Annotated in this window: 52 protein-coding genes and 1 riboswitch (2 of these 53 only partly in view); of the genes, 27 read left to right on the top strand and 25 right to left on the bottom strand. The window is 68.5% G+C overall.

Annotation, left to right across the window (positions count from 1 at the left end):
* Positions 1-670, bottom strand: partial view of an ABC transporter substrate-binding protein gene (locus AACL56_RS25510; protein ID WP_339092580.1) — the 5' portion only. Its footprint begins 443 nt before the window's first position; 670 of the gene's 1,113 nt are visible here — the first part of the coding sequence; the start codon lies at positions 668-670; its stop codon lies beyond the left edge, outside the window.
* 189 nt (positions 671-859) lie between these two features.
* Positions 860-1,972 carry an ABC transporter substrate-binding protein gene (locus AACL56_RS25505; protein WP_339092579.1) on the bottom strand — a complete coding sequence of 371 codons (1,113 nt, stop codon included), beginning with the start codon at positions 1,970-1,972 and terminating at the stop codon, positions 860-862.
* 185 nt (positions 1,973-2,157) lie between these two features.
* Between AACL56_RS25505 and uvrA the strand changes: the two genes are divergently transcribed.
* The 4 genes from uvrA to AACL56_RS25485 all read left to right on the top strand — a co-directional run bounded on the left by uvrA (position 2,158) and on the right by AACL56_RS25485 (position 11,764).
* Positions 2,158-7,995 carry an excinuclease ABC subunit UvrA gene (uvrA, locus tag AACL56_RS25500; protein WP_339092947.1) on the top strand — a complete coding sequence of 1,946 codons (5,838 nt, stop codon included), beginning with the start codon at positions 2,158-2,160 and terminating at the stop codon, positions 7,993-7,995.
* Positions 7,996-8,524: 529 nt separating this feature from the next.
* On the top strand, positions 8,525-9,574 hold the full coding sequence (locus AACL56_RS25495; RefSeq protein WP_339092578.1) for an ornithine cyclodeaminase: 1,050 nt from the start codon (positions 8,525-8,527) through the stop codon (positions 9,572-9,574).
* A gap of 40 nt (positions 9,575-9,614) precedes the next feature.
* The gene (locus tag AACL56_RS25490; protein ID WP_339092577.1) at positions 9,615-10,655 is read left to right on the top strand and encodes a histone deacetylase family protein; all 1,041 of its coding nucleotides are present in this window, start codon (positions 9,615-9,617) and stop codon (positions 10,653-10,655) included.
* Between the two features lie 128 nt (positions 10,656-10,783).
* Complete coding sequence (locus AACL56_RS25485) at positions 10,784-11,764, top strand: Bug family tripartite tricarboxylate transporter substrate binding protein (RefSeq protein ID WP_339092576.1); 981 nt, start codon at positions 10,784-10,786, stop codon at positions 11,762-11,764.
* On the opposite strand, the gene AACL56_RS25480 is transcribed toward AACL56_RS25485, so the two are convergent.
* Positions 11,751-12,329: a TetR/AcrR family transcriptional regulator gene (locus tag AACL56_RS25480; RefSeq protein ID WP_339092575.1), complete on the bottom strand. Its 579-nt coding sequence runs from the start codon at positions 12,327-12,329 to the stop codon at positions 11,751-11,753. The two genes, AACL56_RS25485 and AACL56_RS25480, sit on opposite strands and share 14 nt — an antisense overlap.
* Before the next feature lie 89 nt (positions 12,330-12,418).
* Between AACL56_RS25480 and AACL56_RS25475 the strand changes: the two genes are divergently transcribed.
* Together AACL56_RS25475 and AACL56_RS25470 are read left to right on the top strand one after the other, a co-directional pair.
* Entirely contained in the window at positions 12,419-13,666 is a 1,248-nt protein-coding gene (locus tag AACL56_RS25475) for an MFS transporter (RefSeq protein ID WP_339092574.1), read from the top strand.
* 220 nt (positions 13,667-13,886) lie between these two features.
* Entirely contained in the window at positions 13,887-15,095 is a 1,209-nt protein-coding gene (locus AACL56_RS25470; protein ID WP_339092573.1) for a porin, read from the top strand.
* Positions 15,096-15,205: 110 nt separating this feature from the next.
* On the opposite strand, the gene AACL56_RS25465 is transcribed toward AACL56_RS25470, so the two are convergent.
* Complete coding sequence (locus AACL56_RS25465) at positions 15,206-16,003, bottom strand: HAD-IIB family hydrolase (protein ID WP_339092946.1); 798 nt, start codon at positions 16,001-16,003, stop codon at positions 15,206-15,208.
* A gap of 130 nt (positions 16,004-16,133) precedes the next feature.
* On the opposite strand from AACL56_RS25465, the gene AACL56_RS25460 reads away from it, so the two are divergent.
* From AACL56_RS25460 to AACL56_RS25450, 3 genes are all read left to right on the top strand, one after another.
* On the top strand, positions 16,134-17,129 hold the full coding sequence (locus tag AACL56_RS25460) for an ABC transporter ATP-binding protein (protein ID WP_339092572.1): 996 nt from the start codon (positions 16,134-16,136) through the stop codon (positions 17,127-17,129).
* Between the two features lie 59 nt (positions 17,130-17,188).
* Positions 17,189-17,971 carry an ABC transporter permease gene (locus tag AACL56_RS25455; protein ID WP_339092945.1) on the top strand — a complete coding sequence of 261 codons (783 nt, stop codon included), beginning with the start codon at positions 17,189-17,191 and terminating at the stop codon, positions 17,969-17,971.
* Positions 17,972-18,122: 151 nt separating this feature from the next.
* Positions 18,123-18,926, top strand: a complete 804-nt coding sequence (locus tag AACL56_RS25450) for an ABC transporter permease (RefSeq protein ID WP_339092571.1) — start codon at positions 18,123-18,125, stop codon at positions 18,924-18,926.
* Positions 18,927-18,935: 9 nt separating this feature from the next.
* Here AACL56_RS25450 and AACL56_RS25445 read toward each other — a convergent pair whose 3' ends face one another.
* From AACL56_RS25445 to AACL56_RS25425, 5 genes are all read right to left on the bottom strand, one after another.
* The gene (locus AACL56_RS25445) at positions 18,936-19,589 is read right to left on the bottom strand and encodes an SIMPL domain-containing protein (protein ID WP_339092570.1); all 654 of its coding nucleotides are present in this window, start codon (positions 19,587-19,589) and stop codon (positions 18,936-18,938) included.
* A gap of 6 nt (positions 19,590-19,595) precedes the next feature.
* Positions 19,596-21,224 (bottom strand): peptide chain release factor 3, encoded by a 1,629-nt coding sequence (locus tag AACL56_RS25440; protein ID WP_339092569.1) that lies wholly within the window; start codon positions 21,222-21,224, stop codon positions 19,596-19,598.
* A gap of 69 nt (positions 21,225-21,293) precedes the next feature.
* Positions 21,294-22,028 (bottom strand): amino acid ABC transporter ATP-binding protein, encoded by a 735-nt coding sequence (locus tag AACL56_RS25435; protein WP_339092568.1) that lies wholly within the window; start codon positions 22,026-22,028, stop codon positions 21,294-21,296.
* Positions 22,029-22,046: 18 nt separating this feature from the next.
* The gene (locus AACL56_RS25430) at positions 22,047-23,294 is read right to left on the bottom strand and encodes a M20/M25/M40 family metallo-hydrolase (protein ID WP_339092567.1); all 1,248 of its coding nucleotides are present in this window, start codon (positions 23,292-23,294) and stop codon (positions 22,047-22,049) included.
* A gap of 5 nt (positions 23,295-23,299) precedes the next feature.
* The gene (locus AACL56_RS25425; RefSeq protein ID WP_339092566.1) at positions 23,300-26,260 is read right to left on the bottom strand and encodes an FAD-dependent oxidoreductase; all 2,961 of its coding nucleotides are present in this window, start codon (positions 26,258-26,260) and stop codon (positions 23,300-23,302) included.
* A 106-nt stretch (positions 26,261-26,366) separates the two neighbouring features.
* Here AACL56_RS25425 and AACL56_RS25420 point away from each other — a divergent pair, with 106 nt between their 5' ends.
* The 5 genes from AACL56_RS25420 (at position 26,367) to AACL56_RS25400 (ending at position 31,139) form a co-directional block, all read left to right on the top strand.
* Positions 26,367-27,263: a dihydrodipicolinate synthase family protein gene (locus tag AACL56_RS25420; RefSeq protein WP_339092565.1), complete on the top strand. Its 897-nt coding sequence runs from the start codon at positions 26,367-26,369 to the stop codon at positions 27,261-27,263.
* A 62-nt stretch (positions 27,264-27,325) separates the two neighbouring features.
* Positions 27,326-28,156, top strand: a complete 831-nt coding sequence (locus tag AACL56_RS25415; RefSeq protein WP_339092564.1) for an ABC transporter substrate-binding protein — start codon at positions 27,326-27,328, stop codon at positions 28,154-28,156.
* 40 nt (positions 28,157-28,196) lie between these two features.
* Positions 28,197-28,916, top strand: a complete 720-nt coding sequence (locus AACL56_RS25410; protein ID WP_339092563.1) for an amino acid ABC transporter permease — start codon at positions 28,197-28,199, stop codon at positions 28,914-28,916.
* Between the two features lie 11 nt (positions 28,917-28,927).
* Positions 28,928-30,382 carry a dihydropyrimidinase gene (gene hydA, locus AACL56_RS25405; protein WP_339092561.1) on the top strand — a complete coding sequence of 485 codons (1,455 nt, stop codon included), beginning with the start codon at positions 28,928-28,930 and terminating at the stop codon, positions 30,380-30,382.
* Positions 30,383-30,452: 70 nt separating this feature from the next.
* Entirely contained in the window at positions 30,453-31,139 is a 687-nt protein-coding gene (locus AACL56_RS25400; protein ID WP_339092560.1) for a GntR family transcriptional regulator, read from the top strand.
* 20 nt (positions 31,140-31,159) lie between these two features.
* On the opposite strand, the gene AACL56_RS25395 is transcribed toward AACL56_RS25400, so the two are convergent.
* From AACL56_RS25395 to AACL56_RS25385, 3 genes are all read right to left on the bottom strand, one after another.
* On the bottom strand, positions 31,160-32,080 hold the full coding sequence (locus AACL56_RS25395; RefSeq protein ID WP_339092559.1) for an alpha/beta fold hydrolase: 921 nt from the start codon (positions 32,078-32,080) through the stop codon (positions 31,160-31,162).
* Positions 32,081-32,096: 16 nt separating this feature from the next.
* Positions 32,097-32,603 (bottom strand): TIGR01841 family phasin, encoded by a 507-nt coding sequence (phaP, locus tag AACL56_RS25390; protein WP_339092558.1) that lies wholly within the window; start codon positions 32,601-32,603, stop codon positions 32,097-32,099.
* Positions 32,604-32,773: 170 nt separating this feature from the next.
* Positions 32,774-33,421, bottom strand: coding sequence for a hypothetical protein (locus tag AACL56_RS25385; protein ID WP_339092557.1), 648 nt, complete (start codon positions 33,419-33,421; stop codon positions 32,774-32,776).
* 197 nt (positions 33,422-33,618) lie between these two features.
* A riboswitch (S-adenosyl-L-homocysteine riboswitch) is annotated at positions 33,619-33,687 on the top strand.
* Between the two features lie 62 nt (positions 33,688-33,749).
* Between AACL56_RS25385 and ahcY the strand changes: the two genes are divergently transcribed.
* The 4 genes from ahcY (at position 33,750) to AACL56_RS25365 (ending at position 37,523) form a co-directional block, all read left to right on the top strand.
* A complete protein-coding gene (ahcY, locus tag AACL56_RS25380; RefSeq protein WP_339092556.1) occupies positions 33,750-35,189 on the top strand; it encodes an adenosylhomocysteinase in 1,440 nt (479 codons plus the stop codon).
* A 7-nt stretch (positions 35,190-35,196) separates the two neighbouring features.
* Entirely contained in the window at positions 35,197-35,988 is a 792-nt protein-coding gene (locus AACL56_RS25375; RefSeq protein WP_339092555.1) for a TlyA family RNA methyltransferase, read from the top strand.
* Positions 35,989-35,997: 9 nt separating this feature from the next.
* Positions 35,998-36,822: a methylenetetrahydrofolate reductase [NAD(P)H] gene (gene metF / locus AACL56_RS25370; protein ID WP_339092554.1), complete on the top strand. Its 825-nt coding sequence runs from the start codon at positions 35,998-36,000 to the stop codon at positions 36,820-36,822.
* Positions 36,823-36,914: 92 nt separating this feature from the next.
* Entirely contained in the window at positions 36,915-37,523 is a 609-nt protein-coding gene (locus AACL56_RS25365) for a septal ring lytic transglycosylase RlpA family protein (protein ID WP_339092553.1), read from the top strand.
* 27 nt (positions 37,524-37,550) lie between these two features.
* Here the strand turns inward: AACL56_RS25365 and AACL56_RS25360 are convergent, their stop codons facing one another.
* Positions 37,551-38,504 carry a 23S rRNA (adenine(2030)-N(6))-methyltransferase RlmJ gene (locus tag AACL56_RS25360; RefSeq protein WP_339092552.1) on the bottom strand — a complete coding sequence of 318 codons (954 nt, stop codon included), beginning with the start codon at positions 38,502-38,504 and terminating at the stop codon, positions 37,551-37,553.
* Positions 38,505-38,711: 207 nt separating this feature from the next.
* Here AACL56_RS25360 and rplM point away from each other — a divergent pair, with 207 nt between their 5' ends.
* The 4 genes from rplM to mdtD all read left to right on the top strand — a co-directional run bounded on the left by rplM (position 38,712) and on the right by mdtD (position 41,675).
* A complete protein-coding gene (gene rplM, locus AACL56_RS25355; protein ID WP_093205810.1) occupies positions 38,712-39,143 on the top strand; it encodes a 50S ribosomal protein L13 in 432 nt (143 codons plus the stop codon).
* 12 nt (positions 39,144-39,155) lie between these two features.
* Positions 39,156-39,548 (top strand): 30S ribosomal protein S9, encoded by a 393-nt coding sequence (rpsI, locus tag AACL56_RS25350; protein WP_062479216.1) that lies wholly within the window; start codon positions 39,156-39,158, stop codon positions 39,546-39,548.
* Between the two features lie 231 nt (positions 39,549-39,779).
* Positions 39,780-40,145 carry an iron-sulfur cluster insertion protein ErpA gene (gene erpA, locus AACL56_RS25345; protein ID WP_007827949.1) on the top strand — a complete coding sequence of 122 codons (366 nt, stop codon included), beginning with the start codon at positions 39,780-39,782 and terminating at the stop codon, positions 40,143-40,145.
* 93 nt (positions 40,146-40,238) lie between these two features.
* Positions 40,239-41,675: a multidrug transporter subunit MdtD gene (gene mdtD, locus AACL56_RS25340; protein WP_339092551.1), complete on the top strand. Its 1,437-nt coding sequence runs from the start codon at positions 40,239-40,241 to the stop codon at positions 41,673-41,675.
* Positions 41,676-41,685: 10 nt separating this feature from the next.
* Here mdtD and AACL56_RS25335 read toward each other — a convergent pair whose 3' ends face one another.
* Both AACL56_RS25335 and AACL56_RS25330 read right to left on the bottom strand, forming a co-directional pair.
* Entirely contained in the window at positions 41,686-42,810 is a 1,125-nt protein-coding gene (locus AACL56_RS25335) for an anhydro-N-acetylmuramic acid kinase (protein ID WP_339092550.1), read from the bottom strand.
* A 35-nt stretch (positions 42,811-42,845) separates the two neighbouring features.
* Positions 42,846-44,192, bottom strand: coding sequence for a M23 family metallopeptidase (locus AACL56_RS25330; protein WP_339092549.1), 1,347 nt, complete (start codon positions 44,190-44,192; stop codon positions 42,846-42,848).
* Positions 44,193-44,352: 160 nt separating this feature from the next.
* Between AACL56_RS25330 and tyrS the strand changes: the two genes are divergently transcribed.
* The gene (tyrS, locus tag AACL56_RS25325; protein WP_339092548.1) at positions 44,353-45,585 is read left to right on the top strand and encodes a tyrosine--tRNA ligase; all 1,233 of its coding nucleotides are present in this window, start codon (positions 44,353-44,355) and stop codon (positions 45,583-45,585) included.
* A gap of 28 nt (positions 45,586-45,613) precedes the next feature.
* Here tyrS and AACL56_RS25320 read toward each other — a convergent pair whose 3' ends face one another.
* Both AACL56_RS25320 and AACL56_RS25315 read right to left on the bottom strand, forming a co-directional pair.
* Positions 45,614-46,228, bottom strand: coding sequence for an OmpA family protein (locus AACL56_RS25320; RefSeq protein ID WP_339092547.1), 615 nt, complete (start codon positions 46,226-46,228; stop codon positions 45,614-45,616).
* A complete protein-coding gene (locus AACL56_RS25315; RefSeq protein WP_339092545.1) occupies positions 46,225-46,767 on the bottom strand; it encodes a FecR family protein in 543 nt (180 codons plus the stop codon). Before AACL56_RS25315 ends, AACL56_RS25320 begins: the two co-directional genes overlap by 4 nt.
* 156 nt (positions 46,768-46,923) lie before the next feature.
* On the opposite strand from AACL56_RS25315, the gene AACL56_RS25310 reads away from it, so the two are divergent.
* Both AACL56_RS25310 and dtd read left to right on the top strand, forming a co-directional pair.
* Positions 46,924-47,841 carry a cation diffusion facilitator family transporter gene (locus AACL56_RS25310; protein WP_339092544.1) on the top strand — a complete coding sequence of 306 codons (918 nt, stop codon included), beginning with the start codon at positions 46,924-46,926 and terminating at the stop codon, positions 47,839-47,841.
* Positions 47,838-48,281, top strand: a complete 444-nt coding sequence (dtd, locus tag AACL56_RS25305; RefSeq protein WP_339092543.1) for a D-aminoacyl-tRNA deacylase — start codon at positions 47,838-47,840, stop codon at positions 48,279-48,281. Before AACL56_RS25310 ends, dtd begins: the two co-directional genes overlap by 4 nt.
* A gap of 15 nt (positions 48,282-48,296) precedes the next feature.
* Here the strand turns inward: dtd and ybeY are convergent, their stop codons facing one another.
* Both ybeY and AACL56_RS25295 read right to left on the bottom strand, forming a co-directional pair.
* Positions 48,297-48,764: an rRNA maturation RNase YbeY gene (ybeY, locus tag AACL56_RS25300; protein WP_339092542.1), complete on the bottom strand. Its 468-nt coding sequence runs from the start codon at positions 48,762-48,764 to the stop codon at positions 48,297-48,299.
* A gap of 1 nt (position 48,765) precedes the next feature.
* Positions 48,766-49,722, bottom strand: a complete 957-nt coding sequence (locus AACL56_RS25295) for a PhoH family protein (RefSeq protein ID WP_339092541.1) — start codon at positions 49,720-49,722, stop codon at positions 48,766-48,768.
* Positions 49,723-49,742: 20 nt separating this feature from the next.
* Here AACL56_RS25295 and ruvA point away from each other — a divergent pair, with 20 nt between their 5' ends.
* Together ruvA and AACL56_RS25285 are read left to right on the top strand one after the other, a co-directional pair.
* Entirely contained in the window at positions 49,743-50,315 is a 573-nt protein-coding gene (gene ruvA, locus AACL56_RS25290) for a Holliday junction branch migration protein RuvA (protein ID WP_339092540.1), read from the top strand.
* A gap of 33 nt (positions 50,316-50,348) precedes the next feature.
* Positions 50,349-50,972 carry a hypothetical protein gene (locus AACL56_RS25285; RefSeq protein WP_339092539.1) on the top strand — a complete coding sequence of 208 codons (624 nt, stop codon included), beginning with the start codon at positions 50,349-50,351 and terminating at the stop codon, positions 50,970-50,972.
* A gap of 26 nt (positions 50,973-50,998) precedes the next feature.
* Here AACL56_RS25285 and AACL56_RS25280 read toward each other — a convergent pair whose 3' ends face one another.
* The 6 genes from AACL56_RS25280 to AACL56_RS25255 form a co-directional block, all read right to left on the bottom strand.
* The gene (locus tag AACL56_RS25280) at positions 50,999-51,592 is read right to left on the bottom strand and encodes a YdeI/OmpD-associated family protein (protein ID WP_339092538.1); all 594 of its coding nucleotides are present in this window, start codon (positions 51,590-51,592) and stop codon (positions 50,999-51,001) included.
* Complete coding sequence (locus AACL56_RS25275) at positions 51,589-52,542, bottom strand: phosphatidate cytidylyltransferase (RefSeq protein WP_339092537.1); 954 nt, start codon at positions 52,540-52,542, stop codon at positions 51,589-51,591. Before AACL56_RS25275 ends, AACL56_RS25280 begins: the two co-directional genes overlap by 4 nt.
* Before the next feature lie 123 nt (positions 52,543-52,665).
* Complete coding sequence (locus tag AACL56_RS25270) at positions 52,666-53,340, bottom strand: lysophospholipid acyltransferase family protein (protein ID WP_339092536.1); 675 nt, start codon at positions 53,338-53,340, stop codon at positions 52,666-52,668.
* 121 nt (positions 53,341-53,461) lie between these two features.
* Complete coding sequence (locus AACL56_RS25265) at positions 53,462-53,905, bottom strand: hypothetical protein (RefSeq protein ID WP_339092535.1); 444 nt, start codon at positions 53,903-53,905, stop codon at positions 53,462-53,464.
* Positions 53,898-55,253 carry a phosphatase PAP2/dual specificity phosphatase family protein gene (locus AACL56_RS25260; RefSeq protein WP_339092534.1) on the bottom strand — a complete coding sequence of 452 codons (1,356 nt, stop codon included), beginning with the start codon at positions 55,251-55,253 and terminating at the stop codon, positions 53,898-53,900. The genes AACL56_RS25265 and AACL56_RS25260 overlap by 8 nt, the downstream gene beginning before the upstream one ends.
* Positions 55,250-55,701 carry the 3' portion of a bifunctional alpha/beta hydrolase/class I SAM-dependent methyltransferase gene (locus tag AACL56_RS25255; protein WP_339092533.1) on the bottom strand. 1,315 nt of this gene lie beyond the right edge of the window, so only the last 452 of its 1,767 coding nucleotides appear in the window; its start codon lies off the right edge, out of view; its stop codon occupies positions 55,250-55,252. Before AACL56_RS25255 ends, AACL56_RS25260 begins: the two co-directional genes overlap by 4 nt.

The raw sequence follows: 55,701 nt of genomic DNA, 5'->3' as shown, positions 1-55,701 counted from the left end.
AGCCGATCCACAGCACCGCCTGCGCGTTCGCCTTGGTCAGCTGCGGCACGATGGCCGCGTAGTCGGGCTTGTTGCGGTCGGCCAGCGCCACCACGGCCGGTTGCAGGTTCGCCTTCGCGAAGCCCTTGCTCGCGCCTTCCATCGCGTCCTTGCCGAACGAATCGTCGGCTTGCACCACGGCGATGCGCTGGATGCCGGTCGTCTGCAGGTGCTGGACCGCCTTCTCGGCCTCGCGCTGGTAGGTCGAGCGCACGTTGAAGATGTTCTTCTGCACCGGCGTGTGCAGCGCCATCGCGCCGGTCGACGGCCCGACCAGCGCCACGCCGTACTTGTCGAGCAGCGGAATCACCGCCAGCGTGTTGGGCGTGCCGCGGTTCAGCAGCAGCGCCACCACCTTGCGGTCCTCGATCAGCACGCGGGTGTTCTCCAGCGAACGCTTGGCGTCGAGGCCGTCGTCCATTCGGATCACCTCGATCTGCTCGCCGTTGATGCCGCCCTGCGCGTTGACCGCATCGATCACCAGCTGCGATCCCGCGATGGTTTCCTTCACGCTGGCCGCGACCGGACCCGACAGATCGGCCGACTGCCCGATCAGGATCTGGGCCTGCGCGGCGGTCATTCCCAGGGCCAGCGTGAGCGCAGCGGCGCAGGACGTCAACGTTTTCTTCATCGAGCAAGGCCTTTCGGTAGCAGGTGCTGATGTCAACAGGTGTGTAATGTGTTGCTGAACGTCACCGACTGCTAGCTCGCGCAAACCCTGTCAAACCAAGGTTTCCAGGGCTCCAGCAGGCCCTCGAAAGCAAACGGCCCGCCGGAAGTCCGGCGGGCCGCTGGATGAAGAAAACAAAAAAAGAAGAACTCAGCGCTTGAAGCGTCCGTCGCTGATGATCGAAAGGTCGGCGAAGTCGATGCCGCTGTGGTCCTGCGGCGAATAGCTCACCTCGAGCCCGCCGCCCAGGTCGTAGGCGCGGATGGACTCGAGCGCGGCCACCATCCTTGCGCGCGTGGGCTTCGGCCCCGCACGGCGCAAGGCCTCGACCAGCACCTTGGCCGACGCGAAGCCTTCCAGCGCGGCCGGCGAGAGTTCGGCCTGTCCCTTGGCCTGCGCGAGCGCCAGCGCTTCCTTCACCATCGGCTGGCCGATGGCGCGTTCGCTCGGGAACACCTGCGTCACGATCACGCCCTTGCTCGCATCGCCCAGCTGCTTGATGAAGCCCGACGAGGCGTTGTTCGACAGCGTGACCACCTGCGCCGCCGAGCCCGCGGCGCGCAGCGCCTTGATGCCGTCGACCACCGCGACGCCCGAGCCGATCCACACCACGGCCTGCGCCTCGGCGCCCTTGATGGCGGGCACGATCACCTTGTAGTCGGGCTTGTCGCGGTCGGCCGGGACGGTCGCGATCGGCTTGGCCTTGCCCTTGGCAAAACCGGTCATGGCGCCTTCGAGCGCGTCGGCGCCGAACGAATCGGTCACGTGCACCACCGCGATCCGGGTGAGGCCGATGGTCAGCAGGTGCTGCACCGCTTTCTCGGCCTCGCGCTGGTAAGTGGCGCGCACGTTGAACACGTGCTTCTGCAGCGGCTTGTGCAGCACCATCGCGCCGGTCGACGGGCCGATGAGCGCCACGTCGTGCTTGTCGAGCCACGGGATGATGGCCTGCGAGTGCGGCGTGCCGCGGCTCATGAACAGGGCGAGCACCTTTTTGTCCTCGATCAGCGCGCGGGCGTTCTCGCCGGCGCGCTTGACGTCGAAGGCATCGTCCATGCGGATCACTTCGATCTTCTCCCCATGGATGCCGCCTTGCGCGTTGGCCGCGTCGATCACCAGCTGCGCACCGCCGATGGTCTCGTTCACGCTCGCGGCCACGGAGCCGGTCATGCCGGCGGTCTGGCCGATCAGGATCTGGGCCGACGCGCCCATGGCGCTGAGTGCCAGCAGGGCGGCGGCGCAAAGTGCGCGCGTCTTCGTCATGGAAGCCTTTCGGAGCAAGGAATGGACAGTTCGGTGACTGGTGCAAACAAACGTCGTATTTGTTTCCAGAAGTGACATTCATGCCATTCGGAGAAACCCCTGCGCAGTGGCCGACCTTGTGACGTAACGCACGAAGCCGTCACGGCCCACTCCCTAGAATGTTTGCCCCACCCCCCAAGGCACTCATGACACAGGGCTCCATCCGGATTCGCGGCGCACGCCAGCACAACCTCCAGAACCTCGACCTCGACATCCGTACTGGCGAGATGACCGTGGTCACCGGGCCCAGCGGCTCGGGCAAGTCCAGTCTCGTTTTCGACACCCTCTACGCCGAAGGCCAGCGGCGCTACGTGGAGACCTTTTCCGCCTATGCGCGCCAGTTCCTGGACCGCATGGACAAGCCGGCCGTCGACAAGGTGGAGGGCGTGCCGCCCGCCATAGCCATCGACCAGACCAACCCGGTGCGCTCGTCGCGCTCCACGGTCGGCACCATGACCGAGCTGAACGACCACCTGAAGCTGCTCTTCGCGCGCGCGGCCAACCTGTTCGACCGCGAGACCGCGCTGCCGGTGCGGCACGACTCGCCCGACAGCATCTATGCGCAGATCGTCGAACGCGCGGCGGCTGCCGGCGATCCGCGGCTGGTGGTCACCTTCCCGGTCGAACTGCCCGCGAGCACCACGGCCGACGAAGTCACGCAATGGCTGTCGGCCAGCGGCTTCACGCGCGTGCAGGCCGAGCGCGAGGTGGCCACGCCCACCGGTCCGCGAAAGGTGCTCGACGTGGTGGCCGACCGTTTCCGTGCATCGAGCGCCGAGCGCGCGCGCGTGGTCGAGGCCATCGAGGTGGCGCTCAAGCGCGGCAGCGGCCGCGTGACCGTGCATGCGACGGGGGCGGAGGGGCCCGCCGCCGGGCCGCCCCAAGGCGGGCCAGCCCCCTCGGGGGGCAGCGAACCACACGAAGTGGGGAGCGTGGGGGCGACGTCCGCCGTGGCCGATGTCTGGAAGTTCTCCACGGGGCTGCATTGCCCCGAGAGCGACATCCGCTATGCAGACCCGATCCCGTCGATGTTCTCGTTCAACTCGGCCGTCGGCGCCTGCGACACCTGCCGCGGCTTCGGCCGCGTGATCGGCGTCGACCTCGGCCTCGTGATCCCGAACGACAAGCTCACGCTGCGCGCGGGCGCCATCAAGACCATCCAGACCCCGGCCTGGAAGGAAGCGCAGGACGACCTCATGCGCCACGCCGAGGCCGCGGGCATTCCGCGCGACACGCCCTGGAACAAGCTCACCGACGAGCAGAAGCACTGGGTGATCGAGGGCACGCCCAACTACAAGGAAGGCAACTGGAACAAGCAGTGGTACGGCGTGCGCCGCTTCTTCGGCTACCTGGAGAGCAAGGCGTACAAGATGCACATCCGTGTGCTCCTGTCGAAGTACCGCAGCTACACGCCGTGCCCGACCTGCAGCGGCGCGCGGCTGAAGCTCGAGAGCCTGCTGTGGCGCATCGGCAGCAAAGAAGACGCCGACGCGGTGCTGCCGCCCGAGAAGCGCTTCATGCCCCACGGCGTGAAGTGGACGCGCGCGCAGCTCGAGGCGCTGCCCGGCCTGTGCCTGCACGACCTCATGCTGCTGCCCATCGAGCGGCTGCGCCGGCTGTTCGACCGCGTCGAGCACCACGGCAACGGCCAGACGGTGAGCGAAGGCGAAACCCAGGCCCTCAAGCTCCTGTTCGAGGAAATCACCACCCGCCTGCGCTACCTGCACGACGTCGGCATCGGCTACCTCACGCTCGACCGCCAGAGCCGCACGCTCTCGGGCGGCGAGGTGCAGCGCATCAACCTCACGACCGCGCTGGGCACCTCGCTGGTCAACACGCTCTTCGTGCTCGACGAGCCCAGCATCGGCCTGCATCCGCGCGACATGAACCGCATCACCGAGGCCATGCTGCGCCTGCGCGATGCGGGCAACACGCTGGTGGTGGTCGAGCACGACCCGGCCGTGATGCTCGCGGCCGACCGCGTGATCGACATGGGCCCCGGCCCCGGCATCCGCGGCGGGCAGATCGTGTTCGACGGCACGACGGATCAATTGCGCGACGCCGACACGCTCACCGGCCAGTACCTCGGTGGCCGCAAGAAGATCGGCATGGGCTTCAAGCGGCTCGTGAGCGAGAACACGCACCGGCTCATCCTCGAAGGCGCGCGCGAGCACAACCTGCAGAACGTGACCGTCGAATTCCCGCTCGCGCGGCTGGTGTGCGTCACCGGCGTGAGCGGCTCGGGCAAGTCGACGCTGATCCAGGACGTGCTGGCGCCCGCGCTCATGCGCCACTTCGGCAAGGCGACCGAAACGCCGGGCGCGCACGACCGCCTGCTGGGCGCCGATCACCTGGGCGACGTGGTCTTCGTCGACCAGTCGCCCATCGGCAAGACCGCGCGGTCCAACCCCGCGAGCTACGTGGGCGCGTGGGACGCGATCCGCGAGATCTTCGCCACCGCGGCGCTCTCGCGCCAGCGCGGCTACACCGCGAGCAAGTTCAGCTTCAACTCCGGCGACGGGCGCTGCCCGACCTGCGGCGGCTCGGGCTTCGAGCACGTCGAGATGCAGTTCCTGTCCGACGTGTACCTGCGCTGCCCCGACTGCGACGGCAAGCGCTACCGCCCCGAGATCCTCGAAGTGCGCGTGGAGCGCAAGGGCCGGAGCTACAACGTGGCCGACGTGCTCGACCTCACCGTGGCCGAGGCGGCCGCCGTGTTCGAGGCCGACCGCGACGTGCTGCGCGTGCTGCAGCCCATCTCCGACGTGGGCCTCGACTACGTGAAGCTCGGCCAGCCCGTGCCCACGCTGTCCGGCGGCGAGGCGCAGCGCCTCAAGCTCGCCGGCTTCCTGGCCGAGGCGGCCAAGAACGCCACCGCCAGCAGGCAGTCGGTGGCCCGCAAGGGCACGCTCTTCCTGTTCGACGAGCCGACCACCGGCCTGCACTTCGACGACATCGCGCGCCTGATGCGCGCGCTGCGCAAGCTGCTCGACGCCGGGCATTCGCTGATCGTCATCGAGCACAACCTCGACGTGATCCGCGCGAGCGACTGGTGCATCGACCTCGGCCCCGAAGGCGGCGAGGGCGGTGGCCAGGTGGTGGCCGAGGGCACGCCGGAGCAGCTGCGCGAGGACCGCGCCTCGCTCACCGGTGCCGCGCTGGCCGACTACGAACTGGCCATCGGGCCCGATGCCTACAAGGTGGCCGAGCGCGCCGCGCGCCGCTACGTCGCCAGTGCCAGGAAGGACGCACCGGGCAGCGAGGCCGTCCAGATCGTCAACGCGCGCGAGCACAACCTGAAGAACCTCAGCGTGGACATTCCGCGCGGCAAGTTCAGCGTGGTGACAGGCGTCAGCGGCTCCGGCAAGTCGACGCTCGCCTTCGACATCCTGTTCAACGAGGGACAGCGCCGCTATCTCGAATCGCTCAACGCCTATGCGCGCAGCATCGTGCAGCCGGCGGGCCGGCCCGAGGTGGACGCGGTGTACGGCATTCCGCCGACCGTGGCCATCGAGCAGCGCCTGTCGCGCGGCGGACGCAAGAGCACGGTGGGCACCACCACCGAGGTATGGCACTTCCTGCGCCTGCTGTACGTGAAGCTCGGCATCCAGCACTGCATCCACGACGGCGCCGCCGTGCAGCCGCAGACGCCCGACAGCATCGCCGCGCAGCTCATGCGCAACTTCAAGGGCCAGCACATCGGCCTGCTCGCGCCGCTGGTGAGCAACCGCAAGGGCGTGTACACCGAGCTGGCCGACTGGGCGCGGCCGCGCGGCTTCACGCACCTGCGCGTCGACGGCGACTTCCTGCCGACCACCGGCTTTCCGCGCATCGACCGCTTCAAGGAGCACAGCATCGAACTGCCGGTGGCCAGCCTCGACGTGCTGCCCTCGAAGGAAACCGAACTGCGCGAGGCGCTGACGAAGGCGCTGGAGCATGGCAAGGGCGTGGTGCATGTGCTGAGCGAACTCGACGGCCTGCGCGCCGCCATGATGGCGGGCGTGTCCGCCGTGGGCATCGGCCGCGTCAACGTGTTCTCCACCTTGCGCGCCTGCCCGGTGTGCAGCACCAGCTACGCCGAGCTCGATCCGCGCCTGTTCAGCTACAACAGCAAGCACGGCTGGTGTCCCGACTGCGTGGGCACCGGCGTGAAGCTCAGCAAGGACCAGCGCAAGGTGTTCGACGACTCCGTGCTGGCCGACGACAACAAGGGCCGCGAGCAGACCTTCGCCGAGCCCGAGGTGGAAGACCTGGCCGACGTGGCATGCCCGACCTGCCAGGGCACGCGCCTGAACGCAACGGCGCGCGCCGTGAGCTTCGGCGCCTCGCCGGCCGACGGCCTGAGCGGCATCGGCATCACCGAGCTGGCGCGCATGAGCGTGACCGAGGTGCGCCAGTGGTTCGACGGGCTGACGCTGTCCGGCCGCGAAGCCGAGATCGCACGCGACCTGGTGCCGGAGATCAGGAGCCGCCTCGAGTTCCTCGAGGAAGTGGGCCTGGGCTACCTCACGCTCGATCGCGGCGCACCCACGCTTTCGGGCGGCGAGGCCCAGCGCATCCGCCTGGCGGCGCAGCTCGGCAGCAACCTGCAGGGCGTGTGCTACGTGCTCGACGAGCCGACCATCGGCCTGCATGCGCGCGACAACCAGATCCTGCTCGATGCGCTGCACAAGCTCGGCGACAAGGGCAACACGCTGGTGGTGGTGGAGCACGACGAGGACACCATCCGCCGTGCCGACCACATCATCGACATCGGACCGAGCGCCGGCAAGCGCGGCGGCCGGCTGGTGGCCGAAGGCTCGGTGGCCGACATCGAGGCCGCGGGCGATTCGCAGACCGGCCGCTACCTGCGCGACGCCATCCGGCATCCGCTGCAGGCGCGCCGCCTGGTTCCGTCGCCCGACCCCAAGGCCGAGGAAAGCGGGCAGTGGCTCACCGTGCACGGCGCCGACCTGCACAACCTGCAGGACGTGACCGCCACGCTGCCGCTGCACCGCCTCGTGGTGGTCACCGGCGTCAGCGGCTCGGGCAAGTCGACGCTTGCGCGCGACGTGCTGCTGGCCAACGTGCAGGGCATCGTGACGCAGCGAATGACCAAGGCCGGCCGCGACGCCGACGCCGCGGGCAAGCGCCCGGCCTGGGCCGGCTGCAGCAAGGTCGAAGGGTACGAGAGCGTCGACCGCGTGCTCGAGGTCGACCAGACCCCGATCGGCAAGACCCCGCGCAGCTGCCCGGCCACCTACATCGGCTTCTGGGACACCATCCGCAAACTTTTCGCCGACACGCTGGAAGCCAAGGCGCGCGGCTACGGCCCGGCGCGCTTCAGCTTCAACACCGGCGAAGGCCGCTGTCCGGGCTGCGAGGGCGCGGGCGTGCGCACCATCGAGATGAGCTTCCTGCCCGACGTGAAGGTGCCCTGCGAGGTGTGCCACGGCGCGCGCTTCAACCCCGAGACGCTGGCCGTGAGCTGGCGCGGCAAGAGCATCGGCGACGTGCTGAAGATGGAGGTCGACGAGGCCGTCGAGTTCTTCGCGAGCATGCCCAACATCGCACACCCGCTGCAGCTGCTGAAGGACGTGGGGCTCGGCTATCTCACGCTGGGGCAGCCGTCGCCTACGCTGTCCGGCGGCGAGGCGCAGCGCATCAAGCTGGTGACCGAACTCAGCAAGGTGCGCGACGACGTCACCCGCCGCGGCCAGAAGGCGCCGCACACGCTGTACGTGCTCGACGAGCCGACCGTTGGCCTGCACATGGCCGACGTCGAGAAGCTGATCCACGTGCTGCACCGGCTGGTGAACGGCGGCCACAGCGTGGTGGTGATCGAGCACGACCTCGACGTGATCGCCGAGGCCGACTGGATTCTCGACCTCGGGCCCGAAGGCGGCAACGCGGGCGGGCGCATCGTGGCGGCGGCGCCGCCGGAGGAAGTGGTGCGGTTGGGCACGCACACGGGCGTGGCGCTGGCGCCGGTGCTGGCCAGGTAGGCTCGCCCCCAGGATGCGCGCACTTCGTGTCGCTTCTCCCTCCCCCTACCGGGGGCAACACCGGAGGCCCGGCAAAGCCGGTTCCTCGGTGTTTCTGGACTCGCCCCCAGGATTCGCGCACTTCGTGTCGCTACTCCTTCCCCCCTACCGGGGGCAACACCGGAGGCCCGGCAGAGCCGGTTCCTCGGTAGTCCTTGGCTCGCCCCCAGGCTTCGCGCACTTCGTGTCGCTTCTCCCTCCCCCCTACCGGGGGCAACACCGGAGGCCCGGCAGAGCCGGTTCCTCGGTGTTTCTGGACTCGCCCCCGGGCTGTGCGGCGCTGCGTGTCGCTCCTCCTTCCCCCTGCCGGGGGCAACACCTGCGGCCCGGCAGAGCCGGTTCCTCGGTGTTTCTCGAAGGGTTCCCACAAAGCGCGAGCAGGCGCACAATGATTTCGACCCTTGGCCCAGGCGCATCCTGAATCAGCCATGGTGGAGTGAACATGCGAGGGGATGAAGCGCCGCGGCGGGGCTACGCAAGGAGCCATGTCATGACCCGCTTCATCGATGTTCACAGCCTGGTTCGCCTGGTGGACGAAACCGGGGTTCCGCAGTTTCTCGCCGCGCTGGCCGACGCGCTGCGCGACGACTTCCTGCGATGGCGCGAGTTCGACAAGAAGGCGCGCGTGGCCAGCCATTCGCACCTGGGCGTGATCGAACTCATGCCCGTGGCCGACGACGGTGCCTACGCATTCAAGTACGTCAACGGGCATCCGCACAACACGCAGGTGGGGCTGCCGACCGTCATGGCCTTCGGCGTGCTGGCCGAGGTGGACACGGGGTACCCCGTGCTGCTGTCGGAGCTCACGCTCACCACCGCATTGCGCACGGCCGCCACCTCCGCCATGGCCGCCAGGGCGCTGGCACGGCCCGATTCGCGCAGCCTCGCATTGATCGGCAACGGCTCGCAAAGCGAGTTCCAGGCCCTGGCCTTCCATGCCCTGCTCGGCATCGAGGAAGTGCGCGTGTTCGACACCGACCCGCACGCCACCGACAAGCTGGTGCGCCACCTCTCGGCCTGCACGCCGCTGGACATCGTGCGCGCGACGTCGGTGGCCGACGCCGTGCGCGGCGCCGACATCGTCACCACCATCACCGCCTACCAGGGCCATGCGGCCGTGCTCACGCCCGGGATGATCGAACCGGGCATGCACATCAACGCGGTGGGCGGCGACTCGCCCGGCAAGACCGAGCTGCATCCCGATGTGCTGCCGCTGGCGAAGGTGTTCGTCGAGTACGAACCGCAGACCCGCGTGGAAGGCGAGATCCAGCAGGCGGCCGCGGACTTTCCCGTGCACGAGCTGTGGCGCGTGCTGCTGGGCGAAGTGCCGGGCCGCGAGAGCCCGCGGCAGGTCACGCTGTTCGACTCGGTCGGCTTCGCGCTCGAGGACTACACCGCGCTGCGCTACATCCAGCGCATCGCCACCGAGCGCGGCATTGGCCAGCAGATCGCGCTGGTGCCGGAGCTCGACGACCCGAAGGACCTGTTCGGCCTCACGGCCTCGGGCAGGCGCCGCGCGGTGCTGCGGCGTGCGGCATGATCGGCGGCTTCACCTGCGCCGGCCCGGCCTCTCCTGATCCATGCTCACCATCTACAACGACCGCCACGTTCTTCACCAGGGCAAAGTCGAGATGTTCCGCGGCGAACTCGTGCCGTGCTTCGAGGTGCCGGCACGCGTCGACCACGTGAAGCTCGAACTGGAACGCCGCAAGCTCGGCGCGCTGCAGGCGCCCGATGCCTTCGACGACGCGCTGCTGGCCAGGGTGCATGCGCCGCGCTACCTGGACTTCATCGCGCATGCCTGGGACGAATGGGTGGCGCTGGACCCTGCGAACGCGACGCGCGATGCGTTGCCCTCGTACTGGCCGACGCGCGGCATGCGCACCGATGTGCTGCCGAAAAGCTTTCCGGCGCGCATGGGGCTGTTCTCGTTCGACGCCGGCACGCCGCTGATGGCCGGCAGCTGGGCGGCGTCGCGGCACGGTGCCGCGTGCGCGTGGACGGCCGCGCAGCGCGTTATCGGCGGCGAACGCGCCGCCTTCGCGCTCACGCGGCCGCCGGGCCACCATGCCGGCCCCGACTTCTTCGGCGGCTACTGCTTCCTCAACAACGCCGCCGTCGCCGCGCAGGCGCTGCGCGACGCGGGCATCGGGCGCGTGGCCGTGCTCGACGTGGACTACCACCACGGCAACGGCACGCAGGCCATCTTCTACGACCGCGACGACGTGCACTTCGCCAGCCTGCACGGCGACCCGCTGACCGACTACCCGTACTACCTCGGCCATGCCGACGAGCGCGGCGCCGGCCGCGGCGAGGGCTTCAACCACAACCTGCCGTTGCCGCGCGGCACCGGCTTCGCGGCCTGGCGCGCCGCGCTCAAGACCGCGCTCGAGCGCATCGCGGCGGTGAAGGCGGGAGCGCTCGTGGTCTCGCTGGGCGTCGACACCTTCGAGGGCGATCCCATCTCGGGCTTCAGGCTCGGAAGCGACGACTACCTGCGCATGGGCGAAGACCTCGCGCGCACCGGCCTGCCGACCGTGTTCGTGTTCGAGGGCGGCTACGCGGTCGACGACGTGGGCGTGAACGCAGTGAACGTGCTGGAAGGCTTCGCGCAGGCGTAGCTGACGCGCATGCGACTCGGATCGCTGCAATGGCCTTGTTTCAGGCGGGCAATCAGGGGTGCCCCGATTGCCTTTGCCGACCCGCCAAGGCCCAATTGGCGCTTCTTTTAGTCAGGATCCAGTCAGCCATGCTCCGCCGCTCCACCTTTCTCTGTGCCGCCACGCTCGCCGCGTGCGGCCTCGTCTCTCCGCTGGCGGCCTTCGCCCAGGCCTTCCCGGCCAAGCCCATCAAGCTGGTCATCGCTTTCCCCGCCGGCGGCCCCACCGACATCACCATGCGCCAGCTCGCCGACAACGCGAGCAAGATCCTGGGCCAGCCAGTGATCATCGACAACAAGCCCGGCGCCGGCGGCACTCTGCCCGCGCAGGCGCTGCAGACCTCGCAGCCCGACGGCTACACCGTGGCGCAGATTCCGCTCGGTGTGTTCCGCCTCGGCTACACCACCAAGATCAACTGGGACCCGCTGAAGGACATCACGTACGTGATCAACGTCACCGGCTATGCCTTCGGCATCGTGGTGCCCGCCAACAGCCCCTTCAAGACCTGGGCCGACTTCGTCGCCTACGCCAAGGCCAACCCCGGCAAGCTGACCTACGGCTCGACCGGCACGCTGACCAGCCCGCACCTGACGACCGAGATCGTTGCGCAGAAGGCCGGCATCGAGCTGCAGCACGTGCCCTACAAGGGCAGCGCCGACCTGATGCTCGCCGTGGTCAGCGGCCAGCTGATGGCCGCCGCCGACAGCACCGGCTTCGCGCCGCAGGTCGAGGCCGGCAAGCTGCGCGTGCTGAACACCTGGGGCGACAAGCGCCTGGCCAAGTTCCCCGACGCGCCCACGCTGAAGGAACTGGGCTACGACGTGGTCCAGAACTCGCCCTTCGGCATCGGCGCACCCAAGGGCACGCCGCCCGAGGTGGTGAAGAAGCTGCACGACGCCTTCAAGCAGGCGATGGAAGAGCCGAGCTACGTGGCCGCGCTCGGCCGCTACGACATGCTGCCCAACTACATGAGCTCCGCGACTTACACCAAGTTCGCGCAGGACACGGTGGTGCGCGAGAAGGCGGTGATCGAGAAGCTGGGGCTGGCGAAGGAAGTCAAGACGAACTGAGGACGAACAGCTCGTCCACCAGCCGCGCCGCCAGAGCCGGCTGGACGGGGTCGCCGCCGAACACGAGGCGAAACACGATCGGCGCGATCAGGTGATCGATCACCTGCTGCGGCTGTGGCGCTCGCTCGCCACGGCCGCGCGCCTGCTCCACCAGCATCAGCGCCTCGCGCCGGCGGTTGCGCAGGCAGTCGGTGTCCTCCGTGCCGTTGGCCAGCGCGGCCGCGGCTTTCAGCAGCGAGGTGTTGCACGGCTTGGCCAGGTGCTCGATGAGTTCGCGCGCCCAGGCTTCCAGGTCGGCGCGCAGGTCGCCGGTGTCGGGCAGCGGCCGATCCGGGTCGAGCCGGTGGGTGGCCGTTTCGGCCAGCAGGCCCTGCAGGTCGCCCCAGCGCCGGTAGATGCTGGAGGCGCTGACGCCGGCGCGCTCGGCCACGGCCGGTACCGTGACCCGGTCGCGGCCCTGCTCGGCCACCAGTTCCTCGAGGGCCGTGCGCACCAGCGCCTGCACCTGTGCGCTTCGGCCACCGGGGCGTTTGTGAGGAGAGGGGGACTGGGTGACGTCGTTCATGTCTTTCACTTTAACGCAAGGATGTTTGCTTTAGTGCCTTTGCAGGCCTAGAATCGCAAACGCAAAGAAAGTTGCATTAAGGAGTCGACATGCCGTCCACCTGCCCAGACCTCGCCGCCGCCGCTGTTGCCGCGCGCGCCAAGCCACGTCGGTTGCCGGAGGGCGCCGCCTTTGCGCTGCTGGCGGCGGTGCTGTTCGCATTCTTCTTCGCGGCCAGCGCGCCGACACCGCTGTTCGTGGTGTTCCAGCACGCGTGGCATTTCTCGTCGTCGATGCTGACCGTGGCTTTTGCCATCTACGCGATCGCACTGCTGGTCTCGCTGCTGGTGGCCGGTTCGCTGTCCGACCACATCGGCCGTCGGCCGGTGGTGCTGGCGGCGCTGGTGCTGCAGGCGGCGGCGATGGGCCTGTTCCTGCTGGCACAAGGCATCGGCGGGCTGATCGTCGCGCGCGTGGTGCAGGGCGTGGCCACGGGCATTGCCAGCGGCGCCCTGAGCGCGGCGGTGGTCGAGGCCGCGCCGGCCGCGCGCAAGCGGCTGGGCGCGCTGATCACGAGCGTGTCGCCGCTGGCCGGCCTGGCTGTGGGTGCGCTGCTCACCGGCATGGCGGTGAAGTGGTCGGTGCAACCGGTGGTGCTGGTGTTCGGCGTGCTGGGGGTGGTCTTCGCGCTCGGCGCGGCGGTGGTGCTCTGGATGCCCGAAACCGTGACGCCGCGCCCCGGAGCGCTCGCCTCGCTGGTGCCGCGCGTGTCGATCCCTGCGAAGGCGCGAGGCGAGTTCGTGCGCGGGCTGCCGGTGCTCATCGTGGTGTGGGCGCTGGGCGGGCTGTTTCTCTCGCTCGCGCCGTCGCTGATGCTGCATGTGTTCAGCGTCGACAACGGCGTGGTCAACGGACTCACGGTCACCGTGCTGTCGGGCATGGGCGCCATCGCGCCGACGCTGCTGGGGCGCCTTGCCGCGCCGCGGCCGGCCATCGTCGGCATGGCGAGCATCGCGGCCGGACTGGTGCTGCTGCTCGCGTCGCTGGCCACACGGTCGCTTGCACTGTTCTTCGTCGGCACCGCGGTGGCGGGCGTGGGCTTCGGCGGCGCGTTCTCCGCGCTGGTGCAGACGCTGGCGCCGCTGGCGCAGCCGCACGAACGCGGCGAGCTGTTCGCCGCGATCTTCGTGGTGAGCTATCTCGCGTTCAGCCTGCCCGCGATGCTGGCGGGCTTCCTGGTGGCGCCCCTGGGCCTGCTCGCCACGGTGCAGGGCTATGCCGCGGTGCTGCTGGCGATCGCCGCCTTCGGCACCTGGAGCCAAGTGGGGGTGTTGCGCGGCGGCAAGATGAACGCTTAGTCCGTCAGCGAGCAGTCAGCAAAACATGCTTGAAGCGGATTGCCATAAAAATACCAACTGGTCAAATTTAAGTCCCTTCGATGGTTTAGGTATTAACCCTATGTAATTCGTACGTCTTCACCGGAAAGAACACTTGGCTGCATCCCGCGGCAACACGGCCCGGGCTTTGACAGTCGCGCCGCAGGCCGGCGTGGCAATTCCCTTTCCTGGAGTGATACGAATGAAAAAATCCCTGCTTGTTCTGGCCGCCCTCGCAGCTTGCGGTGCCGCATCGGCCCAATCGACCGTGACCCTGTTCGGGGTGGTCGACGCTGCGGTGCGCAACGTCTCGAACAAGAGCGTGTCGACGAACCCGTTCGGCCTCGGCTACAGCGTGAAGACCAGCCGCACCGAACTGGCCAACTCGGGCCTGAGTTCCAGCCGCCTCGGCTTCCGCGGCGTGGAAGACCTGGGCGGCGGCCTGTCGGCCAGCTTCTGGCTCGAAGCCCCGATCACCAACGACGACGGCGCCACCGGCGTCGCCAACTTCACCCGCCGCTCGACGGTGAGCCTGGCAGGCAGCTTCGGCGAGATCCGCCTGGGCCGCGACAAGACCACCACGGTGCTGAACGAAGAACAGTTCGACCCGTTCGGCGACACCGGCATCGGCGGCTCGCTGATCATCGACGCCAACGAAACCAGCGTGTCGGGCACCGGCTACGGCAGCAACAGCACGTACAAGCGCGCCGGCAACATGGTGCAGTACTACCTGCCGCGCAACCTTGGCGGCTTCTACGGCAACGTGGCCTACGCGCTGCACGAGAACACCCGCACCTCGGGCGACTTCATCACCGCCGGCACCCCGAACACCGGCCGCCATATCGGCGGACGCTTCGGCTACGCGGCCGGCCCGCTCGACGTGGCGGCCAGCTACGCGCAGAACGACACCAGCTTCACCACCGGCACCGGCGCCGCCGCCGTGGCGCGCCCCGGCAAGATCAAGACCTTCAACCTGGGCGCGACCTACGACTTCGGCGTGGCCAAGCTGTACGGCGAGTACTCGCGCTCGAAGGACCAGCGCGATCCGCTGAACCTCTTCACCGTGGTGCCCGACGTGGACCTCACCGGCTACCTGATCGGCGTGACCGTGCCGATCGGCCCCGGCCAGATCCGCGCCTCGTACTCGCGCGTGAAGTACGACTTCAACCGCGCTCCCGTCTTCTTCGGCGTCAACCCCGCCGACCCGAAGGCCGACAAGTTCGCGATCGGCTACGTGCACAACCTGTCGAAGCGCACCGCGCTCTACGCGACGATCGCGCGCGTGAGCAACAAGAACGGCGCAGGCCTCACGGTCGGTGCCGGCCCCTCGTACACCACTGCGTTCAACGGCGCCTCGCTGCAGCCGAAGACCTCGACCGGCTACGAATTCGGCATCCGCCACGCGTTCTGAAGCCGCACGGCTTCATCCTGTTTCTCCAAGGTCCTTCAACGGTCCTTTTCCGGCCCGCCTCGCGCGGGCTTTTTTTCGCCCGGAGTTCCTGCCGCTGACGAGCGCGTCGCTCAGCGTGCTTCGCGTGCCGACAGCACCGCGCGCGCCGCCTCGGCAAACCCGGTGCCGCGCTCGGCCTGCGTCACATAGCGCGGCAGATGCTCCAGCTGCGGCACGAAGCGCGCCACGTTCGCCACGCCGATGCTGTGCGCGAAGCTGCGGAACATCAGCTGGTCGTTGGTCGAGTCGCCCACGTAGGCCCAGCGGTCCATCTCGTCGTCGAGCGTGCGGCCCCACAGCTCGCGCGTGATCCAGCGCGCGCCCTCGAGCTTGTCGTTGTCGCCGTACCAGCCGTTGATGTGGATGCTGCTCACCGTGGCGTGCATGCCCTCGCCGCGCATCAGCGCCACCACCCGCGCGACGGTGGCGTCGTCCAGCCGAACGAACTCGCTGTGATCGATCGCGATGTCGGTCTCGCGGCCCGGCGAGTCGGTCGCGCGCGCCGCGCCAGGAATCTCGCGCTCGATGCGCGCGAGCACGGATTGCATGCGCACGAAGTTCGCTGCGCGCGTGGCGGCGTCCTGCCGGTATTTTTTTTCGATTTTCTTGTTGGCTGCGGGCAACAGCGCCACCGCGCCGTTTTCCGCCACGATCGCGTCGACCGGCCATGTGCCCGCAAAAGGCATGCTCCATCCCACGGGCCGTCCGGTGATCGCCACCACCGCGAGGCCCGCGGCCTTGAGTGCGCCGAGCGCCAGCAACGCATCGGGCGTGATCGCGCCTTCGTGCGTCAGCGTGTCGTCGATGTCGGTGAACACGCCGACGAGCGCTGCGCGCGCGGCTGCGTCCCACCGGCTCAGCGGCAACAGATGGTGAGGGGGGCGGGCAGGGCGGACATCGAAGGCATGAGAGGAATCGTGACGGGAGCGGCGATCCTACCGGCGCTTTCGTGTAGCATCCCGCCCCCGCCGCGCCATCGAGGCCGCTGCGGCGCACCTCATGCCTCACATCGCCGTCGACCGACTCCTCAAGACCTACCGCATCTCCGAGCGCGACCCCGGCGTGATGGGCGCGCTGCGCGGGCTCGTGCAGCGCCGGCACCGCACGGTGGAGGCGCTGTCGGGCGTGAGCTTCTCGCTCGAGCGCGGCGAGCTGCTCGGCTTCATCGGGCCGAACGGCGCGGGCAAGTCGACCACCATCAAGATCCTCGCGGGCATCCTGCGGCCCGACGGCGGGCGCGTGACGGTCGACGGGCGCGACCCTTTCGTCGACCGCGAGCGCCACGTGGCGCGCATCGGCGTGGTCTTCGGCCAGCGCACGCAGTTGTGGTGGGACCTGCCGGTGGGCGACGGCTTCGACCTGCTGCGGGACATCTACCGCGTCGACGCCGCGCGCTACCGGCGCACGCGCGATGAACTGGTCGCGCTGCTGAACCTCGAGCGCGTGCTCGACCAGCCGGTGCGCCAGCTGTCGCTGGGCCAGCGCATGCGCGCGGAGATCGCCGCCGCGCTGCTGCACGAGCCCGACATCCTGTTCCTCGACGAGCCGACCATCGGCCTCGATGCGCCTTCGAAGCTGGCCGTGCGCGACTTCGTGCGCCGCGCCAACCGCGAGCGCGGCACGACCGTGCTGCTGACCACGCACGACATGCACGACATCGAAGCGCTGGCTCGGCGCGTGATCATCATCGGCCACGGCCGCGTGCTGGCCGACAGTCCTGTCGAGGCGCTGCGCGCGCAGGTGATGGCCGAGCGGCGCCTCGTGGTCGACTTCGCGCAGGACGCCGAACTGCCCGCGCAGGTCGACGGCGCCAAGGTGCACTCGCGCGACGGCCAGACGCTGGTGCTCGACTTCGACCCGTCGGTGACCACGGCCCCCGCGCTGATTGCGCGCATCGCGGGCGCGCATGCGGTGGAAGACATCCGCCTCGAAGGCCTGGCGATCGAGGCGGTCATCGCGCGTTTCTACGCCATGCACGGGGCGGCCGAAGCGTGAGCGCCGTGCGCGAGCTTGCGCGCCCCTATGTCGCGGCCTTCGCGTCGCGCTTCCTGCAGATGCTGCAGTACCGCACCGCCGCGCTCGCGGGCTTCGCCACGCAGTGCTGGTGGGGCGGCATCAAGGTGATGGTGTTCGCGGCCTTCTATGGCGGGACGGCCATCGCGGGCGCGAGTTCGCCGATGTCGCTCGAACAGGCCATCACCTACACCTGGCTCGCGCAGGGGCTGCTCGTGCTGCTGCCGTGGCTGGGCGATCCCGAAGTGGCGCAGGCGGTGCGCACCGGCGCGGTCGCCTACGACCGGCTGCGGCCGGTGGACGCCTATGCGCTGTGGTTCGCGCGCAGCGCCGGATGGATCGCCGCGCGCCTGCTGCCGCGCGTGGCGCTGATGGCGGCGTTTGCAGCCGTCGCCCTGCCGCTGGCGGGGCTGGGTGCATGGGCCTGGCAGCCGCCCACGGGCGTGGCCGCGGGGGTCGCGTTCCTGGTGTCCGTCGTGCTCGCGCTGCTGCTCTCGACGGCCATGGTGATGCTGCTCAATGTGGCGATGACGGCTGCACTCAACGAGCGCGGCATCAACGCGGTGGCGACGCCCGTGGTCATCGTTTTCTCGGGCAACGTGCTGCCGCTTGCGCTGCTGCCGGATGCCTGGCAGGGCGCGCTGCTGGTGCAGCCGCTGGCCGGGCTGATGGACATTCCGGCGCGGTTGTATTTCGGGCAGCTCGCCGGCTGGAACGCGCTGGGCGGCCTGGCGCTGCAGTGCGTCTGGATCGTCGTGTGCGTCACCGCGGGTCGCTTCGCCATGCAGCGGACCATGCGCAGCCTTCAGGTCCAGGGAGGCTAGGTTGAAGCGTCGCGTTCGTCGTCATGGTGTGTGCGCAGTGCGCTCCTGGCAGGGCTGCGTTCTCGCCATCGGCAGTCATTCGCGAAGGCATGTCGCCCGTGGCTGGTGTCTGGTTCTCGTGCAGGCGCGCAAGGCGCAGCGAAAGCACTGAATGGGCACCCTTCCTCTTTTCTTCAGGCTCGTGCGCGCCTCCCTCGGCGCGCAGGCACGTTATCCCGCGTCGGCGCTGATGCTGACGCTGGGGCAGTTCCTGGGGACCGGCATCGAGGTGGTCGCCGTGTGGGCGCTGTTCCACCGTTTCGGCGAGGTGCAGGGCTGGACGCTCGGCGAGGTGGCCGTGTTCTACGGCCTGGTGAACTGCATGTTCGCCATTGCCGATGCGATGGGACGCGGCTTCGACGTGCTCGGCACCGAGTTCCTTCGCACCGGCGCCTTCGACCGCTTGTTGCTGCGCCCGCGTCCGCTGGCGCTGCAGCTCATGGGCAACGACTTCCGCATCAGCCGCGCAGGCCGGCTGCTGCAGGGCGTGGCGGTGCTGGTGTTCGGCACGGTGCATGCCGGCGTGGCGTGGACGCCCGAAGCCATGGTCATCGCGCTGTTCGCGTTGGCGGGCGGCGTGGCGCTGTTCCTCGGCATCCTCGTGCTGCAGGGCACGCTGTCGTTCTGGACGGTGGAAAGCCTGGAGATCGCCAACGTGCTGACCTACGGCGGCGTGCAGGCGGCGCAGTACCCGCTGGCGTTGTATGCGCGGTGGTTTCGCCGGGTGCTGACCTTCATCGTGCCGCTGGCCTGCGTGGCGTATTACCCGGTGCTGGCGATCCTGGGGAAGCCCGATCCGCTGGGCGCGCCGGCGTGGACCGGCTGGGTGTCGCCGCTCGCGGGCTTCGTGTTCCTCGCGGCGGCGTTCGGGGCCTGGCGCTTCGGGTTGCGCCGCTATGCGTCCACGGGAAGCTGAGCCAGGCGCTCAGCCGATCAGGAACCGCACGCGGTAACGCAACGTGCGCGTGCGCCTGGCGCCGCCCAGTTCCTCGAAGTTGTCGTCGCCGCCCATCGATGCGGCGGCGCCACCGGCCGCTGCCCATGAATGGTCGCCATAGGCGCCTGAGCCTTGCGCCTGCGAGCCCAGCTCCTCGACCTGCGCAATCGCGCCCAGCGTGACGCCGGCTTCTTCCGCCAGGACCAGGGCCTTGCCGCGTGCCTGTCGGATGGCCGCGGTGCGTGCCGCGGCCTCGGCGCCTTCCGGCGCCTCGAAGCGCGGCTGCTGCATCTCGACGCTCATCGTGTAGCGCGCGTTCGTGAACAGCGGTTCCAGCGCATCGAGCGCCCGATAGAGGCGCCGCACGTCCCGGCATGCGATCAGCACGCGGTGCGCGACTTCCTGGCCGACGCTCCGTTTCATGTACCAGGGCTGCCAGGCATCGCGCCCGCCTTCGGAGATCTCGTCGTGCGTGAGCCCGGACTCCCTCAGCGTGCGGATCGCGTCGTTGCGCAGGCTGGTCGCTTCCACCAGCGCCACTTCGGTCTTCGATGCCTTGACGGTGATCGTCAGCGTGGCTCGCTGCTCGACCACTGTTTCGATCAGGTCGCCCTGGCCGGCGACCTGGATGTAGGTTTCCATCAGTGCTCAGCCCGCGCTCTGCAGCGCCAGCCCCGCGTGCTCGCGCAGCGGATGGAAGTGGATCTTCGGAAAACGCTCCTGCGCCAGCCGCACGTCGTACGGCGACGTGCACAGGAAGGCCAGCGTGTCGGCCGCGTCCTTGGCCATGCGCACCGGGTAGGCATTGACGAACTCGCGCAGCTCGGCCGGGGTGTCGGCGGTGATCCAGCGCGCGCCGGTGTACTGGCAGCCTTCGAGGCGCACGTCGGCGTCGTACTCGGCCTTCAGGCGGTGCTGCACCACTTCGAACTGCAACTGGCCGACCGCGCCCAGCAGCATCGGCCCACCGACTTCGGGGCGGAACACCTGGATCGCGCCCTCCTCGCCGAGTTGGGCGAGGCCCTGCTGCAGCTGCTTGGTGCGCAGCGGGTTCTTCAGGATGACAGTCATGAAGAGTTCGGGCGCGAAGAAGGGCAGGCCGGTGAACTGCAGGCTCGCGCCGTCGGTGATGGTGTCGCCGAGCTGCACGCCGCCGTGCGTGGTGAAGCCGACGATGTCGCCCGCGTAGGCTTCCTCGACCGCCTCGCGGCGCTGGCTCATGAAGGTCACGACGCTGGTCGGGCGCAGCTCCTTCGCGGTGCGCTGCACCTTGAGCTTCATGCCCGGCGTGTACTTGCCCGAGGCCATGCGCACGAACGCGATGCGGTCGCGGTGGTTGGCGTCCATGTTGGCCTGCACCTTGAAGACCACGCCCGCGAAGTCCTTGTCCTCGGGCTGGATCTCCTTCACCACCGGCTGGCGGTTGACCATGGTGGTGCTGGTGCGCGACTGCGGCGAGGGCGCCAGGTCGACCAGCGCGTCGAGCACTTCCATCACGCCGAAGTTGTTCACGCCGGAGCCGAAGAACACGGGCGTCTGCTTGCCGGCCAGGAAGGCTTCTCGGTCCCAGGTGGGCGAGGCGCCGGTGGCGAGTTCCATGCTTTCCATCGCGGTCTCGAAGTCGGCGCCGAAGCGCTTGACCAGGGTCTCGCGCTCGGAAAGCGGAATGGTCTCGAAGTCCTGCGGCAGCCGCTCGCTGCCCGACTCGAACACCGTCATGGCCTGCGTGCGCAGGTTCATGATGCCCCGGAAGGTCTTGCCCTGGCCCACGGGCCAGGTCATGGGCACGCAGGGCATGCCGAGCTCGCGCTCCACTTCGTCGAGGATGTCGAGAGGCTCGCGCACTTCGCGGTCCATCTTGTTGACGAAGGTGATGATGGGCGTGTCGCGCTGTCGGCAGACCTCGATGAGGCGGCGCGTCTGGGCTTCCACGCCGTTGGCCGCGTCGATCACCATGAGGGCCGAGTCGACGGCGGTGAGCACACGGTAGGTGTCTTCGGAGAAGTCCTTGTGGCCGGGCGTGTCGAGCAGGTTGATCACGTGGTCGCGGTACAGCATCTGCATGACCGACGACGCCACCGAGATGCCGCGCTGCTTCTCGATTTCCATCCAGTCGGAGGTGGCATGCCGCGAGGCCTTGCGTGCCTTCACCGAGCCGGCGATCTGGATCGCGCCGGAGAAAAGCAGCAGCTTCTCGGTCAGCGTGGTCTTGCCGGCGTCGGGGTGGGAAATGATCGCGAAGGTGCGACGGCGGCGGGTTTCGGCGAGAAAAGACAAGGTGGGCAATCTGCAGGGGGAATGCCCCGATTTTAGAAGGCCGCCCCGAACCCGGCCGCGGCAGCGCCTTCAGTGCTGCAGGATCTTCGACAGGAACTGCTGCGCGCGGTCCGAGCGCCCCTGCGGATTGCCGAAGAATTCTTCCTTCGGGCAGTCCTCGACGATGCGGCCCTGGTCCATGAAGATCACCCGGTTGGCCACCTTGCGCGCGAATCCCATCTCGTGGGTGACGCACATCATGGTCATGCCTTCGCGCGCGAGCTCGACCATCACGTCGAGCACTTCGTTGACCATCTCGGGGTCGAGCGCCGAGGTCGGCTCGTCGAACAGCATCGCCACCGGGTTCATGGCGAGCGCACGCGCGATGGCCACGCGCTGCTGCTGGCCGCCCGACAGCTGGCTGGGGAACTTGTGGGCATGCGCGCGCATGCCCACGCGCTGCAGCAGCGCCATCGCGGTGCTGCGGGCTTCGGAAGCCGGGCGCTTGAGCACCTTGACCTGCGCGATCGACAGGTTCTCCTCGATCGACAGGTGCGGAAACAGCTCGAAGTGCTGGAACACCATGCCGACGCGCGCGCGCAGCCTGTTCAGGTCGGTCTTCGGGTCGCCCACGGACACGCCGTCGACGGTGATGCGGCCCTGCTGGAACGGCTCCAGCGCGTTGACGCACTTGATGAGCGTGGACTTGCCCGAGCCCGAGGGGCCGCAGACCACCACGACCTCGCCCTTGCGGATCTCGGTGCTGCAGTCGGTCAGCACCTGGAAGGCACCGTAGCTCTTGTTCACATGGCTGATTTTGATCATGGGTCGCTCTGCTGGCGTTCAGCGTGTCAGGAGTTCGTGAAGGGTGTTGGCGACCACCTGCGTGGCCTTGCGCAGCTCGTCCAGCGGCACGCGCTCGTCGGCGCGGTGGCCGTTGGCCTCGAGCAGCGATTCGGGACCGGCGCCGTACATCACGGTGGGAATGCCGGCTTCGCTGTACAGGCGTGCGTCGGTATAGAGCGGCACGCCGATCGGCGTGACCGGCTTGCCCATGACCTCGCTGGCCTCGCGGCACACCAGCGCGGCCAGTTCGTCGGCACCGGGCGCCGGCGCGAAGGGGCGGGCCAGCAGGATCCGGCGGATTTCCACCGAGATGCCGGGCAGCGGGCGGCAGGCCGCCTCGATCACCTCGCGCAACTCGGCCTCGACCGCCTCGGGCGATTCCTCGGGCACGATGCGCCGGTCGATGCGCAGGCTCAGTGCGTCGGCCACCACGTTGGTGTTGATGCCGCCGCCGATCAGCCCCACCACCATCGTGGGGTGGGTGATGCCGGGCGTGAGCGACGGGCGGTCGGCCAGGCTGTCGCGGTAGCGGTACAGCGCGGGCAGCAGGGTGGCCGCGGCCTCGATGGCGTCGTGGCCGGTGTCGGGCCGGGCGGCATGCGCCGAGGTGCCGCGCACGACCACCTCCAGGTGCAGGCAGCCGTTGTGCGCCACCACGACGTGGTGCGAGAAGGCCGCGGACAGCACGAAGTCGGGCCGGCTCAGGCCCTTCGACAGGATCCAGCCGGGGCCGGTGACGCCGCCGGTTTCCTCGTCGTAGGTCAGGTGCAGCTCGACCGCTCCGGCCAGCCGCGTGCCCGAGGCCGCCAGGTGCTTGAGCGCGCGCATCGCGAAGGCGTAGGTGGTGAAGTCCGACTTCGACACCGCGGCGCCACGGCCATACAGCCAGCCGTCGCGCACCTCGCCGCCGTAGGGGTCGACGCTCCAGCCGGCGCCGGGCGGCACCACGTCGCCGTGCGCGTTGAGCGCCACCACCGGGCCATCGCCGAAGCGCTCGCGCACGATGAGGTTGGTCACGCTGCGCATGCCGTTCGCGGCCGCGAACTCGGCGGGCACCGCATGGCGCTCGACCTCGAAGCCCATGGCCTCGAGCAGCCGGGCGGTGAGCTCGGCGTGGGGTGCGCAGTCGCCGGGCGGATTGTCGGAGGGGCAGCGCACCAGTTCGGCGAGCGTGCGCACCTGCTCGTCGAAGTGGGCGTCGATGAATCGGCGCAGCGTGTCGCGCGCGGGGGTGGAGTCGGTCATGGCGTTCAGAGGAAGCGGTCGATGCGGAAGGGGGAGATGTCGACGTCGGTGCGGCCGTGCACGATCAGGTCGGTCACGAGGCGCGCGGTGACGGGCGCGAGCGTGTAGCCGTTGGAGGTCACTGCGTTGTAGAAGCCGGGACGGCCCGGCACCTCGCCGAGGATGGGCGCGCCGTCGATGTTCACGTTCATGCCGGCCCAGCAGCGCACCATGTGCAGCCCGCGGACGGCCGGGAGCACGTGGCCGGCCACCCAGAGGTTGCCCTCGATGCTGTCGCGCTCGGCGCGGTTCAGCCGCATGTCGGGGTTGAAGGCGGCCGTCCAGCCGCCGCCGACGATCAGGCCGCCGCTGGCCGCCTGCTTGAGACTCAGGTGGCGGTCGGCGTGCGCGACGAGGTGGTTGACCAGCGGCGGCGCGGGCTCGGTGACGATCATCTGCAGCGGTGCGCCCTTGACGGGGATCTTCACGCCCAGCATGCCGCCGATGGTGCTCGACCATGCGCCGCTCGCGTTCACGATGCGCCCGGCGTGGATGGTGCCGCGCGAGGTGCGCACCACGAAGCCCGCGCCGTCGCCCGGCAGCGCCTCGATGGACTGCACGTCGCAGCCGCGCAGCATGCGCGCGCCCTGTTGCTGCGCGCGCCGTGCCACGGCGTAGGTGGCGCGCAGCGGATTGATCTTTCCTTCCATGGGGCAGAGCTCTGCGCCCAGCAGCTCGCCGGACAGCGCGGGCGACAGGCGGCGCAGCTCGGTGCCGTCGATCACCTGCGCGTCGATGCCGTGGCTGCGTTCCAGCGCAGCCTTGGACTCGAGGAAGCGCATGCCCGCCTCGCTGTCGGCGACCATGAGGCCGCCGGTGATCTCGATCTCGAGGTCTTCGCCGCAATCGGCCTCGATCTCCTGCCACAGGCGCACCGACATGGGCCCGAGCGGCAGCGTGGCCGCGGCCGGGCCGCCGCCTTCCTGCGCCTTGGCGCCGAAGTCGAACGACAGCAACTGCACGTGCAGGCTGCCCGCATTCGCGCCGGAGGCCTGCAGGTTGATGTCGTCGCGGTCGACCACGGTGACGTCCTGTCCGGCCTTCGACAGGTAGTAGCCGAGGCAGGACCCGAGCACGCCGGCACCGATCACCAGCACGTCGGTGCGCAGGGGCTCGAAGGAGGCGTGCTCGACGGGCCGGGCCAGGTTGGGCGTGATGGCCGGCTTGTGGCCGCCCCATTCGGGCTTCTCGAAACCGAGCGCGCCGGCCGGCACCGGCTTGGCCGGGGGGCGCGGCGCGAAGTACTGCTCGACCTCGGGCGCGCGGCCGGTGATCTCGGTCAGCAGCCGGCCTGCGGTGGCGGCGCAGTAGCGCGCCTGGCAGCGGCCCATCCCGAGGCGGGTGTTGCGCTTGAGCGCAGCCAGCGTGTCGCTGCCGGCGCGAATCTGCTCGCGCACCGAGCCGAAGGTGATCTCCTCGCAGCGGCACAGCAGCGTGTCGTCGGGCACCGACGCCAGCGTGACGGGCGGTGGCGCGTAGAGCGACCACAGCGCCTGCTGGAAGCACTCGGCGCGTTTCAGCCGGGCGACCGCCTCGGCAGGTTCGGGCGCAACGAGGCCGAGATTGCGTGCCGCGGCGGTGCCGGCCAGCGTGCCGCGCGCCAGCGCGACGCGCGAGCCGCCGAGGTCGGCACCGTCGCCCACCACATAGACGCCGGGCAGGCTGGTGGCGCCGTCTTCCAGCGTGATGGTGGCGAGATGGCCGAGATGCCGCGCCGCAAGGCGGTGCGCGCAGCCGAGCATGCGGGCGAGTTCGGTGGACGGGATGAAGCCGTAGCCGAGGCACAGGGTGTCGGCGTCGAGGCGGCGCGCCGTGGCGGGCTGCGCGTTGCCCTGGGCGTCGACCTTCGCGATCTGCACGGATCGCAGGCCTTGCTGCGACGCGGTCGTGTCGCCTTCGGCCGCGACGACGGTGTGTTCCCACAGCACCGGCACGCGGTGCGCGCGCAGTTGCCGCAGGTAGCGCCAGCCGTCGCGCAGCAGGTCGGGTGCCGTGCGCGCGGCAGAAAGCAGCTCGCGCCACTGGCGCAGCGAAGGGCGTGCGGCCGACTCGAGCACCGCGACCACTTCCGCGCCGCCTGCCAGCAGCTCGGCCGCCAGCTGCAGGTTGAGCGGACCGTTGCCGGCGATCACCACGCGGCGGCCGGGTGCGACGCGGTACGCGCGGGCGAGCGTCTGGCCGGCACCGGTGGTCATGACGCCAGGCAGCGTCCAGCCCGGGAACGGCACGGGACGCTCGTAGGCGCCAGGCGCGATCACCAGCTTGCGGCATTCGATGACATGGGCGCGCCCGTCGATGAGCGCAGCAACCTCGCGCGGCGAGAAGGCGGCCCAGACCTGCGCGCCCTGCGAGACGGCGACGCCCGCGGCGCGCACTTCCTGCTCGAGCGCCAGCCCTTGCGCGAATTGCCTGTCCGCGGGCGTGGCGGATCGGTGCGAAGGCGCCAGCGGCTTGTAGAACTGGCCGCCCGACTCGATCCGTTCATCGAGCACGAGCACCGTGGCACCGGCCTGGCGCGCGGCCAGTGCCGCTGAAAGGCCGGCGGGGCCGGCGCCGACCACCAGCACGTCGACCTGCAGCCGCGCCGGTTCGCCGGCCGGAGCCGGGGCGAGCGGCCGCAGCGGATCTTCCGGCGTACCGGCGGGCTGGGTGGAACGCACCTGCTGGCCGTCGCCCACCTTCGTGAGGCAGGCGCGCTGGCTGGTTCGTCCGTCGACGGTGACGAGGCAGTCGAAGCAGGCGCCCATGCCGCAATAAAGACCGCGGCGCTCGCCGCCGCGGGTGTGGCGCATTTCCTTGATGCCGCCGGCCGCGAGCGCTGCCGCGATGGTCTCGCCTTCCAGCCCGTCGACGGGCTTGCCGTCGTACCAGAAGCGCACGGGGCGCCCGGCCGGGGTGATGGAAGGATGGGTCAGTCTGGCGCTCATGGGCAGTGCGGAGGAAAACGGAAAACCACGTTGACGCGTTGATGTGTATACGTATACTACACGTATACATATACTTCGTCATCCGAATTTTCCGAGGACTTGCCCCATGACAGCGTTCCGCGGCACCTATACGGTGCTCATCACCCCCATGACCGCCGATGGCCTGCACGTCGATGTGCCCGCTTTGAAGAAGCTGGTCAACTGGCAGATCGAGGAGGGAATCCACGGGCTGATTCCGATGGGCAGCACCGGGGAATTCCTGTCGCTGACGCCGGACGAGCGCCAGTTGGTGATCGAGACCTGTGTGAGCACGGCAGCAAAACGCGTGCCCGTGTTGATCGGCACCGGTGCGGAGTGGACCGACGAGTGCGTGCGGCTGAGCCGCGAGGCCGAGACCATGGGCGCCGACGGCGTCATGATCATTCCGCCGTTCTACAGCACGCCCACCGACGACGAACTGTTCGCGCACTACCGCAAGGTGGGCGAGTCGATCGGCATTCCGATCATGGTCTACAACAACCCGGCCACCGCCAACGTCGACCTCAAGCCCGAGCTGGTGGCGCGCCTGTCGCGCATCGACAACTGCAAGTACATCAAGGAGTCGACGCTCGAGGTCACCCGGGTGCGCGACATCATCGAGCTGTGCGGCGACCGCATGACGGTGTTCGCCGGCATCCTGGGCTACGAATCGTTCTGGCTCGGCGCGCAGGGCTGGGTCGCGGTGTGCTCCAACCTTATTCCGAAGATGTCGGCGCGCCTGTTCGAGCTGGTGGCCGACGAGCGCGACATGCCCGCCGCGCTCGCGCTCTACAAGAAGATGCTGCCGATCGTGCGCTGGGTCGGCGGCCACCGTTACGTGGCCGCCTCCAAGGACGGCCTCACGATGATGGGCCTGCCGGTGGGCAAGCCTCGCGCGCCGCGCCTGCCCCTGCCCGATGCCGATGCCGCGGACCTGCGCCGCGAACTCGCCCGCCTCGAGCTGCTCGACTCGATCCGCGCCTGAGCGCCGCCATCCGCCTTTCCGTTTCCATTTCGTCGCCTCGTTCATTCCCTGAAGGACTCATCATGAAACTGCTCCCCGCTATCGCGTCGGCAACGGCACTCTTCATCTTCTGCACGGGCGCTGCGAACGCGCAGGCCTGCAAGTCGCCGGTGCCCGATTCGGCACTCGTCAAGAAGGGCACGTTGACCATGTCGGTCAATCCGACCCTGCCGCCGATGCAGTTCGTCGACCAGAGCGGCGCGCTCAAGGGCATGCGCGTGGAGCTCGGCGAGGCCATTGCCAAGCGCCTGTGCCTCACGCCCGAGTACGTGCGCATCGAGTTCTCGGCCATGATCCCGGGCCTGCAGGCCGGCCGCTGGGACGTCATCAACACCGGCATCTTCTTCACCGACGAGCGCGCCAAGCTGATGCAGATGCTCATCTACGAAGACCAGGCGATCAGCATCAGCACCGCCAAGGGCAACCCGCTGAAGATCACCAAGCCGGAAGACCTGTCGGGCAAGAGCATCGGCGTGGAACTCGGCGGCTTCGAGGAACGCAAGGCGCGCGAACTCGACAAGCAGCTCACCGACAAGGGCATGAAGGGCATGACCATCCGCACCTTCGAGAACTTCGCCATGGCCTTCCAGTCGCTGCGCGCGGGCCAGGTCGACGTCGCCCTGTCGATCGACTCGACCGGCGCCGAATACCAGAAGCGCGGCGACTTCGACCGCGTGCTGCACGGCCTGTTCCCGACGCCGGTCGCGCTCGCGGCGCGCAACAAGGACCTGGCCGCGGCAATGGCCAAGGCCATGAACGACATGAAGGCCGACGGCAGCTTCCAGAAGCTGTTCGACCAGTACGGCGTGAAGGCCGTCGACGGCGCAGTGAGCGTCAAGGGCCCGGCGGGCTGAGCCGCGCCGCCACCCTCATCGAGTACACGAAGGAACATTCATGGGACAAGGCTGGAGCTGGTCGGGGTTCATCGACTATCTGTTCAATCCGTACATCCTCAGCGGGGCGGTCACCACGCTGTGGCTCACGCTCGCGGCGATCGCGGGCGGGCTGGTCGTGGGCTGTGCGCTGGCGCTGGCCCGCCTGTCGAGCCATCGCTGGCTGGCTGCGCCCGCGCACTTCTACATCTGGGTGTTCCGCGGCACGCCGCTGCTGGTGCAGCTCATCATCATCTACACCGGGCTGCCGCAGCTCGGGCTGAAGCTGTCGGTGATCGAGTCGGCGCTGCTGGGGCTGATCCTCAACGAAGCCGCCTACCTGGCGGAAATCGTGCGCGGCGGCATCCAGTCGATCTCGGCCGGCCAGACCAACGCGGCGCGCGCGGTCGGCTTCAGCAGCGCCCAGACCATGCGCTACATCGTGATGCCGCAGGCCATGCGCCTGATCGTGCCGACGCTGGGCAACAGCATCAACGGCCTGCTCAAGACCACGTCGATCACCTCGGTGATCTCGATGGAGGAACTGCTGCGCCGCACCCAGGTGCTGATCCAGGAGAAGTTCATGGTGCTCGAGCTGTTCATCGTCGCGGCCATCTACTACCTGCTGATGACCACGGCCTGGGACTTCATCCAGCGCCGCATCGAGCGCCACTACGGCCGTGCCTACGGCAACGCGAGCGCGCCGGCCGTGCCCGCGGAACCTGCGCTCGAGCAGCGCTGAAGGAAAGCCCCATGAGCACCTACGACCTGATCCTGCGCAACGCCGACATCGCCACCGCGGGCGACCGCTACACCGCCGACATCGGCGTGCGCGGCGGGCGAATCTGCGCCATTGCGCAAGGCCTCGACGCGAGCGCCGACCGCGAGATCGATGCACGCGGCCGGCTGGTCACGCCCGGCGGCGTGGACGGCCACTGCCACTTCGACCAGCCCACCAGCGACGGCTCGCGCTTCGCGGACGACTTCCTCACCGGCACGCGCTCCGCGGCCTGCGGCGGCACCACCACCGTGCTGCCCTTCGCCGCGCAGCAGAAGGGCCACAGCATCCAGGAGGCGGTGGACGACTACCACCGCCGCGCCGAGGGCAAGGCCGTGATCGACTACGCCTTCCACCTGATCGTGGCCGATGCCACGCGCGACGTGACGCAGCGCGAGCTGCCCGCTCTGATCGAGAAGGGCTATACCTCCTTCAAGATCTACATGACCTACGACGACCTGAAGCTGGACGACCGCCAGATCATCGAGGTGCTGGCCACCGCGCGGCGCCACGGCGCGATGACGATGATCCACGCCGAAAACAGCGACTGCATCGCCTGGCTCACCGAGCAGCTGCTCGACGCCGGCCTCACCGCGCCGCGCTACCACAGCAGCTCGCGGCCGATGGCGGTCGAGCGCGAGGCCACGCACCGCGCCATCGCACTGGCGGAACTCATCGACACGCCGATCCTGATCGTGCACGTGTCGGGCCGCGAGGCCGTCGAGCAGATCCACTGGGCGCGCGGCCGCGGACTGCCGATCCATGCGGAGACCTGCCCGCAATACCTGTTCCTGAGCGCCGAGGACCTGGGCATCGACCCGGACGATCCGATGCACGGCGCGCGCTGCATCTGCAGCCCGCCGCCGCGCGACAAGGCGAACCAGCAGTTCATCTGGAACGGGCTGTCGAGCGGGCTCTTCACCATCTTCTCGTCCGACCACGCACCGTTCAACATGGGCGGCAGCGACGGCAAGCGCGTGGCCGGTGACGAGGCCTCGTTCGACCGCATCCCCAACGGCATTCCCGGCGTGGAAACCCGCCTGCCGCTGCTCATGAGCGAGGGCGTGCTCCAGGGGCGCATCGACATCCACCGTTTCGTCGAACTCACCGCCACCAACCCGGCGCGCCTGTACGGCCTGTACCCGCGCAAGGGCACCATCGCGGTGGGCAGTGACGCCGACTTCGTGGTGTGGGACGTGTTCGCCAAGGGGCAGGAGAAGCGCCTCACCAACGACATGCTCCACCACGCCGTCGACTACACGCCGTACGAAGGCATGGCGCTGCGCGCCTGGCCGGGCATCACCGTCTCGCGTGGTCGCGTGGTGTGGGAAGACGGCGAATTCCTGGCCGAACCCGGCTCGGGCCAGTTCCTGCCGTGCCTGCGGCCGCGCGCGCCCAACGACGGCAATCCGCTGGACAAATGGCTCTGAAGCCGCTGTGCCGCGCCTGGGTGCGGCCCTGATAAGCTCACCCGCCCTTGTGGCCCACGCCTTTCCCCGCATGCCCAGCCTTCCCAGCCCCACGCAGCCCGCCACGATCACCATCGCACCCCTGGAGGTGCGGTCCGCCAGCCTGGCCGAGCAGGCCTACGAGCGGCTGCGCACGCTCATCCTCGACCGCCAGATCTCGGCCGGCAGTCCGCTGCAGGAAGCGCGGCTGGCCGAGGACCTGCGCATCTCGCGCACGCCGATGCGCGAGGCGCTCGTGAGGCTCGCCGGCGAAGGGCTGCTGGTGCGGCGCGACGCGCGCTCGTATGCCGTCCGCGCGCTGGGCACCAAGGAATACTTCGATTGCATGCGCGCGCGCGAAGTCATCGAGTGCGAGGCCATCGCGCTGGCCGTCGGCAAGATCACCGACGCCGAGATCGAGGCGCTCGAAGTCGACATCGCCACCCTCGGCGGCGGCGAGCACAGCGAGACCGAGCACTGGCACTTCGACGACCGCTTCCACCTGATGATCGCCAAGGCCAGCGGCAACGTGGTGTTTCCGCGGCTGGTGGAAGAGCTGCGCGTCAATGCGCGGCTGTTCCGCCTGCACAGCCCGTTGCACCGGCAGCCCGAGAACCATGACGAGCACGGCGAGATCATCCGCGCGCTCCATGCGCGCGACGCGGAACGCGCCCGCGTCGCCATGCGCGACCACCTGCGCAGCCTGCAGGACGACGTGCGGCGCGCACTGACCGAGTAGCTCGCCGCGCGCCGGCCCGCTCAGGCGTCCGGGTGCCGTCCTGTGTGCGCCGCGATCGCGCCCACGATCTCCGGCCACATCGGGATCGGCAACGCATGCCCCATGTGCGGAATGCGCAGCAGCGTCGCCCCTGGAATGGCGTCGGCCACGTCGATGCCGCACACCACCGGCACCAGCGGATCGGCGTCGCCGTGGATCACCAGGGTGGGCACGCGCACTGCCGCCAGTGCCGGCTTGCGGTTGCCCGACGCCAGCACCGCCGCGAGCTGTCGCGCGACGCCCGGCGGATTGAGGCCGCGCAGGAAGACCAGTTGCGCGCGCTCGGTGTCCCGCGCCTCGTCCTGCGGAAAGGCCGAGGGCCCGCGCAGCACGCGCCACACCTTGGCGTGGTGCGGCACGTAGGCCTCGAAGGTGGTGGGCGCGGGCGAGAACAGCACGGCCAGCGCCTCGGGCGTCGGCGGCGGCAGGCCGGGCGCGCCGGTCGTCGACATGATGCTGGTGAACGACAGCATCCGGTGCGGATAGTGCACACACATCTCCTGCCCGATGGCGCCGCCCATCGAGGCGCCCACGATGTGCGCGCGGGCGATGCCGAGGGCGTCGAGCAGTCCGGCGCAGTCGGCGGCCATGTCGCGCAGGGTGTAGGGCACGTGCAGCGTCCTGCCGGCCATGGCCTGCTGCATCAGCGCCTGGATGTCGGGCACGCCGAGATGCGTGAGGTAGCTCGAGTGGCCGATGTCGCGGTTGTCGAAGCGGATCACGCGCAGCCCGCCGGCCTCGGCGAGTTGCGCGCAGAACGCGTCGTCCCACGCCACCATCTGGGCGCCGAGGCCCATCACCAGCAGCAACGGCGTCGCGTCCGGGTCGCCGAAGCTGTCCCAGGCCAGTTCCATGCCGTTGGCGTGCGTGCGCCGCTCGACGCGAGGCGGGGCCGCGCTCATGGGTGAGAGCGCCGGCTCACTTGCGCTGCAGCAGCTTGGTGACTTCGTCGACGTTGGCCTGGATGCGCTGGCGCACCACGTCGAACGCATCGGCCTGCGACTTCGCGGCCAGGTTGGCCAGTTCCTTGATGTCGTCGACCGCGCGCTGGAACGACTGGCGCCCGAGTTCGTCGAGCTTGGCCAGGTTCGCCTTCGGGTCCTTGCCCGGCATTTCCTTGGCGGCCGTCTGCCATTCGCCGATGGCCGCCTTGATCATCTCGGTCTGCCGCTGCACCACGGCCTGCAGCCCCTGGTAGGACTTCTCGTTGGCCTGCATCAGCGCCTGCAGGTCCTTGCGGCCGTTGTCGAGCAGCTTGCCGGCACTGCCCGTCAGGTCGAGGTTCTGCAGCCGGTCGGCCATGCCCTTCAGCGGATTGAGCATGTCCGCGGCGTCCGGCATCGCCTTCTTCTCGCTGGCGGTGCTGCTGGTGCTGCTGCTGCTGGAGGTGGTCTTGTGGGCGGCGGCTTTCTTGGCAGTGGCCATGGTGCGGGATCTCCTGTGTCGGGTGAACGGGTGGATGGCTGGGACCGGCCGGACGGCAGAGTCCCTCGCCACGATACGCCGCACAGGCGCGCGCGACATTGCCCCGGCGACAAAAATGCCTGCGGGATTTCCCTTGGCCGCCCGGAGATCCAGATTCGCCTGCTTTCGCCTTACATCGGTGGCGCGAAGCCGTTGCGTCCGGCCGTCACCCGCAGCGCAGTGGGCGTGCCGTTCTTCTCCTGCGCGCTGATCATCACGCGGGCGCCGGGGACCAGCAGCGCATCGGTGCCGGGGCGGAAGGTGACCACCGGCACGTCCGGCGGCACCACGACCGTCTTCTCTCCGCCCTTGTAGGTCAGCCGGAGCTGCTGCCCGCCGCGCACCGACTTCGGCGCCGCGGCCAGGTCGGCCACCGTCGCATTGGTCATGGTGCTGTCCGGCAGGAGGTCCCACGGCCGGTGGCCTTCGCCGGTGCCGCGGGCGGCCTCGGGGAACACCACCACCTCGAGCGCCTTCTGCGTGCCGTCGGGCTGCGGCATGGCGGCGGTGCCGATGAAGCTGCCGCGCTTGATGTCGGACAGCTTGATGCGGTAGACCTCCGACACCGGCATGTCGGCCGGCCGCGCCAGCGAGACGACCTCGCCGCCGCGGTCCTGCACCACGAGGGTGCCGGCGTCGACGCGGACGATGGTGCCGCGGATGCGCACCGTGTCCGCCCCCTGGGCGGCCGCGATGCCCGGCAGGGCGGCAGCGCCGGCGCACAGCACGGCTGCGGCGGCGAGCAGGGTGCGCGGAGCGCGGAAAAGGGTGTTCGGCATGGCGGTGTCGGGCTCGGGTGGAAGGTCCGGCCAATGTACGCCGGGGCGCCGGATCGTGCACACGGCCGACTTACGGGGAAATGAGCAAGGCCGCATGCCGGCGATGAGGATCGCCGCCCGGCCGGGGGCAGCACCGCGTCCCAGGCGCCAGCCAAACCCCCTGCGTTGGCGTTCGCCGGAGGGCCGTCTACAATCGCGGTTCCGAGGAGCGTTGCAGCGCCATCAGGCGTGAGGCTCGGACCACATCGCAACCACGCTCACCCGCTGTTCTCGCGGTGAGTTTTTCCCCGTACGCAGTGGCATCTTTCAAACCAGTTTTGGAGTTCTCATGAGCGCTGTTCTCAAGCCCAACCCCGTTTCGACCGCCGACCAGGCGATCGCCGACCTGTCCCTTGCCGCCTGGGGCCGCAAGGAAATCCGCATCGCCGAGACCGAGATGCCCGGCCTGATGGCCATCCGCGAAGAGTTCGCCAAGGGCCAGGCGCTCAAGGGCGCCCGCATCACCGGCTCGCTGCACATGACCATCCAGACGGCCGTGCTGATCGAGACGCTGCAAGCGCTGGGCGCCGAAGTGCGCTGGGCGTCGTGCAACATCTTCTCGACGCAGGACCACGCCGCTGCCGCCATCGCCGAAAAGGGCACCCCGGTGTTCGCCATCAAGGGCGAGTCGCTCAAGGACTACTGGGACTACACCCACGCCATCTTCGACTTCGGCCCCAAGGGTTCGAAGGGCGAAGGCCCGAACATGATCCTGGACGACGGCGGCGACGCCACGCTGCTGATGCACCTGGGCCAGCGCGCCGAGAAGGACCAGTCGGTGCTCGCCAACCCGACCAGCGAAGAAGAACGCATCCTGTTCGCCGCCATCAAGGCCAAGCTGGCCGTGGACGACACCTGGTACACCCGCAAGTCGGCCGAGATCATCGGCGTGACCGAGGAAACGACCACCGGCGTGCACCGCCTGAACGAAATGTCGGCGAAGGGCACGCTGCTGTTCCGCGCCATCAACGTGAACGACTCGGTCACCAAGAGCAAGTTCGACAACCTGTACGGCTGCCGTGAATCGCTGGTGGACGGCATCAAGCGCGCCACCGACGTGATGATCGCCGGCAAGGTGGCGCTCGTGGCCGGCTACGGCGACGTGGGCAAGGGCTCGGCCCAGGCACTGCGCGCACTGAGCGCCCAGGTGTGGGTCACCGAAATCGACCCGATCAACGCCCTGCAGGCCGCGATGGAAGGCTACAAGGTCGTGACGATGGAATACGCTGCCGACAAGGCCGACATCTTCGTGACCACCACCGGCAACAAGGACGTCATCACGCACGACACCATGGTCAAGATGAAGGACCAGGCCATCGTGTGCAACATCGGCCACTTCGACAACGAGATCGACGTCGCGTCGATCGAGAAGTACGAATGGGAAGAGATCAAGCCGCAGGTCGACCACATCACCTTCCCGGACGGCAAGAAGATCATCCTGCTGGCCAAGGGCCGCCTCGTGAACCTGGGCTGCGGCACGGGCCACCCCAGCTTCGTGATGTCGTCGTCGTTCGCCAACCAGACCATCGCCCAGATCGAGCTGTTCACCAAGCCTGATGCTTACCAGGCCGGCAAGGTCTACGTGCTGCCCAAGCACCTGGACGAGAAGGTTGCGCGCCTGCACCTGAAGAAGGTCGGCGCGATGCTCACCGAGCTGACCGACGCACAGGCCGCCTACATCGGCGTGAACAAGAACGGCCCCTACAAGCCGGACACGTACCGCTACTGATCCGCGCATGCGCGCAGATCAACTGCTGGTGGAACGCGGCCTCGCCGCGTCGCGTTCGCAGGCCGTGCGGCTCATCGCCGGCGGCATGCGCTGGCGCGACGCGGGCACGAGCGACGCGTGGCGCTCTGTCGTCAAGAACAAGGACGAAGTGCCCGAGACCGCCGAGCTCGAGCTCGACGACGCGGCCGAGGCACGCTATGTGTCGCGCGGCGGGCTGAAGCTCGAAGGGGCGCTGGCGGTGAGCGGTGTCGATCCCGCCGGCAAGCTGTGCCTCGACGTGGGCCAGTCGACGGGCGGCTTCACCGACTGCCTGCTGCAACGCGGTGCCGCGAAAGTGGTGGGCGTCGATGTCGGCCACGGGCAGCTGCATGCGAAGCTGCGCGAGGACGAGCGCGTGGTCGCCATCGAGGGCGTCAACGCGCGGGCGCTGTCGGCGGACGATCTGCAGGAAGAAGGCGAGGAGCCCTTCGAGGCCCGCTTCGACCTCATCGTCGGTGACCTGTCGTTCATTTCGCTCACGCTGGTGCTGCCGGCCGTGGTCGAGTTCCTGGCCGACGGCGGACAGTTGCTGATGCTGGTCAAGCCGCAGTTCGAGCTGCAGCCCGGCCAAGTCGGCAAGGGCGGCATCGTGCGCGACGCATCGATGTATGCGGTGGTCGAGAAGCGCCTGCACGACGCCTGCGCGGCGCTCGGGCTGAAGGTGCTGTGCTGGTTCGACAGCCCGATCGCCGGGGGCGACGGCAACCGCGAGTTTTTCATTCACGCCGTTCGTGCTGCCAAGGCGAACGACGCTTCCTAGGAGACGCACGTGCGCCTTCCGTTGAGTTTCGAATTCTTCCCGACCAAGACGCCCGAAGGCGCGGTCAAGCTGCGCGCGGCGCGCCAGCAGCTGTACGCGCGCAAGCCGCAGTTCTGCTCGGTCACGTACGGCGCGGGCGGCTCCACGCACCAGGGCACTTTCGATGCGGTTCAGGAGATCCTGTCCGAAGGCGTGGACGCGGCCAGCCACTTCTCGTGCATCGGCGCCACGCGCGCCACCGTGCGCGAGCAGCTCGCCGAGCTCAAGGCCATGGGCGTCAAGCGCCTGGTGGCGCTGCGCGGCGACCTGCCGAGCGGCTACGGCATCGGTGGCGAGTTCGTGTACGCGAGCGACCTGGTCGCCTTCATCCGTGAAGAGACCGGCCGCGACTTCCACATCGAGGTGGCGTGCTACCCCGAGATCCACCCGCAGGCCCGCTCGCCCGAAGCCGACCTGCAGGCCTTTGCGACCAAGGTGAAGGCGGGTGCCGACTCTGCGATCACGCAGTACTTCTTCAGCCCCGAGGCCTACTTCCGCTTCGTCGACGAAGCGCGCAAGCTGGGGCTCGACGCGCCGATCGTGCCGGGCATCATGCCCATCACGAGCTCGACGCAGCTCATGCGCTTCTCGGACGCCTGCGGCGCCGAGATCCCGCGCTGGATCCGCCTGCGGCTGCAGGGCTTCGGCGACGACACGGCGTCGATCAAGTCCTTCGGGCTCGACGTGGTCACGGAGCTGTGCACGCGGCTGCAGGAAGGTGGCGCGCCGGCGCTGCACTTCTACACGATGAACCAGTCGGCGGCCACGCTGGCTGTACTGGAGCGCCTCGATTGAGAGGGGGGCGTGCGGCGCTGGCGCCCGATTCGCTGCGAGTGGGGCTTCGTTTGGTCCTCGTCGCGGCCGGTTGCGCGCTTGCAGGCTGCGCGATGCCTCCGGCCGGCGACGGCAGCAAGCTCCAGCCGCTGCCACGCGCCATGGCGGTGCCGCCGGGCGCTGCACCGCGCTCGAGCGTGCCCTCTGTGCGCTATGACCTCGCGGTGTCCGGCTCGGGCGAACTGTCGCCCGACGACGGCGTGCCCGGCGACGACGGCCCGCGCGAGGTGTTCGAGCGCGGCGGTGCGTCGTGGTACGGCATCCAGTTCCATCAGCGCAAGACCGCCAGCGGCGAGCGCTTCGACATGACCGCCATGACGGCGGCCCACAAGACCCTGCCCTTCAACACGCGCGTGTGCGTGCGCAGCCTCGTCAACGGCAGCGAGGTGCTGGTTCGCATCAACGACCGCGGCCCCTATGCGCTGGGCCGTGTGATCGACCTGAGCCGCGCGGCGGCGGACCGCATCGGCCTGACCGGCCTCGGCATCAAGCAGGTGGCGCTGACGGTGGTCGACCGCGACGGCATGCGTTGCGGCGGCCTGCCGGTGGAGGCGGGCGACGCGCAGGCACCGGTGGCGGCTGCCGAATCGCCGAAACAGCGCGCGCGGGTTCAGGTTCCGGCGCGCCGCAAGGTGATCGTGCCGGCCCGTCGCCGCAAGTGAACGGGCAACGCGGCGGGGGCGAAAGGCTCAGCCGCCCGATTCGAGCGAGAAGGCGGCGTTGCGGTCCTGGCCCAGCCGTTCCACCAGCTGCGGCAGCGCATCCGCAAGCAGCGGCTTCAGCGTGTAGGGCGGGTTGATCAGGAACATGCCGCTGGCCGGCAGGCCGGGACGCTGCGTGGCGCCCGATGCCGCATCCTTGGTGATCTTGCTCGACTTGACCGTCAGCGTGGCATGCAGCCACGACTTTCCGGCCTTGGTCGCCATCGTCTTGAGGCGGCGCGGCAGGTCGTGCGCCTCGGGGCGGGGAATGATCGGATACCAGACCGCGTAGGTGCCGGTGGCGAAACGCTTGAGCGCCTCGGCCGCGAAGTCGAGCACGCGGCCGTAATCGGTCTTCATCTCGTAGCTCGGGTCCATCAGCACCAGCGCGCGCCGCGACGGCGGCGGCAGGAACTTGGTGGCGCTGCCGAAGCCGTCTTCATTGAGTACGGCGATCTGGCGGCCGGCCTCGAGCTGGGCGATGTTGGCGTTCAGCGTGCGGCCGTCGGTCGGATGCAGTTCGAACAGCTTGAGCTTGTCATGGTCGCGCAGCAGATGCTGCACGATGAACGGCGAGCCGGGGTAGACGCGTGCCCCGCCGTTGGGGTTGAAGTCGTGGATCACCTCCAGGTAGCGCGCAATGGCGTCGGCGACCGGGGTTTCAGCTTCAGGCGCTACTTTTTTGGTAGCGGACTTTGCAGCAGGGGCAGGCGCACTGGGCGCTTTCTTGCCTGAAAGAAGGCGCAGGATGCCCTCGGCCGCTTCGCCGCTGGTGCCGGCGTAGTCGCCGTCGAGGCGGTACAGGCCGGCGCCGGCGTGGGTGTCGACCACCGTGAGCGCTGCCTCTTTTTCGAGCAGATGGTCGAGGGTGGCAATCAGCACCGTGTGCTTGAGCACGTCGGCGTGGTTGCCGGCATGGAACGCGTGGCGGTAACTGAACATAGGGGGTGGATGGTAACGGTGTTGGCTGCCGCGTAGGCAAATTTGCCAGCCTGAGGCCATTCTTCATATAATCGCGGGCTTCGCAGCGTTTTTGTGGCCCCGCGGCGAAGAGGCCTCACAGCCGACATCCCACCTAAGAGATTCCCGTCAGAGGAACGCCGACCGTGGAAAAGGGCCCGCCAAACCCTCTTTTCAAGAGAAAAACTCATGACCAAAACGTTCAGCGCCAAGCCCGCTGACGTGACGCACGAGTGGTTTGTGATTGACGCGACCGACAAGGTCCTCGGACGAGTAGCCAGCGAAGTTGCTCTCCGTTTGCGCGGCAAACACAAGGCCATTTACACGCCTCACGTCGATACCGGTGACTTCATCGTCATCATCAACGCATCGCAACTCCGTGTGACCGGCGCCAAGTCGATCGACAAGGTGTACTACCGTCACTCGGGCTACCCGGGCGGTATCACGGCCACGAACTTCCGCGACATGCAGAACAAGCATCCGGGCCGCGCCCTGGAAAAGGCTGTCAAGGGCATGCTGCCCAAGGGCCCGCTCGGTTACGCAATGATCAAGAAACTCAAGGTGTACGGTGGCGCAGAGCACCCGCATACCGCCCAACAGCCCAAAGTGCTGGAACTGTAAGGAGCCTTGAGAATGATTGGTGAATGGAACAATGGCACCGGCCGTCGCAAATCCAGCGTCGCCCGCGTGTTTCTGAAAAAGGGCACCGGCAAGATCACGGTCAACGGCAAGGACATCCAAGCGTTCTTCGGCCGCGAAACCTCGATCATGATCGCGAAGCAACCCCTGGCGCTGACCAACAACCTCGAAGCTTTCGACGTAATGGTCAACGTGAACGGCGGCGGCGAATCGGGTCAGGCTGGCGCCACGCGCCACGGCATCACCCGTGCCCTGATCGACTACGACGCTTCGCTCAAGCCCGTGCTGAGCCAGGCCGGCTTCGTGACGCGCGATGCGCGTGAAGTCGAACGTAAGAAGGTCGGTCTTCACTCCGCCCGTCGTCGCAAGCAGTTCAGCAAGCGCTGATCTGTTCACTGCGAACGCAAAGCCGCCTTCGGGCGGCTTTTTCATTGCAAGTGCGTCTTCGAGCCACGGTTTTGCTGGAAGGCCCATGTTTGGGCGAATTCTTCGTTGCCAAACCGGCCTTCGACCCCACTTGCGTTGGGGTGCACACCACACCCCGCCTGCCGAAACTGCGGCATTGCAGTAGCATTGGTTCCATTGGCCGCATGTACGGCCCCAAGGAGTGATTCCCCCATGAGCGCCGTAGCCGAAAACATCCAGACCCAGATGCCAGAGCCCATCGTCTTCACCGACAGTGCGGCAGCCAAGGTCGCCGACCTGATCGCCGAAGAAGGCAATCCCGACCTCAAGCTGCGCGTGTTCGTGCAGGGTGGCGGGTGCTCCGGCTTCCAGTATGGTTTCACGTTCGACGAAATCACGAACGAAGACGACACCACCATGACCAAGAATGGCGTGTCGCTGCTGATCGACGCCATGAGCTACCAGTACCTGGTCGGCGCCGAGATCGACTACAAGGAAGACCTGCAAGGCGCCCAGTTCGTCATCAAGAACCCGAACGCCACCAGCACCTGCGGCTGCGGATCGAGCTTCTCGGCCTGATGCCTGGATGCTGCTGACCCAGCTTCCTCCCCAAAGCCGCCTCCGGGCGGCTTTTTCGTTCCCGCTTCCTTCATTTTGTCCGTGACACCGCCCATGACCGCTGCCGAGGCCGAGACCGCCGTCGACCCCGTTCGCAAAAGCCTCCTGTGGCTCGTCGCCGTCGGCTTCTTCATGCAGACGCTCGATGCCACCATCATCAACACCGCGTTGCCGGCGATGGCCGCGAGCCTCGGAGAAAGTCCGCTGCGCATGCAGTCCGTGGTCGTGGCCTACGCGCTCACCATGGCGATGCTGATCCCCGCTTCCGGCTGGATCGCCGACCGCTTCGGCACGCGCCGCATCTTCTTCGCCGCCATCGTGCTGTTCGCCGTGGGGTCCGTTCTCTGCGCGCTGTCGCACGGGCTGGGCCAACTGGTGGCGGCGCGGGTGGTTCAAGGCCTGGGCGGGGCACTGCTGCTGCCCGTGGGACGGCTGGCGCTGCTGCGCACGGTGCCGCGCGGGGAGTTCCTGCAGGCGATGAGCTTCGTGGCCATCCCTGGCCTCATCGGCCCTCTCCTGGGGCCGACGCTGGGCGGCTGGCTTGTCCAGTACGCCTCCTGGCACTGGATCTTCCTGATCAACGTGCCGGTCGGCCTCCTCGGTTGCCTGGCCACGCTCAAGTACATGCCCGACCTGCGCGGCGTGGTGCAGAAGCGCTTCGACAGCGTCGGCTACGCGATGCTGGCCTTCGGGATGGTGACGGTCTCCCTGGCGCTCGACGGCGTGTCCGAGCTGGGTCTGCGCCAGGGCGGTGTCATGGTCGTGCTGATCTTCGGTTTCGCCAGCATCGTCGCGTACTGGCTGCGCGCCTCGCGCACTCCGGAACCGCTGTTCGCGCCGTCGCTGTTCCACGTCCCGACGCTGAGCATCGGGCTGATCGGAAACCTGTTCTCGCGCCTGGGCAGCAGCTGCATGCCGTTTCTGGTGCCTCTGCTGCTGCAGGTCTCGATGGGCTATTCGCCGGTGCGCGCCGGCCTGATGATGCTGCCGATCGCGCTGGCCGGCATGGCCATGAAGCGTGTCGCCACGCCGCTGATCACGCGCTACGGCTACCGCCGCGTGCTGGTTGTCAACACGATCCTCGTCGGTTGCACCATGGCCAGCTTCGGTCTTACGGCGCCTGGCCAGCCGATGGCGTTGCACCTGGCGCAACTGCTGGCGTTCGGCGCAGTGAATTCGCTGCAATTCACCGCCATGAACACCATCACGCTGAAGGATCTCGACGGCAGCATGGCGAGCAGCGGCAACAGCCTGCTGTCGATGGTGCAGATGTTGGCGATGAGCCTGGGTGTTGCCGCCGCGGGTGCCGTGCTCGCGGGCTACAACGGCATCTTCGGTGCCGACACGGCGCTCCACACGTTGAGCGCCTTCCAGGCGACCTTTGCCAGCATGGGACTCATCACGGTGGCTTCAGCGTTGATCTTCTGGCATCTGCCCTCGGAGGCTCGCGCTGCGCACCCGGCACAGCCGGAGGTTTCAGGCCAAGGGTGAGCGGGGACGCTCAGGCAGGATAGATGGCACCCAGCACTCTCGCGCCGCGCGCGCCGGTCACGCTCGCGAGGTTGCCTGGTTCCCGCCGAATGGTCGCGCGAGCCAGCCATGCAAAAGCCGCCGCTTCGACCTGCTGGGGCGGCAGGCCATGCGCGTTCGATGCGTCCACGGTCACGCCGGGCAGCAGTGCGCGCAGGCGGCTGAGCAGGTGGCCGTTCAGTGCGCCACCGCCGCAGACGATCAGCAGTTTGCTATCGTTTCCGTAGCGTGAAACGTCCGCTGCGCAAGCGTGAGCGGTCAATTCGGTCAATGTCGCCTGCACGTCGGCCGGGTCTGTTGCCGTGGTCCCGAGCTGCGCGGCGAGCCAGGTCGGGTTGAACAGGTCGCGTCCGGTGCTCTTGGGTGGCGCCTTCGCGAAGTACGGGTCGACCAGCAACCGGGCGAGCAGTTCGGGCAGGACCTGCCCGCTTGCCGCCCATTGGCCACCGCGGTCGAAGGGCTGGCCCCGGTAGGTCTGGCACCAGTGGTCCATCAGCGCATTGCCCGGGCCGCAATCGAAACCGAGCACGATCGCGCCAGCAGGCGCGTTGGCGGGCGGCAGCAGGCTCAGGTTGGAGATGCCTCCAATGTTCAGCACGGCAACGGTTTCGTCGGGCCGCGCGAACAGGGCACTGTGGAACGCCGGCACCAGCGGCGCGCCCTGGCCGCCGGCCGCGAGATCGCGGCTGCGGAAGTCGCCGACCACGTCGATGCCGGTCAGTTCGGCCAGCAGCGAGGGGTTGTCGAGCTGGAGGGTGTAGCCGACTTCGTCGAATTCGAGCGGCCGGTGGCGCACGGTCTGGCCGTGGGCGCCGATGGCGGCGACGGCGCCGGCGTCGGTGCCGCTGTCCGCCAGCAGTTGCCGGACCACGCCGGCGTACGCGCGGGCCAGGCCGTTGCCGGCCAGTGCGGCGCGGTGAAGTTCGTTGTCGCCGGGCGTGTTCAGCGCGAGCAGTTCGCCGCGCAGCGCCACAGGAAACTGGGCCGTGGCGTAGGACTTCACCGCGATGCGGCCGTCCGAAAAATCGGCGAGCACCCCGTCCACGCCGTCGAGCGAGGTGCCCGACATCAGGCCGATGAAAAGATCGGCGGCCATCCCAGGATCAGGTCGGGGGAACGGGCCGCGCGAACTCAGTCAGCGCTGGCCTGGACGACCGAGAACGCGGCCGCCAGTTCGGTGCGCGCGCCGACGGCGATGCGTTCGAACGCAGGACGAAGGGCCGCCGTGATCGGGGCGCCACCTTCCTGCGCGATGGAGGCCGGATCCTGGTAGACGCCGCCCACGCGGAACTCGAAGTGCAGGTGAGGGCCGGTCGCCCAGCCGGTGGAGCCCACCGCGCCGATGGCCTGGCCCTGGCTGATGCTCTGGCCGGCCTTGACGTCGATGCGGCTCAGGTGCGCATACGCCGTCTGCTGGTTGTTGCGGTGGTTGATGATGATGATGTTGCCGTAGCCGTTCTGCGTACCGGCGAAATCGACCGTGCCGTCGCCGACCGATCGCACCGACGTGCCGGTGGGGGCTGCGTAGTCGATGCCGTTGTGCTGGCGCCAGCTGTTCAGGATCGGATGCATGCGCATCGCGAAGCCGCTGGACACGCGCGAGAACTCGACCGGCGTAGCCAGGTAGGCCTTGCGCAGGCTGTCGCCGTTCGGGCGGTAGTAGCTTCCCTTCTGGCCCGCGCCCGGAGGCTGGAACCAGACGGCCTGATGGATGCGGCCGTTGTTCTCGAACTCGGCCGAGAGCACGCGGCCACTGCGCAGCGCCTGTCCGTCTGCTTCGAAGGTTTCGTAGACCACGGCGAAGCGGTCGCCCTTGCGCAGGGCGCGAACGTCGACGTCGCCCGCGAAGATGTCGGCCAGCTGGCTGGCCACCGCGTCGGGGATCCGCGAGTCGTCGGTGGCGGCGAACAGCGAGGTGCGGATGGTGCCGCTCGCCAGGCGCGTGCCCGGCGTCAGCGCGTCGCGCTCGGTCGCGCCGGCAAAGCCGGTGGCCGTGCGCTCGATGACGAAACGCTTGAAGCCGCCGTCTCCGTCGGGAATCCAGCGGGCGCTGAGCTTCTTGAGCTGGTTTTCCTGCGTGGCTTCGGCGGTGACGGTGCGGCCGGCGCGGGAGAAGAGGGCGTTGCGCGCTTCCGCATTGCTGCGCACGAAGGCTGTGGCGGCCGGGTCGGTGATGCCGAGGCGCTTCAGGAGGGCCTCGGCGGTGTCGCTGGAGCGCGTGATGTCGGTGCGGAACAGCGTGAAGCTGAAGTTCTCGAGCGACTGGCTCTGGTCGGCGAACGACACGGGTGCCGTCGCTTCGAGGATCTGATGGACCGGGAGGTCGGATGCATCCGGACCCAGCGAGGCCACCGCGAGGGTGCCGGCGCTCAACAGTGTCGCGGCGATGACTGCCGTGATCTGCTTGGGATAGGTCCGGAAGGTATAGGCCACGCGAGAAGCGAGTAGCTCCTCGGCGGCAAGAATGCCGTTGATCAAACTATGAATTCCAGCTCAGGTTCTGCAAATCCGTTGCTGCAAGGCCCAGTGCGTTCGGGGCGGCAGCAGACGGTGCGGAAGAAGCGCCGCTTAGAATTCGGCGCTTGAAAAGTCGGGCTGAGTATAGCTTCGGCACCCAAAATCTCAGCCAAAAAAGCCCATGAACGCCGAATCTGTTACATCCACGGCCGTCTCGAATAGTGTAGGACGCGCGCTCGAAATCTCCCTCAGAGGTGCTGACGAACTGCTGCCGAAGGACGAATGGGTCCGCAAGTTGCAGCGTTCGGAGGCCACGGGCACGCCCCTTCGCATCAAGCTGGGCCTGGATCCGACAGCACCTGACATCCACATCGGTCACACCGTGGTGCTCAACAAGATGCGCCAGCTGCAAGATCTGGGCCATCGGGTGATTTTTCTGATAGGCGACTTCACCACCACCATCGGCGACCCGTCGGGCCGCAACAGCACCCGCCCGCCGCTGACCCGCGAGCAGATCGAGGCCAACGCCCAGACCTACTACAAGCAGGCCAGCCTGGTGCTGGACCCCGAGAAGACCGAAATCCGCTACAACTCCGAGTGGAGTGACCCGCTGGGCGCACGCGGCATGATCCAGCTGGCTGCCAAGTACACGGTGGCCCGCATGATGGAGCGCGACGACTTCACCAAGCGATTCAAGGCGGGGCAGTCGATTTCGGTGCATGAGTTCCTGTATCCGCTGATGCAGGGCTACGACTCGGTGGCGCTCAAGAGCGACCTCGAGCTGGGCGGGACCGACCAGAAGTTCAACCTGCTCGTCGGCCGGCATCTTCAGCAGGAATATGGCCAGGAGCCGCAGTGCATCCTCACTATGCCGCTGCTGGAAGGTCTTGACGGCGTCGAGAAGATGTCGAAGAGCAAGAACAACTACATCGGCATCAGCGAAGACGCCAACTCCATGTTCGCCAAGGTGCTGTCGATCTCCGACGACCTGATGTGGCGCTGGTACACGCTGCTGAGCTTCCAGTCGCTGGAGCAGATCGCGGCGCTGAAGGCCGAGATCGCCGGCGGCCGCAACCCGAAGGACGCGAAAGTCGCACTGGCCAAGGAAATCACCGCCCGCTTCCACAGCGCGGCAGCGGCGGATGCCGCCGAGCTGGATTTCATCAATCGCAGCAAGGGCGGCGTGCCGGACGAGATTCCCGAGGTGTCGCTGTCGGGTGCGCCGCTGGGTATCGGTCAATTGCTCAAGCAGGCCAACCTGGCGTCGTCGTCGGGTGAAGGCAACCGCCTGATCGACGGCGGTGGCGTGCGCGTGGATTCGGCCGTGGTCAGCGACAAGGCGCTGAAGCTGCCCGCAGGCAGCTACGTGGTGCAGGTCGGCAAGCGCAAGTTCGCGCGCGTCACGCTGAGCTGACGACCCGGCCGGCTGGCCGGGCGCCCGGTCAGCGAACCTCGATGGTCACGCGCCGGTTGCGCGGCTCGTCGACTTCGTCGGCCGTCGGCACGGCCAGTTCGCGCTCGCCGCGGCCCACGGCCTCGATCCGCCTGGCCGGGAACTGGCGCTCCACGAAGAGTTGCGCGACTTCCTGCGCGCGGCGTCGCGACAACTGGTCGTTCTGTTCGCCGTTGCCCTTGGTGTCGGTGTGGCCGGTCACCACGATGTCGCTGCCGCTGCGCGCCAGGGCGGTCGCCAGCGCCTCGTTCATGATCTGCTGCGACGCCGGCGTGAGTGTGGTGCCGCCGAGTTCGAAATACACCGTGTATCGCTGGGGCGGCGGCGGACGCATGTCGAACAGCGGCTTGTTCTCGGCCTGCACCTTGGCCGGATCGGCCTGGTCGACCACCGGGGCGCCGCGCGCACCCACCGGAGCCGTGGCTCGCTGGTAGGGCTGCGACAGCACCTCTTCGCCGTCCTTGGCGCGAACCACCACGGCCGATGGTTTGCCGTCGGCCTGCGGCAACAGCACCACCCGTGTGCCGGGCGTGGAGCAGGCCGCAAGCAGGGCGGCCATGAGCGCTGCAGCCAGGAGGGAACCGATGCGGGATGTGGTCTTCATGGCTGGCCGTCCGCTTGCACGATGAAGTCGGTACCGCGAATGCCGATGGTCGCGGTCTGCGTTTCGACCCGCACTGCGTCCGGGTTCGTCTTGCCGATGAGGCCGGTGATCATGCGCATCGAGCCGCGCAGCAGCGACACCAGCATGCCGCCTTCGTGCGTCGTGCCATCGAAGTGGAATTCCTTCAGGTCCAGCCGCGACGACGGACCGACCACCAGCGTGGTGTCGTCGCGCAGCACGACGGAGGCCGACGAGTCGGGGCCGGTCACGATGCGGTCGACGGCGCCGAGTGCGTCGCCGGGGCTCGCAGTGCGCGTGGCGCCCGAGCCGTTGAGCAATTGCACATTGCCGCGCACCGCCTTCACGAAGCCGGCCTGGAGATCAGGCTTGGCCGAGGTTGCCGGCGCAGCCGCGGCGGGCATCACAGCCGCGGGGGGCGTGGACGGCGCCGGGACTGCAGTGGTCGGGGTCTGGGCTTGCGCCAGCGTGGCCGAGCCCACAATGGCGAGGCCGTAGAAGGCGGTCGATAGTTTGTTCATCATCCGATGGGACTGTGCGCTAAGAATGTTCTGGAATAGTCAAAAATGCTAATCCAAAGGCGTTACATGTGGACACGCAGCTGATAATTCAGTCAATTCCTGCGGCCTTTTACCGCCTTTAGCGTGGGCATGCGCCCGATATTGGACCGATTTCGCATGACGTTCACCCCCAAGACGCTGCTTCGTGTCTCCGTCGCGGTTGCGCTCATCACCATCCTGCTCAAGGGCTATGCCGGCTATTTGACCCATTCGATGGGCCTGATCTCGGACGCCATGGAGTCCTTCGTCAATCTTGCCAGCGCGATGTTCGCACTGGCGATGGTGACCATCGCCGAGCGCCCAGCCGACGACGACCATCCCTATGGCCACCACAAGGCCGAGTATTTCTCCTCCGGCTTCGAAGGCATCCTGATCGTCGGCGCCGCCGTCGCCATCCTCTGGGTCTCGGTGCACCGCCTGCTGTCGCCGCAGCCGCTCGAGCAGTTGGGCTGGGGGCTGACGCTGTCGGTGGTGAGCTCGGGCTTCAACGCCGGCCTGGCGTTCCTGCTCTTCCGAGCGGCGCGCGTGCACCGGTCGATCGCGCTGGAGGCCGATGGGCGCCACCTCATGACGGACGTCTGGACCTCAGCCGCCGTCGTCGTAGGCATCGTCGGCGTGCAACTGAGCGGCTGGCTCTGGCTCGACCCGCTGCTGGCCATCGGCGTGGCGCTCAACATCGTGCGCGAGGGCGTCAAGCTGGTGTGGCGTTCGTCGCAGGGACTGATGGATGAAGCGGTCGACCCGCAGACCCTTGCCACCGTGCGCGCCACCATCGACGCCTTCGCCGCGCGCATGCCCGAGGGCCGGCAACTGCGCTTCGACGACATGGTGACCCGCAGCGCCGGCCAGCGCCGTTTCGCCGACCTGCACATGCACGTGCCCGGCGAGTGGACGCTGCAGCATGCCGCCGACATGCGCGACGACCTCGAGAAGTCGCTCATGAACGCCGTGCCCGGCCTGCGCGTCACCATCCAGCTGCTGCCTCTCACCATGGAAGCCCGCGCCACTCAGGCCGGCGAACACCAACCCCTATGAAAGCCGTACTCCAACGCGTGGCGCATGCGCGCGTCGACATTTCCGGGCGCACCGTCGGCGCCATCGATGCAGGCCTGCTGGTGCTCCTGTGCGCCGAGCGCGGCGACGTCGACGCGCTGGCCGACCGCATGCTCGCCAAGATCCTCAAGCTGCGCATCTTTTCCGACGACGCCGGCAAGATGAACCGCAGCGTGCAGGACATCGGTGGCGGCCTGCTGGTGGTGAGCCAGTTCACGCTGGCGGCCGACGTGAGCGGCGGCAACCGCCCGAGCTTCACCCAGGCCGCGCCGCCCGACGAGGGCCGGCGCCTCTACGAATACTTCGTGGCGCAGGCACGCGCCGCACACCCCGTGGTGGCCACGGGCGAGTTCGGCGCTGACATGAAGGTGCACCTGCTGAACGACGGGCCGGTCACGATCCCGCTGCAGATGACGGCGTAGCCGCCGCGGCGCGCGCTACTTGCCGTAGGGGCTGCGGATGCCCATCTCCGCGAGGATCTCGATCTCGTAGGCCTCCATTTCGTCGGCGTCGGCCTCGCTGGTCTCGTGGTCCCAGCCCTGTGCATGGAGCGTGCCGTGCACGAGCAGGTGGGCGTAGTGGTCCGCCAGCGTCTTGCGGTTCTCCTTCGCCTCGCGTGCCACCACCGGGGCGCACAGCACCAGGTCGGCCATGGCCACCGGGGATTGCGCATAGTCGAAGGTCAGCACGTTGGTCGCGTAGTCCTTGCCGCGGAATTCGCGGTTGAGGCGTTGGCCTTCCTCGGCGTCGACGATTCGCACGGTGATCTCGCCGTCGATGTCCAGCGCGTGGCGGATCCAGCGCGTCACGCTGTGGCGGGGCAGGGCGGCGCGATGGCGCTCCACGCCCTTGAAGCGGCCGAACTGCAGCGAGAGCGACAGCGCCGGAAGCCGGGATGCGGCCATGTCAGTGGCCCCCCGCGCGCTTGCGCTGCCCGTCGTAGGCGTCGACGATCTTCGCCACCAGCGGGTGGCGCACCACGTCGGCACTCGTGAAGTGCGTCATGGCGATGCCGTTCACCCGCTTGAGCACCCGCTCGGCGTCGATGAGGCCGCTCAGCTGGTTCTTCGGCAGGTCGATCTGGCTCACGTCGCCCGTGACCACAGCGCGCGCACCGAAGCCGATGCGCGTGAGGAACATCTTCATCTGCTCGGGCGTGGTGTTCTGGGCCTCGTCGAGGATCACGAAGGCGTTGTTCAGGGTGCGCCCGCGCATGAATGCCAGCGGCGCGATTTCCAGTGCGTTGCGCTCGAAGGCCTTCTGCACCTTCTCGAAGCCCATCAGGTCGTAGAGCGCGTCGTACAGCGGGCGCAGGTACGGGTCGACCTTCTGCGTCAGGTCGCCGGGCAGGAAGCCCAGCCGCTCGCCCGCTTCAACGGCCGGCCGCGTCAGCACGATGCGCTGCACCGCGGCGCGCTCCAGCGCATCGACCGCGCAGGCCACCGCCAGGTAGGTCTTGCCGGTGCCGGCCGGGCCGATGCCGAAGGTGATGTCGTGCTTGGCGATGTTGTCCAGGTAGGTGGCCTGCGTGGGCGTGCGCGCGCGCAGGTCGGCGCGGCGCGTGACCAGCATCGCCGCGTCCTCGTCGCCGTCGAGCATCGAACCGTCGCCAGCCAGCGTGAGCTGCACGACGGCCGCGTCGATCGGGCGCTGCGCGATCTCGTAGAGCGCCTGCAGCACGTCCATGGCGCGCTGCGCCGTGCCTTTGGGGCCGTCGACCTTGAACTGTTCGTGGCGGTGGGCGATCTTCACGCCCAGGGCTTCCTCGATGCGGCGCAGGTGGGCGTCCAGCGGGCCGCACAGGTGGCCGAGGCGCGAGTTGTTCAGTGGGGTGAAGGTGTGTCGCAGAATCACGCCGGACATTTCAAGGAAAAAGGGCACCCATGATAGGCAAACTGACCGGCATCCTCGCGGAGCGCAATCCGCCGCAGGTGGTCGTGGACTGCAACGGCGTCGGCTACGAGGTCGACGTGCCGATGAGCACGTTCTACAACCTGCCGAACGTCGGCACCAAGGTTTCGCTGCTCACGCACTTCGTCGTGCGCGAGGACGCACAGATTCTCTACGGCTTCGGCACCGCCGAGGAGCGCGCGGCTTTCCGCCAGCTCATCAAGATCACCGGCGTGGGCCCGCGCACCGCGCTGGGCCTGCTGTCGGGCATGAGTGTGGGCGAGCTCTCGCAGGCGATCACGACGCAGGAGCTGGGCCGGCTCGTGAAGATTCCCGGCATCGGCAAGAAGACGGCCGAACGGCTGCTGCTGGAGCTCAAGGGCAAGCTCGGCGCCGACATCGGCCTGCCGGCGCACGCCGCCTCCGACGCGCAGGCCGACATCCTGCAGGCGCTGGTCGCGCTGGGTTACAGCGACAAGGAAGCCGCGCTCGCGCTCAAGGCGCTGCCCAAGGACGCGACAGTGAGCGAGGGCATCAAGATGGCGCTGAAGTCGCTGGCCAAGTAACAAGAACGCAGAGACGGAAAGGGCCGCGCGGACATGCCGAACTGCGACTTCTACGCCACGCCCGAGGACCATGAAGGCCTGCTCGCGTGGCTGCTGGCCGAGGGCACCTGCGAGATCCACGAACTGGCCTCCGACTTCGGGCAGCCGCTCAGGCGCTTCCATTCGGCCACCGAGGTGCTCGCCCAGTTCGAGCGGCGCTACCCCCATGGCGGGAAGCGGAATGCCGTTCACCTGCAGCTCTACGTGCAGGGGGCGGGTCCGCCGTTCGTGCCGCGGCGCGTGTCACTCGACCCGGAGGCCTGCGACGGCGCCACCTTTCGCTACAACGCCGACGGCTGGGGCCTCGTGCAGCTCTATCTGGGCGCGCTGCCCGAAGGCAGGACGCGCCTCGAGAATTCGCACACCAACCACAACTCCCCGAAGCGGGCGCAGGCATGGTCGGCCACCTTGCCAGAAATGGGCGATGTCGACGCCTGGGACTTCGCCAGGATCACTGCGTTCTCGTCGCGGCTGAACCGCGAGATCCGCAAGCGGAGCGTGGCGAAGATCGGCGGTCGCCCCTTGCTGCCGGGCGCACTCGCGCTGTGGAACGCCGGGGTGGCCATGGGCCCGTGGAATCCCGGCGAGCACGCGTTGCAGGAAAAGCCCCCCGCCTGACGTCTTCCCGCATCGCAGCGGCGGCTTCAGGGATGGATCTTCTCTCCCTTGACCAGCATCTCGACGAACTGCGCGATGCGGCGCGCGCGGGTCTCGGGCTTCTTCGCGCTCTGCGTGCGGAACAGAATCGCGAAGCGGTTGCGCGAGTCGAGCGTGGCGAAGAACTTCGCGGCCTTCTTGTTGGCGTGGAGCGCGGCCTGCAGGTCGGGCGGCACGGTGGCTGCGGCGACGCCCTCGTAGGCCGCGTCCCAGCGACCGTCGGCCTTCGCGCGTTCGATCTCGGCATGGCCGGCCGGTTGCATGCGGCCTTCCTCGATGAGCTTCAGCACCTTGGCGCGGTTGATCTGCGACCAGATGCTGCGCCTGGTGCGCGGCGTGAAGCGCTGCTGGAAATACTGCGCGTCGTCGCTCCTGCGCTGGCCGTCGATCCAGCCCCAGCACAGCGCTTCTTCGAGAGCCCCGGCGTAGTCGATGGAGGCGATGCCGCTGTCCTTCTTCGCGATGCGAAGCCACACGCCGGCGGCGCTGGCGTGGTGGCGCTTGAGCCAGCGTGCCCACGAGTCCGCGTTGGTGCACTCGACGGGCGTGTCGTGCACGACGCGCTCTTCTGCCTGGCTCACGGCACCCACCAATAGCGCAGCGCGTGGAAGTAGATGGGCGCCGCGAAGATCACCGAGTCGAGCCGGTCGAGCATGCCGCCGTGGCCCTCGATCATCGAACCCCAGTCCTTCACGCCGCGGTCGCGCTTGATGGCGGACATGACCAGTCCGCCGAAGAAGCCCATCAGGCAGATGGTGAGCGACATCAGGGCCGCCTGCCAGGGATTGAAGGGCGTGGCCCAGTACAGCGCGGCGCCCAGCGCGGTGGCGCTGGCCACGCCGCCGATCAGGCCTTCCCAGGTCTTGGAGGGCGACAGCTCGGGCGCCACCTTGCGCTTGCCGAACAGCTTGCCCCACACGTACTGCAGCACATCGCTGCCCTGCACCACGATCACCAGGAACGCGATCAGCAGCAGGTTGCGGCCCTCGAAACCCGGGATCTGCAGCGTGAGCAGCGCCGGCACGTGGCTGATGCAGAACACGCACACCATCAGGCCCCACTGGATCTTGGAGGTGCGCTCCAGAAAGCGCTGCGTGTCGCCGCCCACGGCCGCCAGGATCGGCAGGATCAGGAAGGCATACACAGGGATGTAGATGGAATACAGCCCGTACCACTCGATCCAGATCAGGAAGTACTGCCCGGGCAGTGCCACGAAGAAGGCCAGCGCGATCGCGCCGTGGTCGCCGCGGCGCGTGTAGGCCAGGCTGATGAACTCGCGCAGCGCATAGAACGAGATCAGGTAGAACAGCACGATCACGCCGCCCTTGCCGAAGGCGAAGGCGATGCCGATGACCGCCACCATCACCCACCAGGCATTGACACGCGAGTTGAGGTTGTCGATCACCGAGTGGGGCTGGCCGTGCGCCACGCGCCACTTCAGCAGCGCGCCGATGGCCGATGCCAGCACGAGCACGCCGAAGACGCCGCCGAACAGCTTGAAGGTGGTCCAGGCGAAGGGAGATAGTTCCATGTCAGCTTCTTGTTGGAATTGTTTGCGGAACACCGCGGAACCGGATTTGCCGGGCTGCTGGTGTTGCCCCCTGCAAGGGGAGTGGAGAAGCGACACGCAGTGCGCGCAGCCTGGGGGTGGACCTCATACCCGGTCGTACTCGGGCCGCAGGTCCAGCATGGCCGCGCGCGCGCGGGCGAGGAACGACACCTTGTCCTCCCCCTCGGCGAGAACGAGCGGCGTGCCGAAACGCACCGTGCAGGCCAGCGGGATCGGCACCAGCACGCCCTTGGGCAGCACCCGCTTGAGGTTCTCGATCCACACCGGCACCAGCCGCACGTGCGGGCAGGCGCGCGCCAGGTGGAACAGCCCGCTCTTCAGCGGCAGCAGGATGTCGTCGCCGATGTTGCGCGTGCCCTCGGGGAACATGATGAGCGAATCGCCGCCTTCCAGCGCCTCCTTCATCTGGTCGACCGGGTTGCCGCCCTGGCCCGAGCCGTCGCGCCGGATCATCAGCGCATTGAACACGTCGTGGCCGATGAAGCTGCGCAGCTTCGAGGCTTCCCAGTAGTCCTGCCCGGCCACCGGCCGCGTGAGCGCGCGCAGGTCGGGCGGCAGCGTGGCCCACAGCAGCACGAAGTCGCCGTGGCTGGTGTGGTTGGCGAAGTACAGCGTCTGCTCGGCCTTCGGCGTGGTGCCCGACCAGATGGCGCGCACGCCGGTCAGGAGACTGGCTGCGCCGATGATGAGCTTGCCCGCCACGATGGCGAGGCCGCGCCGCAGCACGGTGCTTTCGGGTTTGTCCGTCGTGTCGCTCAAAGCGTCGCCTCCGTGGCGTGCGCCTGTTTCGGTGCGCACTGCGCAACCGGCTTCGCCGGCCTGCCGGTGCGTCCGGCGAAGGGAGGGGTGGCCACATGCGGTGGGCAGGCCTGGGGGAGAGTCATGACAAGTCCTGGGTCATCAAGGCGAGGAGGAACATGGCGCTCTGGCAGGCGACCACGATGGCGTGGCGCTGCATGAGCTGGCGGGTGCCCTGCACGCGGTCGTCGAGCGCGCGCGTGGCCTGGTGTTGCGGCGGGGCGTCGCGCAGGCCGAGCGAAGACAGCGCCTTGTCGAGCGCGTCGAGCGAGGTCACGGTGCCGCGCGCGAGGCCGTCGAACAGCGACTCGTCGAAGCGCAGCCGGAATGCGAAGTAGCGCTCCAGCGCGCCCAGGATCACCACCGCGCCGAAGGCCATGGTGGGCGTGGTGGAGAGCGATCGCAACGTGAGTGCAAGCACCAGCGCGGCGATGCAGGTCAGCGCGAAGCCCCACAGGGCCAGCAGCGCGGCGGCGCGCAGCAGGCCGGCCAGCGCGGTGCAGGTGGTGCGTTCGGTGTCAGTCATGGCGGTGTACCTCCGGCAGCTTCGAAAGAGGCTTCAGGGGTTCCAGCGACGCCAGCCATGCGCCGCGCAGCACGATCTGCGGCCGGGCACGGCGCACCGCGGCCTCGGCCTGCGCGATGCCGCCAGCCGCGCCGTAGCGGCCCAGCCAGGCGATGGACGCCGCCGCGCTGCGCGAGAAGCCGAGCGCGCAGCAGACCCACACGGTAGCGCCTTCCGCGCTGTGCCGCCGGCCTTCGATCACCGCCGCCGCGCGCTGCAGCCGCACGGTGGGCGGCACCGTCAGGTCGAGCATCGGCACGCAGCGCGCGTGCGTCACGCCGGCCGGCAGCTGCAGCTCGGCGCACAGGCTCACGAGCCGGGGTTTTCCGGCGGCAAGCCATTCGGCGCGCGTCGGTCGGCGACCCAGGCGCAGGCCGGGCGCCACCTCGACGGAAGCCGGCAGCTTGCGCGTCCACAGCCAGGCATTGACGGCCGCGCCGAGCCGGTAGGGCGCGAACAGCCAGCGTGCCGCCCAGCCCATGCGGCCATGGCCGTCCATCTGGAAGCCGCGCGCACCGAAGCCGACGTAGTTGAGCGCCACCAGCGCCAGTGCCGCGGCCGGCCAGGCCAGCCACAACACGATGCCGCCACCGCTCAGCGCGGCAGCGAGGCACAGCGCTGCGCCCGCCGCATAGAAGCCGGCCAGCTTCCAGCGTTGCGCGTCGCGCGTGCGCTGCCAGGCGCGCGGCATCGACACCACGCGTTCCAGCGGCCACAGCCAGACGCAGAAGATGCCCAGCAGCGCGCCGGTCGGGATGTCGATGAAGTGGTGCTGCCACGTCGTCAGCACCGACGCGCAGATCGCGAAGGCCCACACATGCAGCACCAGCCGCGCCCACAGCGGGCGCAGGAACTGCCGGTACCAGTCCCAGAGGATCACCGCCAGCGCGATGTGCAGCGAAGGCGCCTGGTTGAACGGCTGGTCGAAGCCGCGCAGCGCGTTGAACAGGAAGGCCGGCGCGCCATCGACCGGGGGCTGGCCGAAGCTGAAGTGCAGCGGCCACAGGATGAAGCAGGTGCAGGCGACGAGCGTGGCCGTGACGAGCCGCAGCGCGTGCCGGTCGAGCGTGTGCCTGCTGCGCGCCAGGAACAGCGACAGCGCGTAGAAGACGTTGATCGTCCAGTACGGAAAGATCGTCCACGGCCAGAACGGCACATGGCGTTCCCAGCCGAAGGCCATCGACGGCACGTGGGCGCGCGTGGTGGCCCACCAGTTGGCGAAGCCGTAGGTGGAATAGAACAACGGCCCCAGCACCACCAGCCACAGGGCGGCACGCTTCCAGGGCCGTTGCGCCAGCCAGGCGGTCATCGCTCGGTGCGCACCGCCAGCGACACCGTGAAGATGCCCCACTCGTCCACCCGCTGGTCGATCTTGCGGAAGCCTGCTTCCTCGACCAGCTGGTCCATCTCGTACTGGGTGCGGCGGCGCATCACCCAGGCCTCGCCCTGGCGATGGCTGGTGAGTGCGCGCGCGATCATCTCGAGCTGCGGGTGCCACGGCTGGCCGGTGTAGACCAGGTAGCCGCGGTCTTCCACCGCGTCGCCCACGCCCGCGAGCGAGCGGCGCACCATCTCGTTGTCGGGGAACAGCTCGTACAGGCCCGACACCACGGCCAGCGTGGGCCGCGGCACGACGCTGGCGAGGCTGATGCGGTCGAAGGCATCGGCCTGCACGAACTGCGCCACGTCTTCCAGGCCCTTTTCCGCGATGAGCGCGCGGCCGTCGCGCACGTTGATGTCGCTGTAGTCGCGCAGCA

Origin of the sequence: Variovorax paradoxus, assembly GCF_902712855.1 — a bacterium.
Classification (GTDB): domain Bacteria; phylum Pseudomonadota; class Gammaproteobacteria; order Burkholderiales; family Burkholderiaceae_C; genus Variovorax; species Variovorax paradoxus_Q.
This window is presented reverse-complemented; position numbering and strand designations above follow the sequence as displayed.

Bases quoted from the DNA above. Each gene is read 5' to 3' on its own strand.
- uvrA (WP_339092947.1), top strand. From the start codon at position 2,158: ATGACACAGGGCTCCATCCGGATTCGCGGCGCACGCCAGCACAACCTC.
- tyrS (WP_339092548.1), top strand. From the start codon at position 44,353: ATGAACGCCGAATCTGTTACATCCACGGCCGTCTCGAATAGTGTAGGA.
- AACL56_RS25285 (WP_339092539.1), top strand. From the start codon at position 50,349: ATGCCGAACTGCGACTTCTACGCCACGCCCGAGGACCATGAAGGCCTG.
- AACL56_RS25505 (WP_339092579.1), bottom strand. From the start codon at position 1,972: ATGACGAAGACGCGCGCACTTTGCGCCGCCGCCCTGCTGGCACTCAGC.
- hydA (WP_339092561.1), top strand. From the start codon at position 28,928: ATGAGCACCTACGACCTGATCCTGCGCAACGCCGACATCGCCACCGCG.
- ybeY (WP_339092542.1), bottom strand. From the start codon at position 48,764: ATGGCCGCATCCCGGCTTCCGGCGCTGTCGCTCTCGCTGCAGTTCGGC.
- AACL56_RS25485 (WP_339092576.1), top strand. From the start codon at position 10,784: ATGCTCCGCCGCTCCACCTTTCTCTGTGCCGCCACGCTCGCCGCGTGC.
- AACL56_RS25480 (WP_339092575.1), bottom strand. From the start codon at position 12,329: ATGAACGACGTCACCCAGTCCCCCTCTCCTCACAAACGCCCCGGTGGC.
- ahcY (WP_339092556.1), top strand. From the start codon at position 33,750: ATGAGCGCTGTTCTCAAGCCCAACCCCGTTTCGACCGCCGACCAGGCG.
- AACL56_RS25475 (WP_339092574.1), top strand. From the start codon at position 12,419: ATGCCGTCCACCTGCCCAGACCTCGCCGCCGCCGCTGTTGCCGCGCGC.
- AACL56_RS25430 (WP_339092567.1), bottom strand. From the start codon at position 23,294: ATGACCGACTCCACCCCCGCGCGCGACACGCTGCGCCGATTCATCGAC.
- AACL56_RS25410 (WP_339092563.1), top strand. From the start codon at position 28,197: ATGGGACAAGGCTGGAGCTGGTCGGGGTTCATCGACTATCTGTTCAAT.
- erpA (WP_007827949.1), top strand. From the start codon at position 39,780: ATGAGCGCCGTAGCCGAAAACATCCAGACCCAGATGCCAGAGCCCATC.
- AACL56_RS25295 (WP_339092541.1), bottom strand. From the start codon at position 49,722: ATGTCCGGCGTGATTCTGCGACACACCTTCACCCCACTGAACAACTCG.
- mdtD (WP_339092551.1), top strand. From the start codon at position 40,239: ATGACCGCTGCCGAGGCCGAGACCGCCGTCGACCCCGTTCGCAAAAGC.
- AACL56_RS25490 (WP_339092577.1), top strand. From the start codon at position 9,615: ATGCTCACCATCTACAACGACCGCCACGTTCTTCACCAGGGCAAAGTC.
- AACL56_RS25310 (WP_339092544.1), top strand. From the start codon at position 46,924: ATGACGTTCACCCCCAAGACGCTGCTTCGTGTCTCCGTCGCGGTTGCG.
- AACL56_RS25425 (WP_339092566.1), bottom strand. From the start codon at position 26,260: ATGAGCGCCAGACTGACCCATCCTTCCATCACCCCGGCCGGGCGCCCC.
- AACL56_RS25445 (WP_339092570.1), bottom strand. From the start codon at position 19,589: ATGGAAACCTACATCCAGGTCGCCGGCCAGGGCGACCTGATCGAAACA.
- AACL56_RS25395 (WP_339092559.1), bottom strand. From the start codon at position 32,080: ATGAGCGCGGCCCCGCCTCGCGTCGAGCGGCGCACGCACGCCAACGGC.
- AACL56_RS25275 (WP_339092537.1), bottom strand. From the start codon at position 52,542: ATGGAACTATCTCCCTTCGCCTGGACCACCTTCAAGCTGTTCGGCGGC.
- AACL56_RS25420 (WP_339092565.1), top strand. From the start codon at position 26,367: ATGACAGCGTTCCGCGGCACCTATACGGTGCTCATCACCCCCATGACC.
- rplM (WP_093205810.1), top strand. From the start codon at position 38,712: ATGACCAAAACGTTCAGCGCCAAGCCCGCTGACGTGACGCACGAGTGG.
- phaP (WP_339092558.1), bottom strand. From the start codon at position 32,603: ATGGCCACTGCCAAGAAAGCCGCCGCCCACAAGACCACCTCCAGCAGC.
- AACL56_RS25360 (WP_339092552.1), bottom strand. From the start codon at position 38,504: ATGTTCAGTTACCGCCACGCGTTCCATGCCGGCAACCACGCCGACGTG.
- AACL56_RS25375 (WP_339092555.1), top strand. From the start codon at position 35,197: ATGCGCGCAGATCAACTGCTGGTGGAACGCGGCCTCGCCGCGTCGCGT.
- AACL56_RS25315 (WP_339092545.1), bottom strand. From the start codon at position 46,767: ATGAACAAACTATCGACCGCCTTCTACGGCCTCGCCATTGTGGGCTCG.
- AACL56_RS25365 (WP_339092553.1), top strand. From the start codon at position 36,915: ATGCCTCCGGCCGGCGACGGCAGCAAGCTCCAGCCGCTGCCACGCGCC.
- ruvA (WP_339092540.1), top strand. From the start codon at position 49,743: ATGATAGGCAAACTGACCGGCATCCTCGCGGAGCGCAATCCGCCGCAG.
- AACL56_RS25450 (WP_339092571.1), top strand. From the start codon at position 18,123: ATGGGCACCCTTCCTCTTTTCTTCAGGCTCGTGCGCGCCTCCCTCGGC.
- AACL56_RS25260 (WP_339092534.1), bottom strand. From the start codon at position 55,253: ATGACCGCCTGGCTGGCGCAACGGCCCTGGAAGCGTGCCGCCCTGTGG.
- AACL56_RS25460 (WP_339092572.1), top strand. From the start codon at position 16,134: ATGCCTCACATCGCCGTCGACCGACTCCTCAAGACCTACCGCATCTCC.
- AACL56_RS25435 (WP_339092568.1), bottom strand. From the start codon at position 22,028: ATGATCAAAATCAGCCATGTGAACAAGAGCTACGGTGCCTTCCAGGTG.
- AACL56_RS25320 (WP_339092547.1), bottom strand. From the start codon at position 46,228: ATGAAGACCACATCCCGCATCGGTTCCCTCCTGGCTGCAGCGCTCATG.
- AACL56_RS25470 (WP_339092573.1), top strand. From the start codon at position 13,887: ATGAAAAAATCCCTGCTTGTTCTGGCCGCCCTCGCAGCTTGCGGTGCC.
- dtd (WP_339092543.1), top strand. From the start codon at position 47,838: ATGAAAGCCGTACTCCAACGCGTGGCGCATGCGCGCGTCGACATTTCC.
- AACL56_RS25265 (WP_339092535.1), bottom strand. From the start codon at position 53,905: ATGACTGACACCGAACGCACCACCTGCACCGCGCTGGCCGGCCTGCTG.
- AACL56_RS25400 (WP_339092560.1), top strand. From the start codon at position 30,453: ATGCCCAGCCTTCCCAGCCCCACGCAGCCCGCCACGATCACCATCGCA.
- AACL56_RS25455 (WP_339092945.1), top strand. From the start codon at position 17,189: ATGCTGCAGTACCGCACCGCCGCGCTCGCGGGCTTCGCCACGCAGTGC.
- AACL56_RS25415 (WP_339092564.1), top strand. From the start codon at position 27,326: ATGAAACTGCTCCCCGCTATCGCGTCGGCAACGGCACTCTTCATCTTC.
- rpsI (WP_062479216.1), top strand. From the start codon at position 39,156: ATGATTGGTGAATGGAACAATGGCACCGGCCGTCGCAAATCCAGCGTC.
- AACL56_RS25335 (WP_339092550.1), bottom strand. From the start codon at position 42,810: ATGGCCGCCGATCTTTTCATCGGCCTGATGTCGGGCACCTCGCTCGAC.
- AACL56_RS25495 (WP_339092578.1), top strand. From the start codon at position 8,525: ATGACCCGCTTCATCGATGTTCACAGCCTGGTTCGCCTGGTGGACGAA.
- AACL56_RS25385 (WP_339092557.1), bottom strand. From the start codon at position 33,421: ATGCCGAACACCCTTTTCCGCGCTCCGCGCACCCTGCTCGCCGCCGCA.